A 43,870-nucleotide genomic window follows, 5' to 3' on the forward strand; every position below is an offset into this window, starting at 1 on the left:
AGGCCGCGGGCCCGGTGGCCAGCGCGTCCGCCTCGGTCAGCGCGTGCAGCAGTTCCAGCGTGCTCTGCGAACCGACCGTCTCGGCGACCGCGCGCACGGTGGCCGGGTCCTCCAGGTCGCGCCGGGTCGCCGTCTCGACGAGCAGCAGGTGGTGGCGTACGAGCGTGGCGAGGACGGTGATGTCCTCGCGGTCGAAGCCCACGCGGCCGGCCATGTCCCGCGCGATGATCTCGCCCGCGACGCAGTGGTCGCCCGGCCGGCCCTTGCCGATGTCGTGCAGCAGCGCGGCGACCAGGAGGAGGTCGGGGCGGCCGACTCGGCGGGTCAGTTCGGAGGCACGCACGACCGTCTCGATCAGATGCCGGTCGACGGTCCAGATGTGCACGGTGGTGCGCTGCGGGCGGCAGCGCACGCGTTCCCAGCCGGGCAGCAGACGGCTGATCAGCCCCTCGGCTTCGAGTGCTTCCCAGACCTCGACGGTCGGGCGGCCGGAGCCCAGCAGGGTCACGAGCTGATCGCGCGCCTCGGCGGGCCAGGGCGTGGGCAGGGGGCGCAGGGTGGAGGACATGAGCCGGACCGCGTGCGGGGACAGCGGGAGGTCGGCCTGGGCGGCCGCGGCGGCGGCGCGCAACGGAAGTACGGGGTCACGCTCCGGGCGCGCGGTGCGGGAGAGACCGACCTCGCCGTCCTGTTCCACCACCCCTTCCGCCAGCGGGAACCGCTCGGGAGCCGGTTTACCCCGCAGTGTGCGCAGCCGCGGCCGCACAGCGCGCGATCGCAGCACGCGGCCCACCTCACGCCAGGTCACCTCGCTCGCGTACGCGATCACACGTGCCGCCTCGTAGACCTGGCGCAGCAGTGCGTCGGCGTCCGGCAGTCCGAGCCCGGCGGCGACCTGGTCCTGTTCCTGCAGAGCCAGCCGGTCGCTTGCGCGCCCGGTGGCCAGATGCAACGCGTCGCGTACGTCCAGGAGCCTGCTCCTGGCCTCCGCCAGACCCTCGCGCGGGGCGTCGGCGAGCCAGGACGCGGCGACCGCGCGCAGGGCCGTGGCGTCGCGCAGCCCGCCCCGCGCCTCCTTGAGATCGGGCTCCAGCAGGTACCGCAGTTCGCCGTGGCGCTCCGCCCGTGCGGCGCAGAGCTCCTGGAGTTCCGGCAGGCGCTTCGGTGCCTGGTGGCGCCAGTCGGCCAGGACGGCCGCCCTGAGGCTTGCGGTCAGCCCGGGATCGCCGGTCAGGTGCCGTGCGTCCAGCAGGCCGAGCTGCACTCTGAGGTCCTCCCCGGCGGTCCTGCGGGCCTGCGACGGCGTACGGACGGAGTGGTCGAGGGCAAGACCGAGATCCCACAGCGGGTACCAGATGCGGTCGGCAAGGGCGGCGACCGCCTTGCTGTCGCCGCCGTCGTGCAGCAGAAGCAGATCGAGGTCGCTGCGCGGGGACAGCTCGCCGCCGCCGTACCCGCCGACCGCGACGAGACTGACGCCGTGCGGTCCCCCGGCGCCCGCGGTGAACAGTTCGGCCAGCCACCCGTCCGTCAGTTCGGCCAGGGCCGCGCGACGCGTCGGCCCGGACCGCGCCCCGTCCGTGAGGAGCCGCAGCCGGGCCGCCGCGTAGCCACGGGATCCCGGGGTTTCTCCTTGCGTACGTCCGTCGGCACTCACCCGGCGACTCCTGTTTCGTCGGTGCCTTACAGCGCGTCGGGTCCACGCTCGCCGGTCCGGACCCGGACGGCCGTCTCGACCGGGAGGGACCAGACCTTGCCGTCGCCGATCTTGCCGGTGCGGGCCGCCTTGACGATGAGGTCGATGAGCTGTTCCGCGTCGTCGTCCTCGGTCAGCACCTCGATGCGGATCTTCGGGACGAGGTCGACCGTGTACTCGGCGCCCCGGTAGACCTCGGTGTGTCCCCTCTGCCGGCCGTAGCCGCTCGCCTCGGTGACCGTCAGACCGTGCACCCCGAAGGACTGGAGGGCCTCCTTGATCTCGTCGAGCCGGTGAGGCTTCACGACGGCGGTGATGAGCTTCATACGTCCACCTTCTTGGTCTGCGCCGTGGCGAGGGCCGAAGCGGCGGTGCCGACGACACCGCCGCCCGCTCCGCTGAAGTCGTACGCGGTCTCGGCGTGCTCGGCCTGGTCGATGCCGGAGACCTCCTCGTCCTCACCGACCCGCATGCCGATCGTCTTGTCGAGGAGGAAGGCGAGGGCCGCGGAGACGGCGAGGGAGTAGGCCAGGACCGCGAAAACGCCGGCGCACTGCTTCCAGAACTGGTCCAGGCCGCCGCCGTAGAAGAGACCCTTCGCGTCGGACTGGCCCTTCCCGCTGGCGAGGAGGCCGATGAGCAAGGAGCCGGTGACTCCACCGACCATGTGGACGCCGACGACGTCGAGGGAGTCGTCGTAACCGAACCTGTACTTCAGGCCGACGGCCATGGCGCACAGCACACCCGCGATCGCACCGACGGCGATCGCGCCGAGCGGGGAGACCGCACCGCCCGAGGGGGTGATCGCGACCAGCCCGGAGACGGCCCCCGAGGCGGCGCCCAGCGTGGTGAACGCACCGTGGCGGATCTTCTCGTAGCCGAGCCAGGCCAGCATGGCGGCACCGGTGGCGACCTGTGTGTTGACGAACATCAGCGGGCCGACGCCGTCGTCGTTGCCGAGCCAGGAACCGGCGTTGAAGCCGAACCAGCCGAACCACAGCAGACCAGCGCCGAGCATGACCAGGGGGAGGCTGTGCGGACGCATCGGATCCTTCTTGAAGCCGACGCGCTTGCCGATGACGAGGATCACGCCGAGCGCCGCGGCACCCGCGTTGATGTGAACCGCCGTGCCACCGGCGAAGTCGATCACACCCAGCTCGTAGGCCCAGCCGCCGGTGCCCCAGACCCAGTGGGCGACCGGGAAGTACACGACCGTGGCCCACAGCGCGAGGAAGAGCGACCAGACGCCGAACTTCACCCGGTCCGCCAGCGCGCCGCTGATCAGGGCCGGTGTGATGATCGCGAACATCAGTTGGAAGACGGCGAAGACGAAGACCGGGATGGTGTGGCCTGGCCAGAGGTCCAGCTTGCCGATGCCGCTGAAGCCGACGAAGTCGGAGGTCCAGCCGACGACCGACCCCCTGTCGGTGCCGAAGGCCACGGAGAAGCCGTACAGCACCCACAGAAGGGTGACGATCCCCAGGCTGACGAAGCTCATCATCAGCATGTTCAGGGTGCTCTTGACGCGGACCATGCCTCCGTAGAAGAAGGCCAGGCCCGGGGTCATGAGCATCACCAGGGCAGAACAGATGAGCATGAAGCCCGTGTTGGCGGACGAGAGCTTGGGGGCATCCGCCGCAAGCATGATGGCTGGTGCCATCGGCGTCTCCTCGTCGATCGGTGCGGCCCCGTTCGGGCGCAGCCCGAGCGGTCCGGCCAAGAGGGGGTGGCCGGCTGTGCTTCATGACACTGACGCAGCGCGGTTTCGGTGGACGCCCCTCGGTGTTTCGCCGCAGTGACGAAGACGCCGGGCGTGTTACGCATGGATGAACTGCCGGAATGCCGACCGTGACGATCACTATCGTGACGCAGCCTTCGGCGAATGGCACCTCATGCATCGGTCGGGGACTTCCCGCGTGAACCGGCCGGGTCGGGAGAGTGGCGCCCCATCGGGCGCGAAGACGCATCCGGCCGCGGCAGCCATCCGATGACCTGGCGTGGGGGAGCCGAGTCGGACAGTTCGGGATGGCGGCCGCGGCCGGGGTTCGTGGGGCCCTCGGGTTCCGGGGCCCGGGAGGGTCAGACCGCCTCGGCGGTCTCGGGTAGGTGGGTGGCGAGGTGGTCGGTCAGTTCGACGACCTCGGCGAGGTCACCGAAATCGCGTACAGCGGTGTCGACCGTCTTCCGGATGCGGGTGTTGACCCGTTCGGACCGCACCTTTCTGGCGACTTCCATGGCCCTCTTGGCCAACGTCACGCTCTGTTCCGGCTCGCGCCGCAGCAGATGCACGGTGGCCATGCCGATGAGGTTGAGTGCGTAGGACCGCTGGTGCTCCTCGTCCTCGGAGAACAGGTCGACGGCCTTCCGCATCAGGGGCTCGGCGAGGGAGGCGTAGGTGGGGCTGCGGCCCGCGACATAGGCGAGGTCGCGGAAGGAGTGAGAGTTCTCGGCGTACAGCTCGGCCTCGGAGTAGAAGCGGATCCAGTCGGGCTCGGGCTCGTCGAACTCGAGCGCGTCGGCGAAGGTGTCCTCGGCCATTCGCACGGCGCGCTTGCACTTGCTGGGCTGGCTCATGTTCGCGTACGCGCGCGCCTCCATCGCGTACAGCATCGACTGAGTGCGCGGGCTCGCGCAGTCCCGGCTGCCGTACTGGGCGAGGTGGATGAGTTCCAGGGCGTCCTCGGGCCGGCCGAGGTGGATCATCTGGCGACTCATGCTGGAGAGGATGTACGAGCCGAGCGGCTTGTCGCCCGCCTCCTTGGCTGCGTGCAGGGCGAGGACGAAGTACTTCTGCGCGGTGGGCTGCAGCCCCACGTCGTAGCTCATCCAGCCGGCCAGTGCGGCCAGTTCGGCGGCGACCTTGAAGAGGCGCCTGGTGGTGGCCTCGGGCTGAGGTTCCTGGAGCAGGTCGGTGACCTCGTGCAGCTGGCCGACCACCGCTTTGCGGCGCAGACCGCCGCCGCACTGGGCGTCCCACTGCCGGAACATCACGATGGTCGCCTCCAGGAGGTCCATCTCAGGCCTGGAGAGCCGACCGCCGCGGCGCGCGGCAAGCGAGGGACCGGGCTCCCCGCGCGGCGGGGTGGGGCCGGGCACGAGCCAGCGCTGCATGGGCTCGACGAGAGATGGGCCCGCGGACAGGGCCAGTGAGGCCCCTAGGAAGCCGCGCCGCGCCAGCATCAGGTCGCTGCGCGAGTACTCGCTGAGCAGCGCCACCGTCTGCGGGCCCGTCCAGGGAAGATCGACTCCGGACACGGACGGTGACTGATGGGCGGCGCGCAGCCCGAGGTCCTCGATGGCGACCACACAGCCGAAGCGCTCCGAGAACAGCTCCGAGAGGATCCGCGGGATCGGCTCGCGCGGGTTCTCGCCGTCCAGCCAGCGACGCACCCGCGAAGTGTCCGTGGAGATGTGACTGGCACCTAACTGGCGAGCTCTGCGGTTAACCTGACGCGCCAGCTCGCCCTTCGACCAGCCACTGCGCACGAACCACGAGCCGAGCAGCTCATTGGGGCGCTTGTCAGCGTCCGTCCCGCTTCCGCCGTTGCCGCCCACTGGAACGCCCCCACTCCCTGAAACCGCCTGTGCGCCGTGTGCGCCAAGCCCTACCAGAATGCCGGTGAGTACGGTCCCGCATCCGGTCGTTCTCACCCGTCGGACGGGAACCCGACATGCCTCCGGCATACCCACGAGTGCACGCGTCCCCAGGACTCGTGCACTCAAAGTAATCCTAAGATCACCCGTCCAGCCATGGCGATTCCAGAAACGCCACCATTCGCCACCCCTTCGAATGAACCCACGGTGACCTCAGCACGATTCACTTGACACATGACAGCCGGGAGTGATGGAGCGAAGCATTCACCGGCGCGCGTCGCCGCACACACCACCTGGGATGCAACCGGGCGCCGCGCGGACATCGCGGCGCGAACGGCGACGACCGAGGGAGTGGGAACGCAGGGTCAGGTTGCGCTTCCGTTACGTAACCACCGGCGTGCTGGACCCGTTGGAGGGGGCATGGGTTTCACGATCGGCGGTACGCGGGGGATCCGCGAAATCCGGCCCGGCGCGCGGCGCCGAGGCCGCTCGTCGGAGGGTGCCGCCGTGGCCGAGTACAGCGGCCTGTGGGGCTGGGACGTGGTGCCCGGTGCCTGGGCGGCCGCGGGGGCGTGCTCATGCGGCAGGACGAACTGTGCCGCGCCGGGCGCGCATCCGCTGGACTCCACGCCCGTTGTGCGCGCGGGCGCCACGCTCGACGAGGCGACCAGGGTCTGGTCCGAGGTCCCTGGCGCCACGGTGATGCTGCCGGTCGGCCACGCGTTCGACGTGATCGAGGTCGCCGAGACAGCCGGGCGGCGCGCGCTGGTCCGGCTGGAGCGCATGGGGCTGCCCCTGGGCCCGGTGACGGCCACCCCGGACGGCCGCGCACACTTCTTCGTCGCGCCGGGCTCCGCGGCCGAGTTGCCCGAGCTGCTGTACCGGATGGCGTGGGACGACACTGCTCTCGACCTGCACGCCCTGGGCCCGGGCAGCTACGTCACGGCCCCGCCCTCCGATCGCGGTGGCCTGGGCCCGGTCCGCTGGCTGCGTGCCCCCGCCCTCGACTCGGCGACGAATCCACCGGCGGCGCGCCTGCTGATCGGCACCCTGGCGTACGTGGCCCACCGCTCACCCGCGTAGCCCCGCCGCACGGCGCAGCGAAAGGGCCCCCTCACGTTTGCACGTGTGGCGGGCCCTTTTCACGCGTACGCCGCCGGGGACGCCGTACGCCTCGTGTGCGCCGTCAGTCGCCGATAAGCGCATCCACGAACGCTTCCGGCTCGAAGGGAGCCAGGTCGTCGGCGCCTTCGCCGAGACCGACCAGCTTCACCGGCACGCCGAGTTCGCGCTGGACCGCGACCACGATGCCGCCCTTCGCCGTGCCGTCGAGCTTGGTGAGCACGATGCCGGTGATGTCGACGACCTCGGCGAAGACGCGGGCCTGGATGAGACCGTTCTGCCCGGTCGTGGCGTCGAGGACGAGCAGCACCTCGTCCAGCGGGGCGTGCTTCTCGACGACGCGCTTGACCTTGCCCAGCTCGTCCATGAGGCCGGTCTTGGTGTGCAGACGGCCCGCCGTGTCGATGAGCACGACGTCGGCGCCGATCTCCTTGCCCTCCTTGACCGCGTCGAAGGCGACGGAGGCGGGGTCGCCGGCCTCGGGTCCGCGCACGGTGTGCGCGCCGACCCGCTCGCCCCAGGTCTGCAGCTGGTCGGCGGCGGCGGCGCGGAAGGTGTCGGCGGCGCCGAGGACGACGCTGCGACCGTCGGCCACGAGGACGCGGGCGAGCTTGCCGGTGGTGGTGGTCTTGCCGGTGCCGTTGACGCCGACGACCATCACGATGCCCGGCTTGCTGGCCTCGGGCTCGGTGTGGACAGTGCGGTCCATGGCGGTACCGACCAGCTGGAGCAGCTCGTCGCGCAGCAGGCCGCGCAGCTCTTGGGGGGTACGGGTGCCGAGCACCTTCACGCGCTCACGCAGCCGCTCGACCAGCTCCTGCGTGGGCTGCACGCCGACGTCGGCGGTGAGCAGCGTGTCCTCGATCTCCTCCCACGTGTCCTCGTCGAGGTGCTCGCGGGACAGGAGTGTGAGCAGCCCCTTGCCCAGTGCGTTCTGCGACCGGGAGAGGCGGGCGCGCAGGCGGATCAGGCGGCCGGCGGTGGGCTCGGGGATCTCGATCGGGGGCGCTTCGACGACCGGCGGCTCCTCGACGACCACGGGGACGGAGCCGTCGGGGAGTTCCACCTCCTCGATCGTCCGGCGCTCTTCTTCGCGCAGGGTCTCGGCCTCGTCGCCGACATGCGGCTCGGCCGGAGGGGCGGTGATGTCGGGCGGCGTGGGTGGGGGCGGGGGCAGCGGCCTCTTCCGGCGAGTGCTGACGATGAGCCCACCGAGCGCGCCGATCACCACCACGGCGATGACTACAGCAAGGATGACAATTTCCATAACGCCTCAAGTATGGCGTGACCCGCCGCTCGGCCGTTCGTGTACGCGCGGGGTCACTGCCCGGCTCCGGGGCGGCTCCTCTGTCCGCGCTCGGGCGAACGCGTCACCCCATCTCCTCCAGCGTCTCGTCTTTCGTCTCCCTGACGAACTTCAGGACGAACCTTCAGGACGAACGCAATGCCGAGCGCGGCGAAGACCGTGTTGATTACGTACGCGTGAGAGCGGCCCCACTCGGTCAGCGACGCCGGCGGAGTCGGTGCATACGCTTGCTTGATTCGGTTCCGGTTCACACCGGCCGATGACGCTTCACGTTCCAGTAGAGGCAAGGGTAGGCCGGTTTCAGCGAAGCCGCTGACTGATGACCTTCGAGACTCCGTCGCCCTGCATGGAGACGCCGTAGAGCGCGTCGGCGACCTCCATCGTGCGCTTCTGGTGCGTGATCACGATGAGCTGTGAGGCCTCCTGCAGCTCTTGCATGATCCGGATCAGCCGCTGCAGGTTGGTGTCGTCGAGCGCCGCCTCGACCTCGTCCATGACGTAGAACGGGCTGGGCCGCGCCTTGAAGATCGACACGAGCAGCGCCACGGCGGTCAGCGACCGCTCCCCGCCGGAGAGCAGGGACAACCGTTTGACCTTCTTGCCCGGCGGACGTGCCTCGACATCCACCCCCGTGGCGAGCATGTTGTCGGGGTCAGTCAGCACCAGCCGCCCCTCGCCACCCGGGAACAGTCGACTGAAGACACCTTCGAACTCGCGGGCCGTGTCCCGGTACGCCTCGGTGAAGACCTGCTCGACGCGCTCGTCGACCTCCTTCACCACCTGCAGCAGATCGGCACGCGTCTTCTTCAGGTCCTCCAGCTGCTCGCTGAGGAACTTGTGCCGTTCCTCCAGCGCCGCGAATTCCTCCAGAGCGAGCGGGTTGACCTTGCCGAGCCGCTGGTAGGCCCGCTCGGCGACCTTGAGCCGCTTCTCCTGCTCGGCGCGGACGAACGGCTGGGGCTGGTTGCGCGGGTGTTCGGGATCCTCGGGCAGCTCCTCGCCCTCGGCCGGCGGCGAGGGCGGCACCGGCTGGTCGGGGCCGTACTCGGCGACCAGTCCGGCCGGTTCGACCCCGTGCTCCTCCAGCGCCTTGGCCTCCAGCTGCTCGATACGCAGCCGCTTCTCGGCGCCGAGCACTTCCCCCCGGTGGACCGAGTCCGTGAGCTTGTCGAGTTCGGCCTTGAGGTCGCGGCCCTCGCTGCGGGCCGCGCCGAGTTCCTGCTCACGGCGCGCCTTGGCCGCCTCGGCTGCGATGCGCTCCTCGTCCGCCCGCCCCAGGGACACCTCCACATGGGCGAGCAGCTGCCGGGCCCCGGAGGCGACCGCCTCGGCGACGGCGGCCTCGTGCCGCAGCCGGGCCCGCCGCTGCTCGGCACGCACACGTGCCTCGCGTTCGGCGCGCGCGGCCCGGTCGAGCGAGTCGGCACGCCCGGCCAGCCCCTTGACCCGTTCCTCATGCGTACGGACCTGGAGCCTGGCCTCCATCTCGGTCTGCCGCGCGTTCGCCCCGTCTGCCGCGAGCCGGTCGCGTACAGAGGTGTCGGGCTCCTCCTCGACCGGCATCTCCTCGGCTACGGCGAGTCGCTCGGCCAGTTCCTCGACATCAAGGAGCGCCTTGTCCAGGGCCTCCTGCGCCCGAGCCGCAGCGGCGGCGGAGCGCTCGGCCTCCCCGGCGGCGCCCCGCGCCTGCCCGGCCAGTCGCCCCAGCTGCTGTGCGACCGCGGACTTCTCCCGCTCGGCCGCCCGCCGCCGCTCCCCGAGCCCCTCGACGAGCGTCGCGCACTCCGTGCGACGCTCCCCCGCCAGCCGCTGGTCATCCGTCAGCCGCTCGCAGCGCCCGTCGAGTTCCCGCAGCTCGGCGGCGGCCTCGTCGACGGAGGCCTGCACTTCGAGCAGGCTCGGCGCCCCGGCGGACCCACCGTGCGCGAAGTGCGCCCCGAGGAGATCACCCTCGGCGGTGACGGCGGTCAGATCGGACCGTGCGGCCACGAGTTCCTCGGCGTCTTCGAGGGTGCCGACCACGACGATGCCGCGCAGCAGCCGACGGACGGCGGGCATCAGCTCGTCGGGGCCACGGACGAGATCGGACGCGAACGGGGGCGTGCCCGGGTCAGCGGTCCGGGCCTCGCTCTCCCGCGGCCCCGCCAGCAGCAGCGCCGCGCGTCCCGCGTCCTGCTTGCGCAGCAACCGGATCGCGTCTGCCGCCGAGGACGGGTCCGTCACGGCGATGGCGTCCGCGGCCGCGCCGAACGCCGCCGCCAGCGGGACCTCGTAGCCGGGGGTCACCGACAGCAGCTCGGCCGCCGGCCCCAGGAGGCCGGAGAGCCGATCCGTCGCACCCAGCAGCACGCCCGTACCGTCTTTGCGGCGCAACCCCAGGGCGAGGGCCTCGTGCCGCGCCGCGACCGCGGCGCGCCGACGTTCGGCTGCGGTGGCCGCCTCGCGGGCCGCCGACAGGGCCGCCTCGGCTTCGGCCAGTGCCTGCTTCGCCACCTCGTGCTGCTCGGTGAGGTCCGCGTCGCCCGCGTCCAGACCCTCGACCTCGGCCTTGAGTTCCTCGTACTCCTCCTGGGCGGCTACGGCACGCTCCTGCGCCTCGTCCCGGGCGGCGGCGAGCCGGTCGATCTCGGCCTGGGCCGAGGCGGCACGGGAGCGGGCGGCGCCCACCTGCCCTGTCAGACGGGCAAGACCCTCGCGGCGGTCGGCGATGGCGCGGGCCACGTCCCTCAGACGCCGCTCCTCGATCGCCAGTTCGCGCTCCAGCTCCGCACGGTGCGCGACGGTGTCCTCCAGCGCGCGCTCGGCCGCCTCCAGCGCGGCCTCCAGTTCGGCCTCCTGCTCTCGGATGCGGGCGGCCTCGCGCTCCAGGTCCTCGGGGCCACGTCCCCGCCGTTCCTCAGGGGGCGCGGAAGTGGCGCTCTTCACGCGCGCGTCGGCCAGCGAGATCGTGCCACGCACCCGCTCGGCGAGCTGCGACAGCTCGTACCAGGTCTGTTGGGTCCGCTGGAGACGCGGCGTCAACTGCCGCACCTCGTCCTCCAGGAGTACTTCGCGCTGCAGCGCCTTCTTCAGCTCGGCCTCGGCGGCCTCCCTGCGCTCCTTGAGCGCGGCCTCGTCCGCGATCTCGACCTGGAGCGCCTCCCGTAGTCGTACCAGGTCATCGGCGAGCAGGCGCAGCCGGCAGTCCCGGAGGTCGGCCTGGATGACGGCCGCCCGGCGCGCCACCGCCGCCTGCCGTCCCAGCGGCTTGAGCTGGCGGCGCAGTTCGTCGGTCAGGTCCTGGACACGGGCGAGGTTCGCCTGCATGGCGTCCAGCTTCCGCAGCGCCTTCTCCTTGCGCTTGCGGTGCTTCAGTACGCCCGCGGCCTCCTCGATGAAGGCGCGGCGGCCCATGGGGTCGGCGTGCAGGACGGAGTCGAGCTGCCCCTGGCCGACGATCACGTGCATCTCACGGCCGATGCCGGAGTCGGAGAGGAGCTCCTGGATGTCGAGGAGCCGACAGGTGTCACCGTTGATCTGGTACTCGCTGCCACCGTTGCGGAACATTATCCGCGTGATGGTGACCTCGGCGTACTCGATGGGCAGTGCGCCGTCGGCGTTGTCGATGGTCAGGGACACCTCGGCGCGGCCGAGCGGCGGGCGCCCAGTGGTGCCGGCGAAGATGACGTCCTCCATCTTGCCGCCGCGCAGCGACTTGGCCCCCTGCTCGCCCATGACCCAGCTGAGCGCGTCCACGACATTTGACTTGCCTGAGCCGTTCGGCCCCACGACGCATGTGATGCCTGGCTCGAACCGGAGTGTGGTCGCAGAAGCGAACGACTTGAAGCCGCGGAGGGTCAGGGCCTTGAGGTGCACGCCGCTGGACTCTACCTTCCGCCGGTATCTCGCACTGTGAACCCCGACAACCTTGCGGTTTCACCCATGAAGGTGCAGGGCACACCATCGGTTAAGGAGAAGGAGGGGCGCGCGGGGGCAAGAAAGAAGGGACGCCGAGGCGTCCCTTGCGACTCTGACAACTGAGCGATTGATACGGGCAGCCCTACCACTGCTGGTGCTGTTGTCGTGGAGCGATGCAGTGATCAGGTGAGCGCAGGCTCCGCCTGGTGTGCGTCGATGCTCTCCATGATCCTGTCGTGAGAAGCGGCAGCCGTCAGCGCGTCATTCTCCGTCTGGATCCGTACGAGTTCGGATTCGAGTTCCTGGACGCGCTGCTGCAGCCGTCGCATCTCGGCGAGGAGTCGCGGGTCAGAGCCGCCGACGTAACCGAGAAGCGCCTTTGCCATGATGGATGGTCCTCCACACTGAGTGACCGACCGGAGCGGTGTGGGTCGTGAGGGATTCGCACCCGCGGTGCTTGGCACTCTTGGGTTCTTGCTGCCGTTCTCACATGCCAAACAGCTAAGGTGCGCGGGGCTTTCAGCGTCTCACCAAAAAGTTTGACGGTCAACACGATCACACCCTGTAGGGGCGGGTGGCCCGGGGCGCGCGGCCCCGGCCGGGTGGCGCTGCGACTCCTGAGGGTCCCTGCGGGCGTGGAGATCATCCGTACCCGCGGAGCCTGCCACGACGAGCTGTTCTTGGCAACCACCAGGGCGTTTCCACTCCGGGCAGGTGTCCATGGCATGTTTCCCCGCCCCCGTGGGACGGTTTCGCGGCAGCGGCTCAGCGGACCGCGAACCCGTCGTAGCCGCCGCGAGGCGTGTCCCAAATCTCAGTTACTCCGTCCACCCGCCCGGGTGTGTCGTCGCCCTGGAGCCACTCCAACAGCCCCTCGCAGCCCTTCCGCGAACCCTCGGCGACCACCTGCACCCGCCCGTCGTCCAGGTTGAGAGCGAAACCACACAGGCCGCCGATCTCGAGCGCCTTGGCCCGTGTGAACCAGCGGAATCCCACGCCTTGGACACGTCCGCGTACCCACGCGACGAGCCGTGCATCGTCGTTCATGGGTGCACGCTAACTGGCCAATGTGTCTGCGGACACTTCTCCCCCCGGCGTCATGCGGTACCGTCCCCAGCCATACATCTCATAGGGGAACTCACTCGATCGAGTGTGTGGCGCTGACCGTAAGACCAGGAAGGCCAGCAGATGGGACGCCACCGACGCGCCGACGCCGGACGCGCCGGCACAGGCCGCGCCACCAGGACCACGCAGGAGCGCGAGGTCCCTACGGAGCGCTACGGCCCCGAGAACCTCTACGGTTTCGCGGCGGTTCTGGAGGACGAGCGGCGCGCGACCCGCTCGCGCCGCAGGAAGAAGGCCGCCACACCGGTGCGCACGGGCCTGCTGGGTGTCTCCGCGGCCGTGGCGCTGGGCACGGTGGCGGTCGCCACCGGCGTGCTGCCCGGTGGCGACCACTTCACGGTGAGCGGCGATCCCGGCGACACACAGGCCGGCGGCGCCATCCCATCGGGCTCCGCGAGCGGGCAGGGCGGTGCCAGTGAGACCGCGGACGGCCGCGGTTCCCCGTCCGCCAGCCGTCACTCCGGCCGTACGAGCACGCCGACCTCGGCCCCCTCGGCCTCGACCCCCTCCACATCGGCCCCCTCGACATCGGCCTCGGCGTCGGCCTCCCCGGCGACGCCGACGCGGATACCCTCGCAGCGCCCGTCCCCGATGGCGCCGAAGGCGTCCAAGGCGACGACGGCCGCACCGCCTGCGCACCCGGCCACGAAGAAGCCGAAGACCGTCCCGCCAGGGAGGGCGTCCGCGGCTCCCACGGTCGAGGGTCAGGTGATCGCACTGGTCAACCAGGAACGGGCCAAGGCGGGCTGCCACCCGGTGTCCGCGAACAGCGCCCTGGCCGGGCTGGCGGAGGCGTTCAGCGAGGACATGGCCGCGCGGGACTTCTTCGACCACACCGATCCCAGCGGCAACGACCCCTGGGACCGTGCGAAGGCGCGTGGCATAACCGACCTGGGCGGCGAGAACATAGCCCGCGGCCAGGCGACCGCCCAGAGCGTGATGGACGCGTGGATGCACAGCCCGGGCCACCGGGCGAACATACTGAACTGCGACTTCACGACGCTGGGTGTCGGGGTGCACTTCGGGACCGGCGGCCCCTGGTGGACGCAGGACTTCGGTTACTGACGGGGCCCCCGAGAGAGCAGGCTGCTGACGGAGGCGGCCTCCGCGCCGCGGCAAGGCGCCTGCCCACAGAGAGGGCACGCGCCACGGGCGGGCGGGACGCCCGCACAGCGCCCTACAACGCGACGCGCGGCGCCCGCTGGCACTTCGGGCAGAAGTAGCTGGACCGGTTCATCCAGGAGCGGCGGCGCATGGCCGTCGCACAACGTCGGCAGGGCAGTCCTTCGCGGCCGTACGCGTCCAGCGACCGGTCGAAGTAGCCGGACTCTCCGTTGACGTTGACGTACAGGCTGTCGAAGCTGGTGCCGCCGACAGCGAGCGCGGCACTCATCACGTCCCTTATGTGGCCGAGGAGTTCGGCCGTGCGTGGGCGCGTGAAGTTCACGGTCGGTCGTTCGTAGTGGACGCGGGCGCGCCACAGAGCCTCGTCCGCGTAGATGTTGCCGACGCCGCTGATCAGCGACTGGTCGAGCAGGGCCCGTTTGATGGTGGTGCGCTTGCGGCGCAGCGCCTGGTGGAAGGCCTCGTCGTCGAAGACCGGGTCGAGCGGGTCGCGAGCGATGTGCGCGATGACGTCGGGCAGTCCGTCGGGGGCGGTGTCGTGCAGCGAGAGACCACCGAAGGTGCGCTGGTCGACGAAGCGGAGTTCGGTGCCCAGGCCGTCGTCGAAGCGGACACGGATGCGGAGGTGCTTCTCGTCGGAGGCATCGTGCGGCTGGACGAGAAGCTGGCCACTCATCCCGAGGTGGGCCAGGATCGCCGTACCGGCGGTCTCGACCGGGATCCAGAGGTACTTGCCGCGGCGGCTCGGGGTGGCGAGGCGTTCTCCCTTCAGCCGGTGCGCGAAGTCCTCGGCACCCGCCGTGTGCCGTCGGACGGCACGCGGGTGGAGCACCTCGACGTCGGAGACGGTCCGGTGGGCGACCCAACGCTCCAGGCCACGCCGTACGACTTCGACCTCGGGCAACTCGGGCACGGTACTCCTCCGGAGGGGTGAACGGGGCCGACGAGCGCAGAGTACCTCTTGGTCAGGTGGGGCCGACGGGCCGGCGGCCCTGTCCGCTCGCCTCATGAAAGAGACCCCGCTCCGGCAGTCGCCGGAGCGGGGTCCCTGTGAAGGATTCAGGCCGTGGCCGGGTCGCCCGTCGGGGCCGACGCGGGGCCGGCGCCCCCGCCTGGGGACGTCTCGGCCTCGGTCGCCGCCTTCGCACGCTCGTCCGCGACAGCGCGAATGGAGCGCCAGGCCGACTCCGCGGCCTGCTGCTCCGCCTCCTTCTTGCTGCGGCCGGTACCGGTGCCGTACGAGACGCCTCCGACGCGGGCGGCAGCAGTAAAGGTCTTCTCGTGATCCGGGCCGGTCTCCGTGACCAGGTACTCGGGCACACCGAGCCCCTCGGTCGCGGTCAGCTCCTGGAGGCTGGTCTTCCAGTCCAGGCCGGCACCGAGATTCGAGGACTTTTCGATCAGCGGGTCGAACAGGCGGTGCACCAGCTCCGCCGCCGAGTCCAGTCCCTGGTCGAGATAGACAGCGCCGATCACCGCTTCGAGGGTGTCGGCGAGAATGGAGGCCTTGTCCCGGCCGCCCGTGCCCTCCTCGCCCCGGCCGAGCCGGATGAAGGATCCAAGGTCGAGCCCGCGACCCACCTCCGCCAGCGCACGCGAATTGACCACCGCGGCCCGCAACTTGGCCAGTTGGCCCTCGGGCAGGTCGGGGTGGGTGCGGTACAGCGTGTCCGTGACGACGAGGCCGAGGACGGAGTCCCCGAGGAACTCCAGGCGCTCGTTCGTCGGCAGACCGCCGTTCTCATACGCGTACGAGCGGTGAGTCAGCGCACGCACCAGAAGGGCGGACTCGAGCTTGTAGCCGAGCCGCCCTTCCAGAAGCGTGTGGGACGAGGCCATGTTGTCCGCCGGACCACCCCCGCTGCGGCGGGGACCATTTTTGGCGTCAGACATCAGACCTCTCACCAGCCGTTCAGACCTCGAGGACCTGACGCTTGTTGTACGTGCCACAAGAGGGGCACGCGATGTGCTGCTGCTTGGGCTCGTGGCAGCGCTCGCACGCAACCAGGGTGGGGACCGCAGCCTTCCACTGCGACCGGCGGTGGCGCGTGTTGCTGCGCGACATCTTCCGCTTCGGAACAGCCACGGCTACTTCTCCTGCTTCTCGTCGACGCCCGCTTCGGCGCCGCTCTTCTCGTCCTTATCGCCGGCTTCGAGTGAAACGGCGAGTCCCTGCAGTGCCGCCCAACGGATGTCGACGGCGTCGTGGTGGTGGTCCGGGTCGTCTGCGAGCCGTGCCCCGCACTGGGTGCACAGGCCCGGGCAGTCCTCCCGGCACACCGGCTGCATCGGCAGTGCGAGCACCACCGCATCGCGCAGCACAGGTTCGAGGTCGAACATGCCGTCCTCGAGAAAGAGCCTGTCCTCGTCGTCCTCGGCGTCGTCACCGGGTTCCGTCACAGGACGGCCCCGGTCGTCGGCGTCAGGGTACGAGAACATCTCCTGGAAGTCCGCGTCGAGCTCGAGCTCGAGCGGCTCCAGACACCTTACGCACTCCCCCTCGGCCGATGCACGGGCGGTACCCGTGACGAGCACCCCTTCCATGACCGACTCGAGTCGGAGTTCGAGCTCCACCGGGGCGCCTTCGGGCACTCCGACGACCCCTTGGATACCGAAGTCCTTCGGGGCGTCGACCGTACGGTTCAGGCGCTGCAGCGCACCAGGACGCCGACCCAGCTCGTGCGTGTCGAACACGAAGGGGTCGCGGTGGTCAAGGCGGGCGTTCAGAGCCATTCCTGCTTTCGGTCTTCGAAGCTCAGAGAGGGACGCCGTCCCGTGATGTTCCGGGCAGCGCAGATCGCGAAAGGTACGTGCGACCGAAGAACCAGGATACTGGACCTTTCGCTCTCGGCCCAATCGGGTGTGCCCACAGAGGCGAGCCCGGCGCGCCCGGAACGCTCAGTGACCGCCGCGTCCCTGTTCGTACTCCCGCAGCTGCTCGGCGCTGATCATGCTGGTGTCGAAGAGGCTGGTCTCGTCGAGGCTGGTGTCCTGGGCGTATCCCTGCTGCCCCGGCCCCTGGTCGTACGTGGCCTGCTGGTCGTACGTCTGCGCCTGGGCCTGCTGGTCGTACGTCTGCGCCTGGTGGTAGCCGTACTGGTCGGCCTGCTGGTAGCCGTACGCGTCCTGCTGGGCGTACGGCTGCTGGTAGCCGTACTGGTCCGTCTGCTGGTAGCCGTACGCGTCCTGCTGCTGCGCGTAGGCCGGCTGGGACTGGGTCTGCTGGGCCGGGATCGCGGCGGTGCGGCCCGGAGCGTCGGCGAGGGCCGCGAGATCGGCGAGGTAGTCGGCGTCGCTGGAGTGCTGGACGGTCGTCGCGTCGTCGGCGAGGGCGCCGAGGTCGTCGGTGGCGATACGGCCCTGCAGCTTCTGGCGGCCCTTGCCGACGGCCTCCAGGGTCTTGGCGAGAACGGCCTCGAAGGCACCGAGCTTGGCATCCACATAGGCGTCGGCGTCGTGGCGCAGGGTCTCGGGGTCATGGCTGCGCTCGGGGGCGTCCTCGTCCTCGCGCCCCTGCTCGTCGAGGCCGGGCCCCGTGCCGAGGAGCTTCTCGCGGCCGCGACCGACGGAGCCGAGGGTCTTGGTGAGGACCACCTCGAAGTTGGCGAGCTTGGAGTCGACGTATTCGTCGGCGTCCGCGCGGATCTCCTCGGCCTCCTGGCGGGCCTCGGTGAGGATGCGGTCGGCCTCGCCCTGAGAGCGGCGGGCGACCTCCGTGTCGGAGATCAGGGAGCCGCGCTGGGCGTGCGCGTTCTCGATGATCTGCTCGGCCTCCTGGCGGGCCCGCTCGACCATCTGCTCCCGGTCGCCGATCAACTCCTGGGCCTGGGCCAGGGAGCCGGGCAGCGCCGCACGCACCTCCTCGAGCATCGAAAGCAGCTCGGCGCGGTTGATCACGCACGAGGCCGACATGGGCATGGCCCGGGCGCTGGAAACCATCGCGACGATCTCGTCGAGCTTCTTCTGCACGTCCACCGTGTGCTCGCCACTCTCTACAGCCGGGTTGGAGACGGTCGGGTCGACTGTACGACCACTCCCGCCCCGCCCGACACCGGGTGACGGATCGTCAGCTTTCCAGAGGGCCGACGCCGACCCGCTCAGGCCTTCCCGAAGCGCTTGTTGAGGGCGTCCAGGACGACCGGCGGCACCAGGTGGGAGACGTCACCGCCCCAGGCCGCGACCTCCTTCACCAGCGAGGAGGACAGGAAGCTGTAGGTGGGGTTGGTGGGGACGAAGAGGGTCTCGACACCCGAGAGGCCGTTGTTCATCTGCGCCATCTGCAACTCGTAGTCGAAGTCGCTGACGGCGCGCAGCCCCTTGACGATGGCGGGGACGTCACGCTGCTTGCAGTAGTCGACCAGAAGACCGTGGTACGCCTCCACCTCGACGTTCCCGAACTCGGCGGTGACCTGTCGGATCAGGTCGATCCGCTGGTCGATCTCGAACAGGCCCTTCTTCGACTTGTTGATCATCACCGCGACGAACACCTCGTCGTACAGCTTGGAAGCGCGGGCGATGATGTCGAGATGTCCGTTGGTGATCGGGTCGTACGACCCGGGACAGACGGCGCGGCGCACTTGTGTTCCCTCGCTCTCCGGTCCGGTCATCGTGCGTCTTCGCACGTAGAGGCGGCGCGACCGTACCAAAACGTCCCCTCACCGTAGCGACGGGTCCGGACCGCTTCGAAGCCGTCCGGCCACCGGAATTCTCCGCCTCTGGTGCTGCGCTCCACGGTGACGAGGGCATCGGCCGCAAGCCAGCCCCCGGTGCGGAGTGTGAGCAGAATCTCGCGAAGATCGTCGTCGGACACCGCGTACGGCGGGTCGAGGAAGACGATGTCGTACGGCTGCGCCGGCGCCTGCGTCTGGGCGATCTGCTCCGCTTTGCCCGCCCTGACCTCCGCACCGGGGAGGCCGAGCGCCCTGACGTTCTCGCGGACCGTTCGGACGGCCCGCGCGTCGGCCTCGACGAGGAGGGTGTGCCCCGCTCCACGGGAGAGCGCCTCCAGGCCGACGGCGCCCGAGCCGGCGTACAGGTCAAGGACCCGCTCGCCGTCGAGCGGACCGCCCAGGAGGGACTGCCAGGTGGAGAAGAGGCCCTCGCGCGCCCGGTCGGAGGTGGGGCGGGTGCCGTTGCCCGGCGGGACGGCCAGACGACGTCCGCCGGCCCGGCCGGCGATCACGCGGGTCATCTCTTCGGTCCTTGTCGGTGTGCGGTTGCGGTGACGCCACCAGTCTCTCAGCCGAAGGCGCCGCGGCGCGCACCTGCTCGGCGTTCTCCAAGGACTGCCGGGTCCCGGCGAACGACGGATCCGGTCCACACGCCGGGCCCTTCCGGGCTCGGAACCGCCCGGGACAGCCGGAACATCGTGCTCACCCCTTGTCCAGGTACTGCTCCCGTTCCTCGTCCAGGAGTGCCTCCAGTGCAGTACGCAGGCCGGGCAGGTGTTCCAGGTCCGGGTCGGCGGCGACCACTGCGGCGGCCTCTTCCCGGGCCTCGGCGATGATCTCCTCGTCATCGATGACCGCGAGCATGCGGAGCGAGGAGCGGGCACCGGACTGGGCCTGGCCGAGGACATCGCCCTCGCGACGCTGCTCCAGATCGATACGGGACAGCTCGAAGCCGTCGAGGGTGGACGCCACGGCGCCCAGCCGCTGGCGTGCCGGGCTCGCCTCCGGCATCTCGGTGACCAGGAGGCACAGCCCCGGCGCCGCGCCCCGGCCGACACGACCGCGCAACTGGTGCAGCTGCGAGACGCCGAAACGGTCGGCGTCCATGATCACCATCACGGTGGCATTGGGCACGTTGACGCCGACCTCGATGACCGTCGTCGCGACCAGGACGTCCGTCTCACCGGCGGCGAACCGGCGCATCACCGTGTCCTTGTCGTCCGGCTGCATCCGCCCGTGCAGGACCTCGACCCGAAGCCCCTGCAGAAGGTTCTTGGCGAGTTGCTCGGCCACGTCGAGGACCGCGAGCGGCGGACGCTTCTCGGCCTCGTCCTCGGGGGACTTCTTCGTCGGGGTCTCGTCCTCGTCCCCGATGCGCGGGCAGACCACGTACGCCTGGTGGCCTTTCGCCACCTCCTCGCGCACCCGCTCCCAGGCGCGAGCCAGGAAGTGCGGCTTGTCCGTGGCCGGCACCACATGGCTGGCGATCGGTGAGCGCCCGGCCGGAAGCTGGTCGAGAACGGAGGTCTCCAGGTCACCGAAGACGGTCATGGCGACCGTGCGCGGGATGGGCGTGGCCGTCATGACGAGCAGGTGGGGCGGCTGCTTTCCCTTGCCGCGCAGCGCGTCCCGTTGTTCCACCCCGAACCGGTGCTGCTCGTCGACCACGACCAGCCCCAGGTCGTGGAACTGCACCTTGTCCTCGATCAGCGCGTGCGTGCCGATCACCATTCCGGCCTCTCCGGTGACGAGGTCGAGCAGCGCCTGGCGCCGCGCGGCCGCTCCCATGGAGCCGGTGAGCAGCACCACCTTGGTGGCCTGCTCGGCACCGCCCAGCATCCCTCCCTCGGCCAGCTCCCCCATCATCTCGACGATCGACCGGTGGTGCTGCTGGGCGAGTACCTCGGTGGGGGCGAGCATGGCGGCCTGCCCGCCCGCGTCCACCACCGCGAGCATGGCGCGCAGGGCGACCAGCGTCTTTCCCGAACCGACCTCCCCCTGCAGCAGCCGGTGCATCGGATGCTCGGTGGCCAGGTCGTCGAAGATCTCCTTGGAGACCTTCTGCTGCCCCTCGGTGAGAGTGAAGGGAAGTCTGGCGTCGAAGGCCTCCAGCAGGCCGTCCGGGCCGGGGACGCGGGGCACCGCCGGGAGCAGTGCGTCGGCGTGGCGGCGGCGGGCGAGGGCGACCTGGAGGACGAAGGCCTCGTCCCACTTGAGCCGGGACCGGGCCTCGGCGATGTCCGCCTTGGTGTGCGGTCGGTGGATCTTGAGGAGGGCTTCCGGGAGGGACACCAAGCCCCTGCCGCCGCGGAGGGAGTCGGGCAGCGGATCGATGGCCTCCTGGGCACCCGGCAGCACCGTCTGCACCGACTTGGCGATCTTCCAGGACTCCATCTTGGCCGTGGCCGGGTAGATGGGGATCAGGGCGCCCGCCCAACTGTCCACCGTCTCCGCCACATCCTCACCGCGCAGCAACTCGTATGCGGGATGAGCCAGTTGGAGCTTTCGATTGAAGACGGACACCTTGCCCGCGAAGAGCGCGCGGGTGCCCGGCAGGAGCTCCTTGTGGGGCTTGTGCACTCCGTTGCCGAAGAAGACGAGCTGGAGGCGGCCGCTGCCGTCGGTGATGGTGACCTCCAGCCGCTGGCCCTTGCCGCGCGGGGCCTTGGCCGACGCGAAGGTGTGCAGGCGGGCGTCGGCGACCTGGGCCACCACCGTGACGTGCTCGTCCATGGGGAGGTCGGCGAGGTGGGTGAGCTGCCCGCGCTCCTCGTATCTGCGCGGGTAGTGGTGGAGCAGGTCTGAGACGGTCTGCAGGCCGAGGTGCTCGGCCATCACCTTCGCGGTGGCGGGGCCGAGCACCTTCTTCAGTGGTTCTTCCAGTGCGGGCACGAGATCCATTGCACACCACGGCACCGACAATGCCGTAAACGTCCTGGAAATCCGCTGGTCAGGCGCGTCGTGCGGGGCCTGCGACGGTCCGTCCCGGCAGCCCTCGGCGGTCACCGTGCCACCGGGACCGCCCGTCCCCGAACCCCGACCGGCGGCTCCGTCTCACTCCACGCCGATCAGTAGCAGCGGCCCCTGCCGGCCGCCGTGGTACACCACGGTGTCGACCGCCAGGTACGACTCGCGTACCCGGGCCTCCAGGTGCGCCGAGACGGACTGGGGGGCCTCGTCACCGAGGACCAGCGTGACCATCTCGCCGCCCGCCGCGAGCATGCGGTCCAGGACCGTCTCGGCCGTCGCCGTGACGTCGGAGCCGATGACCGCGACATCGCCGTCGATCAGGCCGAGGACGTCGCCGGCCTGGCAGATGCCGGCCATCGTCCAGGCCTGCCGTTCCGCGACCGCGACTTCGGCGTACCGTGTCGCGCCGGCCGCCGACGTCATGGCCACGACGTCCTCGTCGAAGCGCCGTTCCGGTTCGTGCACGGCCAGCGCCGCGATGCCCTGGACCGCGGACCGGGTCGGGATCAGCGCCACGCGTACGCCCTCCGTCCGCGCCTGCTCGGCCGCGGCGGCCGCGGTGTGGCGCAGGTCCGCGTCGTTCGGCAGCAGCACCACCTCGCGCGCGTGCGCCCGCCGCACCGCCGCCACCAGTTCCCCGCTGGCCGGCGGCTCACCGGCCCGGGCGAGCACGGTGGTCGCCCCGGCCTCCTGGTACAGCCCGGCCAGCCCCTCCCCCGGCACCACGGCCACCACAGCGCGCTGGGCACGCTCGCGTGGCGGCCGTCCGGCGCCCGCGGTGTGCGCGTCCCCGGCGGCGAAGTGCGTGATCCGGATGCGGTACGGCCGCCCGGCCTCGACCCCCGCCTCGACGGCGGCGCCCGCGTCGTCGACGTGCACATGGACGTTCCACAGCCCGTCCCCGCCGACCACGACCAGCGAGTCCCCGAGCGCGTCGAGCCGTTCCCGCAACCGCGTCACGGCCGTGTCGCCGGCCTCCAGGAGATAGATCACCTCGTACGCGGGGCCGCTCTCGTCCGCACCGGAATCCGCGCACTCCTGGGGGGCGGACGGCGTGACGTCGTCGACGCGCGCGCAACTGTTCTGCTTCGCCTCGTCGGGCAGCCGCGGCGCCTCTCCCGTGAGCGTCTGCACCAGCGCCGCGAGCACCTCCACGAGCCCCCGGCCACCGGCGTCGACCACACCGGCCCGCTTCAGGGCCGCGAGCTGGCCGGGCGTCGCCATAAGGGCAGCCCGCGCCCCCTCGTACGCCGCCCGCGCGATGCCGCCGCAGTCCCCCTCGGCACCGGTGACCGCGTCCGCCGCAGCCGAGGCGACGCTCAGGACGGTTCCCTCCACGGGGTGTGCGACGGCTTCCCGCGCGGAGTCGGCCGCCCTCCGGAGGGCGAGCCGCAGTGCCTGCGCGTCGGTGTGGCCCCTCTCGCCGTCGACGGCGAGCACCTGGGCCATGCCCCGCAGCAGTTGGGCGAGGATCGTCCCGGAGTTGCCGCGCGCCCCGATGAGCGCACCGTGGGCCATGGCCTGTACCGCGTCGGCGAGCGTCGGCCGCTGCGCACCGGCCACCGTGCTCGCCTCGTACCCGGCGAAGACGGCCTCGACGGCCGCAGCGGCGGACTCCACGGTCAGATAGAGGTTGGTGCCGGTGTCGCCGTCGGCCACGGGATAGACGTTGATCGCGTCGATCTCCTCGCGGGCCCGCCCCAGTGCTTGGAGCGCAAGACCGCACCAGGTGCGCACCGCGAGAGCATCCAATGGCTGCGGCACCTGCGCCACCTACGCCTCCTTGAACTGCTGGATGTGTCAGGCAGCGTAGACCCAAGGGTGACCCGGGCTGGAAGAGGGCCGAGCGGACACCTTGGGGAAGGGCCCCGGCACGGCCGCGTCCAGGGGCCGGAGCAGGGGCCCGAGCGGCCATGGTAGTTTCGTTCTACGGACGCGGCCTTGTATGCTGCTCCGGTTGCCCGATCCAGATCGGGCCTTCCCCCTGGCAACGCCACTCAGATCCTGTGATCTTGATCCCGGCATGCCGGGATCAACCGTAAGTGCATCTGAAGTCTTTGGAGTGACCCGTGGCTGCCAACTGCGACGTCTGTGGCAAGGGACCGGGCTTCGGCAACAACATCTCGCACTCGCACCGCCGTACGCCCCGTCGCTGGAACCCGAACATCCAGCGCGTGCGTACCGTGGTGGGCGGGACGCCGAAGCGCGTGAACGCTTGCACCTCGTGCATCAAGGCCGGCAAGGTCTCGCGCTGACGTCCAGTTAAGCGCGCGGCCACCGCTGGTTCGCTGCTCTAAGCCGGTCCACCCCGTGGACCGGCTTTTTGCTGTGCCCGCCCGAGGGAACCGTCAGGGGCACGGCACCACCGCTCGCGGGCCCCTTCACCTGGACCGGTGACGCCGCGCCCCCGCCCGCGGCGACCCTGCCGGTTAGTCCTACGACTCGATGTCCCCGAAGTGGTCCCAGCCTCCCTTGCTGGTCCACGGTGCTCCGTCGACCGTCACCTGGGGCAGCGCCGACGGGTTGAGCACCTCGCCGATCACTTTCCAGCGCGCCGGCAGCTTCACGTCCGGCGGGAAGGTCGCCACGATCGCGTGGTCCTCCCCGCCCGTGAGCACCCACTGCATCGGATCGACGCCCACGGCCTGCCCGATGTCGTTCATCTGCGAGGGGATGTCGATGGCGCCCGAGCGGATGTCGATCCGGACCTTGCTCGCCTCCGCGATATGCCCGAGGTCGGCGATGAGCCCGTCACTGACGTCGCACATCGCAGTCGCGCCGAGCCCCGCGGCGGCCGGACCCGCGTGGTAGGGCGGCTCGGGGCGCCGGTGCGCCTCGACGAACGCGCGGGGCGAGCGGAAACCGCGGGAGAGCACCGCGTGCCCGGCCGCGGACCAGCCCAGCCAGCCGGTGACGGCCACCACGTCACCGGGCTGGGCACCGGCCCGGGTGACGGGCTCGTGGTTGCGCAGATCGCCGAGCGCGGTGATCGAGATCATGATCGTGTCGCCGCCCACGACATCGCCCCCGACCACGGCCGCACCCGCGACCTGGCACTCGTCGCGCAGGCCGTCCATCAGCTCGGTGGGCCAGGCCACGGGTAGTTCGGCGGGGACGACGAGACCGAGCAGCAGCGCGGTCGGCACGGCGCCCATCGCGGCGATGTCCGCGAGGTTCTGCGCCGCCGCCTTGCGCCCGACGTCGTACGCCGTGGACCAGTCACGGCGGAAGTGCCGGCCCTCCAGGAGGATGTCGGTGCTCGCCACCACCCTGCGGTCGGGCGCGGCCACCACCGCGGCGTCGTCGCCGGGGCCGAGCCGGACCGCCGGGGTGGTGGTGAGCCGGGAGGTGAGCTCCCTGATGAGCCCGAACTCGCCCAGTTCGCCCACGGTGCCCTTCATCGTCGTACGTCCCCTTCTCATACCTGTCGCGCCCGGTCGCGTTCCGTCATCGTCCTGGGTACGGTCCTCGGTAGATACGAGTCGACCGTCAACTTGTGCCGCTGGTGCCACCCGGCGCTCACGCCACAGTTCCCGTGAGGTCTCCCCTCGGTGAGCGGCGACGCGATACCGTGGCGTCTCTTCTCCCCCCATGATCCCCGTGGCCGCCCTGGAGGTTCCGTGGTACAGGCGTACATCCTGATCCAGACGGAGGTCGGCAAGGCGTCGACCGTCGCCGGGACGATCAGCAAGATCCCTGGGGTCGTCCAGGCCGAGGACGTGACGGGTCCCTACGACGTCATCGTGCGCGCCCAGGCCGACACCGTCGATGAACTGGGTCGCATGGTGGTCGCGAAAGTCCAGCAAGTGGACGGCATCACCCGCACCCTGACCTGCCCGGTCGTGCACCTCTAGCCCCCGTCTACGCTTGGCCGGTGAACTTCTTCCGTCACCGGCCGCTCGGTCTGCCCGTTCTCGCTCTGCTGATCACTGCGACGGGCTGTTCCTCAAGTGACGGCAGTCCCTCGGCCGCGGTTCCCAGCCCGGACGCGAAGGTCACGAAGCTGTGCCAGAACCTGGACAAGGTGCTGCCGCGCAAGGTGGCCGGCCTCGACCGGAACGATCCCGAGCCCCGGTCCGCGCTCACGGCGGGCTGGGGAAGCCCGGCGATCATACTGCGCTGCGGCGTCGAACGGCCGCAGAAGATGATCGATCCGACGGTGGCCGAGGGCAATGACCCCAACGCGGTCGGCGGTGGTGTGAACGGCGTCGACTGGCTGATGGAGAAGCGGGACGACGGCACGTACCGCTTCACCACGTCCCTGCGCCAGGCCTACGTCGAGGTGACCCTGCCGAAGGAGCGGACCGCTCAGGACAGTTCCGCGGTGCTCGTCGACCTGGCCTCGCCCATCAAGAGGGCGATCCCCAAGGGGATCGCCCTCTGAGCCGTACGGTCCTCAGCGCAGCCCGGTCGACCGCCGCAGCGCCGCCTGGACCAGACGGTCCACCAGGTCGCCGTAGCTGATCCCGCTGGCCTGCCACATCTGCGGGTACATCGAGATCGGTGTGAAACCGGGCATCGTGTTGATCTCGTTGATCACGAACTCCCCGTCCTCGGCGAGGAAGAAGTCCGCGCGCACCAGGCCCTCGCAGGACGCGGCCTCGAACGCCTCCACCGCGAGCCGACGGACCTCGGCCGTCTGCTCGTCGGTCAGGGGCGCGGGCACGATGCCGGGCGTGGAGTCGATGTACTTGGCCTCGAAGTCGTAGTACGCGTGCGTGTCCGGCGGCGGAATCTCGGCGGGCACCGAGGCGCGCGGCCCGTCCTCGAACTCCAGGACGCCGCACTCGATCTCGCGGCCGCGCACCGCGGCCTCCACGATGATCTTCGGGTCGTGCCGCTGGGCTTCCGCGATCGCCTCGTCGAGGCCCGCGAGCTCGTCGACCTTGGTGATGCCGATCGACGAACCCGCGCGCGCGGGCTTCACGAACAGCGGCCAGCCGTGCTCGCCCGCGAAGTCGATGATCTTCTTGCGCGCGGCGGACTCGTCACGCTCCCACTCACGCGGCCGTATCACCACGTACGGGCCGACCTTGAGCCCGAACGAGGTGAACACCCGCTTCATGTACTCCTTGTCCTGACCGACGGCCGAGGCGAGCACGCCCGAGCCCACGTACGGGACACCGGACAGCTCCAGGAGGCCCTGGAGGGTGCCGTCCTCGCCGTACGGGCCGTGCAGCACCGGGAAGACCACGTCGACCTCGCCCAGCGCCTTGGGCACCGAACCGGGCTCGCTGTAGACGACTTCGCGGCTCGTGGGATCGACGGGGAGCACCACGCCGCCCTCCTGCGCCTCGGCCAGGTCCTCGACGTTCGGCGTACGGCGGTCGGCGATCGCCATGCGCTCCGGGTCGTCGGCGGTGAGCGCCCAACGGCCCTCCCGGGTGATGCCGATCGGCAGGACGTCGTACTTCGTCCGGTCGATGGCACGCAGCACGGCGCCGGCGGTGACCGTGGAGATCCCGTGTTCGGAACTGCGGCCGCCGAAGACGACGGCGACGCGCGGCTTGCGGGGCGGCTGCTCAGGGCTCTGGGGGAGGTTCTCGGTGCTCATATCGCGTTGAGACTACCCGGTGGTACTGCGGTGAGACAGCGCCGAAGGGCACCCGGGTGAGCCACCGCGGCACGCCGGTGCCGCGAGGCCGAGCGATCGCCTCTCGGCACCTGGTCCTGCGACCGGAAAGGTCTGCCGCACACGCGGTCGCTCAGTGTCGCTCCGGCTTCGCGCTGCGCGACATCAGCTCCTTGAGCGCGACCACCGGCGGCTTGCCCTCGTGGACGATGCCGACCACCGTCTCCGTGATGGGCATGTCGACGCCGTGCCGACGGGCCAGATCAAGCACGGACTCGCAGGACTTGACGCCCTCCGCGGTCTGCTTGGTGACCGCGATGGTCTCCTGGAGGGTCATGCCCTTGCCGAGGTTGGTGCCGAAGGTGTGGTTGCGCGACAACGGCGACGAGCAGGTGGCCACCAGGTCACCGAGGCCCGCGAGACCGGAGAAGGTCAGCGGGTCCGCACCCATGGCGAGTCCGAGCCGGGTGGTCTCGGCGAGCCCGCGCGTGATGAGCGAGCCCTTGGCGTTGTCGCCGAGGCCCATGCCGTCCGCGATGCCGACCGCCAGGCCGATGACGTTCTTGACCGCGCCGCCCAGTTCGCAGCCGACGACGTCGGTGTTGGTGTACGGCCGGAAGTACGGCGTGTGGCAGGCGGCCTGGAGCCGCCGTGCGACGGCCTCGTCGGTGCAGGCGACCACGGCGGCGGCCGGCATGCGGGTGGCGACCTCCCGGGCCAGGTTGGGCCCGGTGACGACGGCTACACGTTCCGGACCGACCTTGGCGACGTCCTCGATGACCTCGCTCATCCGCATGGCGGAGCCGAGTTCGACGCCCTTCATCAGGGAGACGAGGATCGTTTCGGGCGCCAGCAGGGGCGTCCACTCCGCGAGGTTCCCGCGCAGGGTCTGCGAGGGGATCGCGAGTATCGTGAAGTCGGCGTCGCGCGCGGCCTCGGCGGGGTCCGTGGTGGCCCGCAGGTTCTCGGGAAGTTCGACGCCCGGAAGGTAGTCCGGGTTCGTGCGGGTGGAGTTGACCGCCTCGACGAGTTCGGTGCGGCGCGCCCACAGGGTGACCTCGCATCCGGCGTCGGCCAGCACCATGCCGAAGGCCGTCCCCCACGATCCCGTGCCGAACACGGCCGCCTTGACCGGCTTGTTCACTGGCCCTGCCCCTCTTTCTGGCGTGCCTTCTCCTGTGCGGCACTGCGGCGGCGCTGCTCGATACGCACCTCGCGCGGGTCGTACGGCTTCTCGGGCGCCTTCTCGCCGCGGATCTCCTCCAGTCGGCGGGTGATGGCGGCCATGATGACCTCCGTCGCCTCCTTCAGGAGCTCGGGGGTCATGTCCTTGTCGTAGAAGCGCGAGAGGTCGACGGGCGGGCCCGCGAGCACGTGGTGCGTCTTGCGCGGAAGGAGGTCGGGCTTCTTGGCGTACGGCGGCAGCAGCTCGTTGGCGCCCCACTGGGCAATGGGGATCACCGGGCACTTGGTCTGCAGGGCGACGCGGGCGGCACCGGTCTTGCCGGTCATCGGCCAGCCGGCCGGGTCGCGGGTGAGGGTGCCCTCCGGGTAGAAGGCGACGCACTCGCCGCGTTCCACGGCGTCAATGGCGGCCCGGAAGGCACTGAGCGCGTCCGTGCTCTCGCGGTACACGGGGATCTGGCCGGTACCGCGCATGGCGGCGCCGAGGAATCCCTTCTTGAAAAGGCCGCTCTTCGCGAGGAATCGCGGAACACGCCCGGTGTTGTACTGATAGTGCGCGTAGGCGAAGGGATCCACATGGGAATTGTGGTTCACCACGGTGATAAATCCACCTTCGGCCGGAATGTTCTCCATTCCGCGCCAGTCCCGCTTGAGCAGAACCACCAGCGGCGGTTTGCAGAGGACCGCTGCGAAGCGGTACCAGAAGCCGATTCTGCGGCGGGGCACGCGGACACCTTCCTCTAGGGACCCGGCACGGGGCCCGGCACGGGGGCTGTGGGCCGCACAAGTGTGGCCCCAGGTCGCCTGTCTGTCGAGAACACGGTACGCCCCGCCGCAAGAGCCGCCTGGTGGGCCGCGAGGTTCCTGTGGGCATGCCGGGTGACAATGGACGCGACAAGACTGGGACGGAGTGCACGTGCAGTGGACTGTGGTCGTACCTCTGAAAGCCCTGGAGCGGGCCAAGAGCAGGCTCTCCGACACCGCGGCGGACGGATTGCGTCCAGGGCTCGCCCTCGCCTTCGCGCAGGACACGGTGGCCGCCGCGCTCTCCTGCGCGGCCGTGCGTGATGTGGCGGTCGTCACTGACGACCCGCTCGCCAGGCGCGAGCTGGCGGCCCTGGGCGCCCGGATCGTGTCGGACGAGCCGGCGGGCGGCCTGAACGCCGCACTCGCACACGCGGCGGCGCACGTACGGCGACTGCGCCCCGACGGCGCCGTGGCGGCACTCAACGCGGATCTTCCGGCGCTGCGGTCCGAGGAGTTGGCGCGGGTGCTCGATGCGGCCGCCGAATTCCCGCGCGCATTTCTGCCCGACGCCGCCGGAATCGGTACGACGCTGCTGGCCGCGTCCCCGGGCAGGGAATTGCGACCGGCTTTCGGTGTGGATTCACGGGCGCGACACCGCGCCTCGGGCGCCATGGAACTCACCCTCGACGCGGTGGACTCCGTACGCCAGGACGTGGACACCGGGGAAGACCTGCGCGCGGCCCTGAATCTGGGCGTAGGCCCCCGCACCGCAGCGGCGGCCGCACGCCTGCTCGTTCCGGGACAGCCCGGCGGCTGACACGACACAGGCAGGTCCGCGGGCCGGTCGATAGGCTTTCGCCATGCAGGCGACCGCGTACACCTACGACCCCGAGACCCGCACCGGTCAGGTGCTGCTCGACGACGGCACTCCCCTCGCCTTCGACGCGCCCGCGTTCGACGCGGGCGGGCTCAGGCTGCTGCGCCCGGGGCAACGGGTGCGGATCGAGACCGAGGGTGAGGGCGAGGACCGGCACATCACGCTGGTGACCCTGCACACCTTCTGAACACACCCGGACATGCCGCGGGCCGGGCTCCTGCTGAGAGCCCGGCCCGGCGCGTGAGAGCCCGTGCGCCCGTCAACGGCGGGCGGTGGCCTTCTTGGCGGTGGTCTTGCGCGCCGTGGACTTCTTGGCGGGGGCCTTCTTCGCCGGAGCCTTCTTCGCGGTGGTCTTGGCCGCGGCCTTCTTCGCCGTGGTCTTCTTCGCGGGCGCCGCCTTCTTGGCCGCGGCCTTCTTCGCCGTGGTCTTCTTCGCGGGCGCCGCCTTCTTCGCGGTGGCCTTCTTGGCAGCGGCCTTCTTCGCTGCCGCCTTCTTCGCGGTGGCCTTCTTGGCAGCGGCCTTCTTGACCGTCACCGCGGCGCCTCCGGTGAGGCTGCCCTTGGGGGCCTTCTTGACCGCGACCTCGCCACCACGCGGGAGCTTCTTGGTACCGCTCACCAGGTCCTTGAAGCCCTGGCCCGCGCGGAATCGGGGCACAGAGGTCTTCTTGACCCGGACCCGCTCGCCTGTCTGGGGATTACGGGCGTACCGGGCCGGACGCTCGACCTTCTCGAACGACCCGAAGCCGGTGACCGAAACCCGGTCGCCTCCGACGACCGCGCGGACGATGGCGTCCAGGACCGCGTCGACAGCATCGGCGGCCTGCTGGCGACCGCCCATCTTGTCGGCAATCGCTTCTACGAGCTGCGCCTTGTTCACGTCTTCCCCTTCGGAGACATCACCAGAACGAAAGTGTTCAAGCTTTTTCGCACGTTAGGCAGATATATACCGCAAATCAAACACGAAACGGGCTAATCACCCTTGTGCCGCAACGGACTCGGCCGCCTCAGACTTCCTCTTCGGGGATTCGCTCCTCGTCGAGGGCGGTCATGAACCGCTCGAGACGCCTGGCCGCTTCGGCAAGATCGCGCTTGGCCGCGGCCGTAATGACCAGCAGCTTCCGGGTCAGCGCCATCCGTACGCCCTCCGGGACTTGCAGTGCGCGCACTCTTGCGTGCGCTTCCTTGAGTTGAACCGCGACCGCCGTATAGAGCTCGAGTTGGCCGTCGTTGTCCATGCACAGATTGTGCCATCTGGGGCGAGTTGTCGCCTGCGCTGGGGGCAACTGCCGCCGTCCCGTCGCCTCCTGCACACCTCGGCACATCGCGCCGCTCACAGCCGCGTACCCACCCAATGACCTTTGCATTCACGTGAGTTGGCGCCTTCGAGGCGGCGCGTCGGAGCCGCCCGTGGGCAGATACGGCTGTACCCCCAACCGTCCACGATTGGGGGTACAGAGCGGTGTTGCGATGGCCGAAACCCGCCCTTGCGGGCCGGGCGTCAGACCGTACGCGTCCGCGGCTTGTGCGAGGGGCGCCCCGCCTCGTACGCGGCGATGTCGGCCTCGTTCTGGAGGGTGATGGAGATGTCGTCGAGGCCGTTCAGCAGCCGCCAGCGGGAGTTCTCGTCCAGTTCGAAGGCTGCGGTGATGCCTTCGGCACGCACTTCGCGCTCGACCAGGTCGACGGTGATCCGGGCCTCGGGGTCCTGCTCGACAAGCTCCCACAGGGCGTCCACGACCTTCTGCTCCAGCACCACGGTGAGCAGGCCGTTCTTCAGCGAGTTACCGCGGAAGATATCGGCGAAGCGGGACGAGATCACGGTCTTGAAGCCGTAGTTCTGCAGGGCCCAGACGGCATGCTCACGGGAGGAGCCGGTGCCGAAGTCGGGGCCTGCGACCAGGACCGTGGCGCCCTGCCGCTCGGGGCGGTTGAGCACGAACTCCGGGTCCTTGCGCCAGGCCTCGAAGAGTCCGTCCTCGAAGCCGTCCCTGGTCACCTTCTTGAGCCAGTGGGCGGGGATGATCTGGTCGGTGTCGACGTTGCTGCGGCGCAGCGGGACGGCCCGGCCGGTGTGCGTGGTGAATGCTTCCATGACTCTCAGCGACTCTCAGACTGCAGCGGGCGTACGGGCGTCGGACAGGTCGGCCGGGGAGGCCAGGTGGCCGAGGACCGCGGTGGAGGCAGCGACCTGCGGCGACACCAGGTGCGTCCGGCCGCCCTTGCCCTGCCGGCCCTCGAAGTTGCGGTTGGAGGTGGAAGCGGAACGCTCACCGGGGGCAAGCTGGTCGGGGTTCATGCCCAGACACATCGAGCAGCCCGCGTGCCGCCATTCGGCGCCGGCCTCCTTGAAGACGACGTCCAGGCCCTCGGAAACGGCCTGCAAACCCACCCGCGCGGAGCCCGGGACGACCAGCATCCGTACGCCGTCGGCGACTTTGCGGTCCTTGAGGATCGCGGCGGCGGCGCGCAGGTCCTCGATCCGGCCGTTGGTGCAGGAACCTACGAAGACGGTGTCCACCTTGATGGACTGCAGCGGCTGTCCAGCCTCCAACCCCATGTACTCCAGGGCCTTTTCGGCGGCCAGGCGCTCCGAAGCGTCCTCGTACGAAGCGGGATCGGGGACCGAGCTCGAAAGCGGCGCGCCCTGGCCGGGGTTGGTGCCCCAGGTGACGAACGGCGCGAGCTCGGCGGCGTCGATGCGGACCTCGGCGTCGAATTCCGCGTCGTCGTCGGTGCGCAGGGTCTTCCAGTACTCCACCGCGGCGTCCCAGTCGGTGCCCTCGGGGGCGTGCGGACGGCCCTTGAGGTACGCGAAGGTGGTCTCGTCCGGGGCGATCATGCCCGCGCGGGCGCCGGCCTCGATCGACATGTTGCAGATGGTCATCCGGGCCTCCATCGAGAGCTTCTCGATGGCGGAGCCGCGGTACTCCAGGATGTAGCCCTGGCCGCCGCCGGTGCCGATCTTCGCGATGATCGCCAAAATCAGGTCCTTGGCGGTGACGCCCGCGGGCAGTTCGCCGTCGACCGTGATGGCCATGGTCTTCGGACGGGCCATCGGCAGCGTCTGGGTGGCGAGCACGTGCTCGACCTGGGAGGTGCCGATACCGAACGCCAGCGCGCCGAAGGCGCCGTGCGTGGAGGTGTGGGAGTCACCGCAGACGACGGTGGTGCCCGGCTGGGTCAGGCCCAGCTGGGGGCCGACCACGTGCACGACGCCCTGCTCGACGTCGCCCAGCGGGTGCAACCGCACTCCGAACTCGGCGCAGTTCTTGCGCAGGGTCTCCAGTTGGGCGCGGGAGACCGGGTCCGCGATGGGCTTGTCGATGTCGAGGGTGGGGGTGTTGTGGTCCTCGGTCGCGATGGTGAGGTCGAGTCGGCGCACCGGACGACCGGTCTTGCGCAGCCCGTCGAAGGCCTGCGGGCTGGTCACCTCGTGCAGCAGGTGCAGATCGATGTAGAGGAGGTCGGGCTCGCCCTCGGCGCGCCGGACGACGTGGTCGTCCCAGACCTTCTCCGCGAGTGTCCTACCCATCGCTTTCCCTCCGGCCGGGCACAAGTGCACCGACCCCACTAGAGATCTTGAGGAAGCGGCGCCCAATACCCCTGAATTACCGGGCCTCCGCCGCCGGGCCCGCTGGTTCGTGGGCCGCTGTGACTTCCAGAGTGGCGGGTTCCACGGAAAATTGAACTTGCGTTTCACAGAGTGAGACGGGAATATCGTTTCATGGACAACAGTAGCGGCGTCGGTGTTCTGGACAAGGCAGCCCTTGTCCTGAGCGCCCTGGAGTCCGGTCCGGCCACCCTCGCGGGTCTGGTCGGCGCCACCGGACTGGCACGACCCACGGCACATCGCCTCGCCGTGGCACTCGAACACCACCGCATGGTGGCGCGTGACATGCAGGGCCGTTTCATTCTCGGCCCCCGGCTGGCCGAGCTGGCCGCGGCGGCGGGCGAGGATCGCCTGCTGGCCACGGCGGGCCCGGTGCTGACCCACCTCCGCGATGTCACGGGCGAAAGCGCGCAGCTCTACCGCCGTCAAGGGGACATGCGCATCTGCGTCGCCGCCGCGGAGCGCCTCTCGGGTCTGCGGGACACGGTCCCGGTGGGCTCCACTCTCACGATGAAGGCGGGCTCCTCGGCGCAGATCCTGCTGGCCTGGGAGGAGCCCGAGCGCCTGCACCGGGGCTTGCAGGGAGCCCGCTTCACGGCGACGGCCCTCTCGGGCGTGCGGCGGCGCGGCTGGGCCCAGTCCATCGGGGAGCGCGAGCCGGGTGTCGCCTCCGTCTCCGCCCCGGTACGCGGCCCCTCCAACCGCGTGGTGGCCGCGGTGTCCGTCTCCGGCCCGATCGAGCGTCTGACACGCCACCCCGGCCGTATGCACGCCCAGGCGGTCATCGACTCCGCCGTGCGACTCTCGGAGGCCCTGCGCCGTTCTGGCTGACCTTCGCCCGTCACCGAGGAGGGCCTGCCTCAACGCCGCGGCAGACCCTCCTCGCCCCCCGATCCCCCGTTCTCCGCCGCCCCTCAGGTCACCCCGCCTGGCCGGCCGCCCCCGCCGACCGGTGCGCGAACCGGTCCTTCGCGGACCGGCCGCGCCGCTCGACGGGCAGTTGGCCGTGCGCCTTCGCGAGGCCGAAGGCCGGCATGTCGAAGTAGATCGACTCGTAGGAGCCCTCGGGCGCGATGTACGTCTCGTGCCACAGGCCCACGTGTCCGCGAGCCTTGCCCTGGCGCTTCTTGCGGTTGACGATCGTCCAGGCCCGGTGGTGAAACATGTCCCGCGAGGTCGCGAAGGCGTACAGCTTCTCCTTGGACTGCCAGTACTGGACGACGTAGTACGTACGCGGAGAGGCCGTCAGCAGCACGCGCCCCAGCAGCCCCCGGTCACGGTCCCGCGCAAGCTCCCCAAGCATGCGGAACATCGACAGCATGACCGGCAGCCACTGGTGCACCGCCCAGAAGTGGTTGATCCGCATGCCGATGAGCAGCACCACCGCATCACCCTCAGCCGCGGCCGTCGTACTGCCCCGCACAGGCTTCGCGAACATGCCGGCCCCCCTCATCAGATAGCACCACTATCCTTCTGGCGATGCTTGGATAGTGACACTTCTCAAGGAAAGGCGCAAGAGATGCGGCTGGCGGAGCTGAGCGAGCGCAGCGGGGTGTCCACGGCGACGATCAAGTACTACCTGCGCGAAAGGCTGCTGCCGCCAGGCCGCCAGGTCAACGCCACGACGGCCGAGTACGACGAGGAGCATCTGCGCCGGCTGCGCCTCGTGCGGGCGATGATCCAGGTGGGCCAGGTACCGGTGGCGAAGGTGCGCGAGGTGCTCGGGCACGTGGACGACGACTCCCTGGGTCGCACGATCCGCCTGGGCGCGGCGATGTGGGCGCTGCCGCAGGTGCCGGAGCCGGACGAGGACGACGAGTACGTCCAGGCCGCGCGCCAGGAGGTCGCCGCGCTCCTGGACCGACTCGGCTGGGAGAACGCCAAGCTGCTCGCGACCATCTCCCCCGCGCACCGCTCGCTGGTGGTGGCGGTGGCCGCGTTCCGCCGGCTCGGCTACGACTGGGGGGCCGAACAGCTCGCACCCTACGCCGAGTTGATGCACCGGACGGCCGTCCTCGACCTGGACAACCTGGAGACGCATCGGTCGGAGGCGGAGCAGGTCGAGTTCGCGGTCCTGGGGGCGGTCCTCAACGAGCCGGCACTGCAGGCCCTGCACCGGCTGGCGCAGGAAGAGGAGTCGGTGCGGCGCTACGGCCTCGAGTAGGCCCCGGAAACGCTGTAAGGCCTCCACCTGAGTGAAGGCCCTACGGACTGTGTACCCCCGACCGGATTCGAACCGGCGCTACCGCCTTGAGAGGGCGGCGTGCTAGGCCGCTACACAACGGGGGCGAGGATCTTGCGTTTCCGCAGATCCGAGCTGGTCTACCTGGACTCGAACCAAGACTAACTGAACCAGAATCAGTCGTGCTGCCAATTACACCATAGACCAATGTGGTTTAGACCAGACCGTACCCCCGACCGGATTCGAACCGGCGCTACCGCCTTGAGAGGGCGGCGTGCTAGGCCGCTACACAACGGGGGCCCTAGCGATCCTGCATCGATGACAGTGGGAGCTACCCGAGCTGCCTTCGCGGGAAGGATCTGTACCCCCGACCGGATTCGAACCGGCGCTACTGCCTTGAGAGGGCAGCGTGCTAGGCCGCTACACAACGGGGGCTTGCGGATGAGATCCGCGGGTGCAGATAAGCTCTGCGAGCTGGCCTACCTGGACTCGAACCAAGACTAACTGAACCAGAATCAGTCGTGCTGCCAATTACACCATAGGCCACTGGAACGCAAGCCCCTGAGGGGGTTTTGTTCTAGCTTGCGCTTCCGGTTTCCGGCCTTTCGGCCCGCTCCCCTCGGCGCAGGAAGAACATTACCTGAAGGTGGACTGCGCTCCAAAACGGGTATCCGCGCCGAGCACGGCGGGCAGTTCGGCGAGGGAGGAGATCCGGTGAAATCCGTCGGGCGCGTCCGCGCTCGCGTACAGCCCGTCGCGGTCGATCCAGACGGAGAGCAGCCCGGCCTCGGCGGCACCCCGCCCGTCGATCTCCGGGTGGTCGCCGACGTAGGCAACCTGGTGCGGGGTGAGTTCCAGTGCCTCGCAGGCGGCGTGGAAGGCCCGTGCCTCGGGCTTGGAAACGCCCAGTTCCGCGGCGCACACAACGGCCTCGAAGCGGTCGAGGATGCCGAGAACCCGCAGCTTGTGCTCCTGGACGTGGATGCTGGAGTTGGACAGCACCGCATGCCGGTGGCTGGTGGCGAGGATGTCCAGGGCGGGCAGGGCGTCGGGGAAGAGGGCCCACGCGGTCTCGTAGTGGGCCTTGTAGCGGCAGTACCAGGCGTCGGCCCCGGTGTCGGTCAGTTCCTCGCCCAGGAAGACCCGCACCCGGTCCCGCCGCTGCGTCTCGAAGTCGGCCTCGCCCGCGGCGAACCGCGCCCACTGCTGATCGGTGATCTCCCGCCACCGTGTCAGCGCCCGCTCCACGCTCCCGTACCTGCCGAGCAGGCCCTCGGCGACCAGATGCCCGCGCATCCCCGCCCGGTCCGCGGTCGTGTAGTCGAACAGGGTGTCGTCCACGTCCCACACCACGGCGCTGATGCTCATGGACCGACCGTAGCGTGCGGGCGGCGGGCGTGTCTGTCGGTCGGCGACTGTCGCGTGTACGCCAAAAGGGCGGCACCCGGTGGTCCGGGTGCCGCCCCTCACGTACGGACGGGTCAGGCGGCCAGCTTCGCCAGCGCCGCGTCGATCCGCGTCAGCGTCTTCTCCTTGCCCAGGACCTGCAGCGACTCGAAGAGCGGCAGGCCGACCGTGCGGCCGGTGACGGCGACACGGACCGGGGCCTGGGCCTTGCCGAGCTTGAGGCCGTGGGCCTCGCCGGCGGCCAGGACGGCTTCCTTCAGGGACTCCGGGGACGTCCAGTCGGCCGACTCGAGCTTCTCGCGGGCCGTGCGCAGCAGAGCGTCCGAGCCCTCCTTCATCGCCTTCGTCCAGCTCGCCTCGTCGGACACCGGCTCCGCGAGGAACAGGAAGTCGACGTTGTCGGTGATCTCGGACAGGACCTTGACACGGGTCTGCGCGTGCGGGGCGATCGCCTCCCACTTCGCCTCGTCGAAGTCCTCCGGTGCCCAGGGGGCGACCGGGGCGTTCAGCCACGGCCGGCAGCGCTCGGCGAAGTCCTTCACGTCCAGCAGGCGGATGTGGTCGGCGTTGATCGACTCGGCCTTCTTCAGGTCGAAACGGGCCGGGTTGGGGTTCACGTCCGCGATGTCGAAGGCGGCGACCATCTCCTCGATGCCGAAGATGTCGCGGTCGGGCGCGAGCGACCAGCCCAGCAGGGAGAGGTAGTTGAGCAGGCCTTCCGGCAGGAATCCGCGCTCGCGGTAGAGGTTCAGCGACGCCTGCGGGTCGCGCTTGGACAGCTTCTTGTTGCCCTCGCCCATCACGTACGGCAGATGACCGAACTCGGGCACGAACTTCGCGACGCCCAGCTCGATCAGCGCCTTGTAGAGGGCGATCTGGCGGGGGGTGGAGGAGAGCAGGTCCTCGCCGCGCAGGACGTGGGTGATGTCCATCAGGGCGTCGTCGACCGGGTTCACGAGCGTGTACAGGGGCGCCCCGTTCGCTCGCACGATCCCGTAGTCCGGCACGTTCTCCGGCGTGAACGTCAGCTCGCCGCGGACCAGGTCCGTGAAGGTGATCGCCTCGTCGGGCATGCGGAAGCGGACGATGGACGTGCGGCCCTCGGCGTCGTAGGCCGCCACCTGCTCTGCGGTGAGGTCGCGGCAGTGGCCGTCGTACCCGGAGGGCTTGCCCGCGGCACGGGCGGCATCACGGCGGGCGTCCAGCTCTTCCGTCGTGCAGTAGCAGTGGTAGGCGTACCCGCCGTCCAGGAGCTTGCGGGCGACGTCCTGGTAGATGTCCATCCGCTGCGACTGGCGGTACGGCATGTGGGGGCCGCCGACCTCGGGGCCCTCGTCCCAGTCGAAGCCCAGCCAGCGCAGCGAGTCCAGCAGCTGGAGGTAGGACTCCTCCGAGTCGCGGGCCACGTCCGTGTCCTCGATACGGAAGACGTACGTCCCGCCGGTGTGGCGGGCGAACGCCCAGTTGAACAGGGCGGTGCGGACCAGGCCCACATGGGGGTTGCCGGTCGGGGACGGACAGAAACGTACGCGGACGTTCGCGTTAGCCACGCTTGATCACCTTGTTGGTGAGAGTGCCGATGCCTTCGATGGTGACGGCGACCTTGTCGCCGACGTTGAGGGGGCCGACCCCCGCGGGGGTGCCCGTGAGGATCACGTCGCCGGGGAGCAGCGTCATGGCCTCGGAGATGTTCACGATCAGATCCTCGATCGAGTGGATCATCTCGCTCGTACGGCCGAGCTGACGTTGCTCGCCGTTGACGGTGAGCTGGATGGTGAGGTCGCTCGGGTCCAGGTCGGTCTCCACCCAGGGGCCGAGCGGGCAGGAGGTGTCGAAGCCCTTGGCGCGGGCCCACTGCTTCTCGCGCCGCTGGACGTCGCGCGCGGTCACGTCGTTGGCGCAGGTGTAGCCAAGGATCACGTCCTTGACGCGCTCGTGCGGGACCTCTCGGCACATACGGCCGATCACCACGGCCAGCTCGGCCTCGTGGTGCAGCTCCTGAGAGAAGGAGGGGTAGGCGATCTCGTCGCCGGGGCCGATCACGGAGGTGGACGGCTTGAAGAAGGCGAACGGGGCTTCGGGCACCTCGTGGCCCAGCTCCCTGGCGTGCTCCGCGTAGTTGCGGCCGAAGGCCACGACCTTGTTGGGGAGCACCGGGGGCAGCAGCCTCACCTTGCTCAGCGGCACCTTCGTACCGGAGAGCTCGAAGTCCGCGAACGGGATGCCCTTGATGATGTCGAGGACGAGCTCGTCCGGCTTGTCGCCCTCGACCGCGCCGAAGGCGACGTTCCCGTCGATGGAGAATCTGGCGATGCGCACGGGATCCTTGCGCCCCTCACTGAGCTGGCTGGAGTCTGACGCTCCAGGCTAACGCGGCAAGGGGGCCGCGACCCCGCGTACGGCGACGGACGCTGCCGTGCGTACGCGGCCGGACGCCTCCGCGTGGAGGCGGTCACGTGCATTTCCCTGACCGACCGCCGGGTGGCGGCGATCACACCGTGTTCGCGTGGGAACGCGGTGGACGGTGACGGCCCAGGCGCCTGCTACTCCGCGGCGGAGGCCTGCGCGGGAACCTCCATGAGGACCGTGCGCTTGGGGTTGGCGGTCTGGGTGGGAAGGTCGACGGAGTGTTCCGGCGTCGCCGGCGCCTGCAGCTCGTCGGCGTCGGCGAGGTGCGCCAGCGTCGTCCGCCGCGGGTTGGCTATGTTGCGGAACATCATCGTGGTCTTCACTGTTGTCGTCGACCTTGTCGTTGCGGGCGCCGGGCGGGGCCTGAAGGGCTGTCGCCGGGGCGCGGGTTTGTCGGATTCGCCATCCCTGTAAAGCGCCAGGCTAAACATGCAATTCCCACGGAAGTCGTGAACAGGACATGATCTCCGTGTGAGTTTGCTCACGGACCTGCGCACAAAAAGGGCAATCCAGACCGTCAACTCGCCTAGACGAAACGGACATTGCCCCATGGAAGCCCGCATTCCGCTGCCGATCGTAGCGACTGGGACACGTAACGAGCCCCAATGGATCGTGAGCATAAGTCCGTTATATGCAAGATCGGCTTCTACGACTCGTGATCCCCCTCTCACGCAGGGTCACGGTCTTGGTGGGCTCGCCCGTTGGCCTTGTTGGAGATCCGGCACTGTGCTGGAATTCCACGGACCGCCGCGGGGATCGCACCGGCGCGCAAAGGCGCAACGCAGCGTCGGGCAGCGGCGGGAAGGGGGAGCCAGCGCCGGTCACTCAAGACCGCCCGGGGGGCGTATTCAGGGCGCCCCCTACGACGCCGACACCGTCCCGCCGCTCGCGGAGGGGCGCCTGGTCCAGAGGTTGCGACGCTAGTGCAGGGACGTTTCAAGAGGGATGGCAGTGCTTCGGCGGAGCCGGAGCCGCACGGGGGAACCGACCGCGGTTCCTCGCCCCAGCACGTTCAGAACCCGGGACCCGCACCGGCCGGCGCAGGCGCTGAGCGCCCCGGCCGCACCGGCGCGAACGCAGCGGCGGCCCCCGCGTCGGACACTGCGCCGCAGATCAGCACTCAGACCGGGCCTGGCTCGCGCATAGCACTGCGCAACTGGCGCATCTCCACGCGTCTGGTGTCGCTGCTCGCGCTCCCCGTGGTCGCGGCGACCACGCTGGGCGGCCTGCGGATCAACGACAACCTGGACCAGATCCAGCAGCTCGAGAACATGAAGCTGCTGACCGACATGACCAGGCAGGCGACGCAGCTCGCGGCGGCGCTCCAGGACGAACGCGACCAGACCGCCGGCCCGCTCGCCCACGGCGCGTCGGCGAAGGACTACACGGTCAAGGGCGCCCGCGAGAGGACCGACCGTGCCCGCGCCGCCTTCATGCAAGGCACCGGGGAGGTCGGCGACGCCACCGGCAGCGGCAAGCTCTCCGGTGTCTACGACAGCGTCGTCAGTATCGCGGCCGAGCTGAACAAGATCAGCGGCATCCGCGCCGGTGCCTACAAGGACTCGAAGAACTCCACGCAGACGGCCGAGGCCTACCACCGTCTGATCACCCAGCTGCTCAGTCTGTCCCAGGACATGGCGGAGGCCACCAGCAACCCGGAGATGATCCAGCGCACCCGCGCCCTGGCGGCCTTCTCCACCGCCAAGGAGTACGCGTCCGTGCAGCGCGCGGTCATCGCGGCGGCCCTGCCCGCGAACAACGCCACGGCCGGCAAGCTTTCCGAGAACGACCGCCAGTACGCCTTCTCCGCCCTCGAGAGCCAGGGCTCCAGCCTCGACCGCTTCCGCAGCATCTACGGTGACGGTGCGGAGGAGGTGACGGCGTCGCTCGAGCCGGGCAGTGCGACGATCCAGGCCGCCGACAAATACGCCGACCGTGTCCTCAAGAGCCCCGGCGGCCTCGCGGGTCAGCCCAAGCGCTCGTACAAGGACTGGGTCGACGACGACACGGCCAAGATCCTGGAGATGAAGAGGATCGAGGGCACGCTCCTGGAGGAGATGGAGCAGAAGGCCCGTGAGCTGAAGAACGCCTCTCAGCAGGAGGCGATCATCTCCGGTGCGCTGATCCTCCTCGTCCTCGGCGTCTCCCTCGTCGGCGCCTTCGTCGTGGCCCGCTCCATGATCCGCTCGCTGCGCCGACTGCAGGACACCGCCACCAAGGTCGCCCAGGAGCGCCTGCCCGAGCTGGTCAAGGAGCTGTCCGAGTCCGACCCGCAGGACGTCGACACGTCCGTGGAGTCGGTCGGTGTGCACTCCCGGGACGAGATCGGCCAGGTGGCCGCGGCCTTCGACGACGTGCACCGCGAGGCGGTCCGCCTCGCCGCCGAGCAGGCGCTGCTGCGAGGCAACGTCAACGCGATGTTCACCAACCTCTCGCGTCGCTCCCAGGGTCTGATCCAGCGCCAGCTGTCGCTGATCTCCGAACTGGAGTCCCGCGAGGCCGACCCGGACCAGCTCTCCTCGCTGTTCAAGCTCGACCACCTGGCGACGCGTATGCGTCGTAACGGTGAGAACCTCCTCGTCCTCGCCGGTGAGGAGCCCGGTCGTCGCTGGACCCGCCCGGTCCCGCTGGTCGACGTGCTGCGCGCCGCCGCGTCCGAGGTGGAGCAGTACGAGCGCATCGAGTTGGCCGCGGTTCCGGCCACCGAGGTCGCCGGCCGCGTCGTCAACGACCTCGTGCACCTGCTCGCCGAGCTGCTGGAGAACGCCACCTCGTTCTCCTCGCCGCAGACCAAGGTCAAGGTCACCGGTCACGCGCTGCCCGACGGACGCGTACTGATCGAGATCCACGACACCGGTATCGGTCTGTCCCCCGAGGACCTCGCGCAGATCAACGAGCGGCTCGCCGCGCCGCCCACGGTGGACGTCTCCGTCTCCCGCCGCATGGGCCTCTTCGTGGTCGGCCGACTTTCGCAGCGCCACGGCATCCGCATCCAGCTGCGCCCGTCCGACTCCGGTGGTACGACCGCGCTGGTCATGCTCCCGGTCGACGTCGCCCAGGGCGGCAAGAAGCCCGCTGCGGGCAAGCCGGGCCAGGGCGCCCCGCAGACCGGCGGTTCCGCTGCCGGTGCGGCGGCAGCCGGTGCGGCCGCCGCCCGTCGCCAGGCTCAGCAGGGCGGTGCCTCCGGCGGCCGGGGACTCGGTGCCGCCCCACAGCGCGGACACGTGGGCGCCGGACAGGGTCCGCGTGCCGAACTGCCCGGCGGCCGCCCCGGCGGCCCCGGTGCTGCCCGTGGTCCGCAGGGTCCCGCCGCCAATCCCTCGGCGCCGTTCGAGCAGGGGGCGCCCGGGTCCCGGCAGCAGGGCCGGCAGGCCCCGACTGTCGCCGACGCCTTCGGCCAGAGCGCGCCGAGCGCTCCCCAGGGGCTGCAGGCGGCCCAGGCCTTCCCGGACAGTGGCACGGGCTCCCGCCAGGGCGGCTTCGGTAATGGTGCTCCCTCGCCCGTACCGCCGAAGTCTCAGGAACAGCAGGAGCGGCAGGAACGGCAGCCCAAGGAGGGCCGTGGCCGGCGTCGGCCGCAACTGCCCGGGCGTGGTGGTCCGCGCGCCGAACTGCCCGGTGGCAACCCGCAGCAGCGCACGCCGAGCTGGAGCGACGAGAACGCGCAGCCCCCGGTGCCGCGCGCCGCGCTGGACGTCCCGCGTGGCCACGAGGAGCCGGACGGCCTGTCCTCGACCTCGCCCATGCCTCGTATCGACGACCGCCAGGGGCCGGGCTCGACCGCGGAGATCCCCCGCATCGACGACCGTCAGGGTCCCGGGTCCACCTCCGAGTTCCCGCGACCGGACTTCAACGCCCCGCGTCCCGGGGCGAATGCGCCGACAGGCCGTGGGCAGTTCCCCCGCCCCGACGCTTTCGGCGGCTCGCACCCGGGTAATTCGGCGGGCGGGTTCCCCGGTGCCGGACACGGCCAGGACACGGGCCAGTTCCCGGTGTCCGGACACGGCCAGGACCCCTCCGGCACGGGCCAGTTCCCCACGCAGGGTCACGACGGCTCCGGAACGGGCCAGTTCCCCGCCCCCGGATACGGCAACCACCAGGACCCCTCCACCACCGGCCAGTTCCCCACGCAGGGTCACGACGGCTCCGGAACGGGCCAGTTCCCCGCCCCCGGATACGCCAACCATCAGGACCCCTCCGGCACGGGCCAGTTCCCCGCCCAGGGTCACGACGGCTCCGGAACGGGCCAGTTCCCCGCCCCCGGATACGCCAACCACCAGGACCCCTCCGGCACGGGCCAGTTCCCCGCCCAGGGTCACGACGGCTCCGGAACGGGCCAGTTCCCCGCCCCCGGATACGCCAACCACCAGGAC

The 43,870-nt window shown here is 70.2% G+C and carries 40 protein-coding genes and 5 tRNA genes (1 of these 45 running past the window's edge); 10 read left to right on the top strand and 35 right to left on the bottom strand.

Annotated features, from left to right (window positions below):
• The 4 genes from ACWDEX_RS18280 to nsdA all read right to left on the bottom strand — a co-directional run.
• On the bottom strand, positions 1-1,657 hold the 5' portion of the coding sequence (locus ACWDEX_RS18280) for a [protein-PII] uridylyltransferase (protein WP_450464554.1). The gene continues 779 nt to the left of window position 1, outside the view; 1,657 of the gene's 2,436 nt are visible here — the first part of the coding sequence; its start codon is at positions 1,655-1,657; its stop codon lies beyond the left edge, outside the window.
• A gap of 26 nt (positions 1,658-1,683) precedes the next feature.
• The gene (locus ACWDEX_RS18285; protein ID WP_450464555.1) at positions 1,684-2,022 is read right to left on the bottom strand and encodes a P-II family nitrogen regulator; all 339 of its coding nucleotides are present in this window, start codon (positions 2,020-2,022) and stop codon (positions 1,684-1,686) included.
• Complete coding sequence (locus tag ACWDEX_RS18290; RefSeq protein WP_450464556.1) at positions 2,019-3,356, bottom strand: ammonium transporter; 1,338 nt, start codon at positions 3,354-3,356, stop codon at positions 2,019-2,021. The genes ACWDEX_RS18285 and ACWDEX_RS18290 overlap by 4 nt, the downstream gene beginning before the upstream one ends.
• 419 nt (positions 3,357-3,775) lie before the next feature.
• Positions 3,776-5,251: a transcriptional repressor NsdA gene (gene nsdA / locus ACWDEX_RS18295; protein ID WP_450464558.1), complete on the bottom strand. Its 1,476-nt coding sequence runs from the start codon at positions 5,249-5,251 to the stop codon at positions 3,776-3,778.
• Positions 5,252-5,710: 459 nt separating this feature from the next.
• On the opposite strand from nsdA, the gene ACWDEX_RS18300 reads away from it, so the two are divergent.
• Positions 5,711-6,373, top strand: coding sequence for a bifunctional DNA primase/polymerase (locus ACWDEX_RS18300; RefSeq protein WP_450464560.1), 663 nt, complete (start codon positions 5,711-5,713; stop codon positions 6,371-6,373).
• Positions 6,374-6,476: 103 nt separating this feature from the next.
• Here ACWDEX_RS18300 and ftsY read toward each other — a convergent pair whose 3' ends face one another.
• The 4 genes from ftsY to ACWDEX_RS18320 all read right to left on the bottom strand — a co-directional run bounded on the left by ftsY (position 6,477) and on the right by ACWDEX_RS18320 (position 12,662).
• Positions 6,477-7,679: a signal recognition particle-docking protein FtsY gene (gene ftsY, locus ACWDEX_RS18305; protein ID WP_450464562.1), complete on the bottom strand. Its 1,203-nt coding sequence runs from the start codon at positions 7,677-7,679 to the stop codon at positions 6,477-6,479.
• A gap of 339 nt (positions 7,680-8,018) precedes the next feature.
• A complete protein-coding gene (gene smc, locus ACWDEX_RS18310) occupies positions 8,019-11,573 on the bottom strand; it encodes a chromosome segregation protein SMC (protein WP_450464563.1) in 3,555 nt (1,184 codons plus the stop codon).
• Positions 11,574-11,797: 224 nt separating this feature from the next.
• Positions 11,798-12,001, bottom strand: coding sequence for a hypothetical protein (locus ACWDEX_RS18315; RefSeq protein ID WP_450464565.1), 204 nt, complete (start codon positions 11,999-12,001; stop codon positions 11,798-11,800).
• Positions 12,002-12,380: 379 nt separating this feature from the next.
• Complete coding sequence (locus tag ACWDEX_RS18320) at positions 12,381-12,662, bottom strand: acylphosphatase (RefSeq protein WP_450464567.1); 282 nt, start codon at positions 12,660-12,662, stop codon at positions 12,381-12,383.
• Positions 12,663-12,803: 141 nt separating this feature from the next.
• Here ACWDEX_RS18320 and ACWDEX_RS18325 point away from each other — a divergent pair, with 141 nt between their 5' ends.
• On the top strand, positions 12,804-13,805 hold the full coding sequence (locus ACWDEX_RS18325; RefSeq protein WP_450464569.1) for a CAP domain-containing protein: 1,002 nt from the start codon (positions 12,804-12,806) through the stop codon (positions 13,803-13,805).
• Positions 13,806-13,917: 112 nt separating this feature from the next.
• On the opposite strand, the gene mutM is transcribed toward ACWDEX_RS18325, so the two are convergent.
• The 9 genes from mutM to ACWDEX_RS18370 all read right to left on the bottom strand — a co-directional run bounded on the left by mutM (position 13,918) and on the right by ACWDEX_RS18370 (position 23,278).
• Positions 13,918-14,778 (bottom strand): bifunctional DNA-formamidopyrimidine glycosylase/DNA-(apurinic or apyrimidinic site) lyase, encoded by an 861-nt coding sequence (mutM, locus tag ACWDEX_RS18330; protein WP_450464570.1) that lies wholly within the window; start codon positions 14,776-14,778, stop codon positions 13,918-13,920.
• A gap of 146 nt (positions 14,779-14,924) precedes the next feature.
• A complete protein-coding gene (rnc, locus tag ACWDEX_RS18335; RefSeq protein WP_450464572.1) occupies positions 14,925-15,758 on the bottom strand; it encodes a ribonuclease III in 834 nt (277 codons plus the stop codon).
• Between the two features lie 19 nt (positions 15,759-15,777).
• Positions 15,778-15,951 (bottom strand): 50S ribosomal protein L32, encoded by a 174-nt coding sequence (gene rpmF, locus ACWDEX_RS18340; RefSeq protein WP_003951102.1) that lies wholly within the window; start codon positions 15,949-15,951, stop codon positions 15,778-15,780.
• Positions 15,952-15,953: 2 nt separating this feature from the next.
• Complete coding sequence (locus ACWDEX_RS18345; protein WP_450464573.1) at positions 15,954-16,598, bottom strand: YceD family protein; 645 nt, start codon at positions 16,596-16,598, stop codon at positions 15,954-15,956.
• A 165-nt stretch (positions 16,599-16,763) separates the two neighbouring features.
• Positions 16,764-17,840, bottom strand: coding sequence for a cell division initiation protein (locus ACWDEX_RS18350; protein WP_450464574.1), 1,077 nt, complete (start codon positions 17,838-17,840; stop codon positions 16,764-16,766).
• 122 nt (positions 17,841-17,962) lie between these two features.
• On the bottom strand, positions 17,963-18,472 hold the full coding sequence (gene coaD / locus ACWDEX_RS18355) for a pantetheine-phosphate adenylyltransferase (protein WP_450464575.1): 510 nt from the start codon (positions 18,470-18,472) through the stop codon (positions 17,963-17,965).
• Positions 18,469-19,056 (bottom strand): 16S rRNA (guanine(966)-N(2))-methyltransferase RsmD, encoded by a 588-nt coding sequence (gene rsmD / locus ACWDEX_RS18360; RefSeq protein ID WP_450464576.1) that lies wholly within the window; start codon positions 19,054-19,056, stop codon positions 18,469-18,471. The genes coaD and rsmD overlap by 4 nt, the downstream gene beginning before the upstream one ends.
• Positions 19,057-19,237: 181 nt before the next feature.
• Positions 19,238-21,436 (bottom strand): ATP-dependent DNA helicase RecG, encoded by a 2,199-nt coding sequence (gene recG / locus ACWDEX_RS18365; protein WP_450464578.1) that lies wholly within the window; start codon positions 21,434-21,436, stop codon positions 19,238-19,240.
• Between the two features lie 153 nt (positions 21,437-21,589).
• A complete protein-coding gene (locus ACWDEX_RS18370) occupies positions 21,590-23,278 on the bottom strand; it encodes a DAK2 domain-containing protein (protein WP_450464579.1) in 1,689 nt (562 codons plus the stop codon).
• Positions 23,279-23,574: 296 nt separating this feature from the next.
• On the opposite strand from ACWDEX_RS18370, the gene rpmB reads away from it, so the two are divergent.
• Positions 23,575-23,760, top strand: a complete 186-nt coding sequence (rpmB, locus tag ACWDEX_RS18375; RefSeq protein ID WP_004924906.1) for a 50S ribosomal protein L28 — start codon at positions 23,575-23,577, stop codon at positions 23,758-23,760.
• 180 nt (positions 23,761-23,940) lie between these two features.
• Here rpmB and ACWDEX_RS18380 read toward each other — a convergent pair whose 3' ends face one another.
• The gene (locus tag ACWDEX_RS18380; RefSeq protein ID WP_450464580.1) at positions 23,941-24,906 is read right to left on the bottom strand and encodes a thiamine-phosphate kinase; all 966 of its coding nucleotides are present in this window, start codon (positions 24,904-24,906) and stop codon (positions 23,941-23,943) included.
• A gap of 219 nt (positions 24,907-25,125) precedes the next feature.
• Here ACWDEX_RS18380 and ACWDEX_RS18385 point away from each other — a divergent pair, with 219 nt between their 5' ends.
• Positions 25,126-25,359: an Lrp/AsnC family transcriptional regulator gene (locus ACWDEX_RS18385; protein WP_450464582.1), complete on the top strand. Its 234-nt coding sequence runs from the start codon at positions 25,126-25,128 to the stop codon at positions 25,357-25,359.
• Between the two features lie 20 nt (positions 25,360-25,379).
• Positions 25,380-25,889, top strand: coding sequence for a DUF3515 domain-containing protein (locus ACWDEX_RS18390; RefSeq protein WP_450464583.1), 510 nt, complete (start codon positions 25,380-25,382; stop codon positions 25,887-25,889).
• 12 nt (positions 25,890-25,901) lie between these two features.
• On the opposite strand, the gene ACWDEX_RS18395 is transcribed toward ACWDEX_RS18390, so the two are convergent.
• From ACWDEX_RS18395 to ACWDEX_RS18405, 3 genes are all read right to left on the bottom strand, one after another.
• Positions 25,902-27,059, bottom strand: coding sequence for a D-alanine--D-alanine ligase family protein (locus tag ACWDEX_RS18395; RefSeq protein ID WP_450464585.1), 1,158 nt, complete (start codon positions 27,057-27,059; stop codon positions 25,902-25,904).
• A 151-nt stretch (positions 27,060-27,210) separates the two neighbouring features.
• On the bottom strand, positions 27,211-28,221 hold the full coding sequence (locus tag ACWDEX_RS18400) for an NAD(P)H-dependent glycerol-3-phosphate dehydrogenase (protein WP_450464586.1): 1,011 nt from the start codon (positions 28,219-28,221) through the stop codon (positions 27,211-27,213).
• Complete coding sequence (locus ACWDEX_RS18405) at positions 28,218-28,988, bottom strand: lysophospholipid acyltransferase family protein (RefSeq protein WP_450464588.1); 771 nt, start codon at positions 28,986-28,988, stop codon at positions 28,218-28,220. Before ACWDEX_RS18405 ends, ACWDEX_RS18400 begins: the two co-directional genes overlap by 4 nt.
• A 190-nt stretch (positions 28,989-29,178) precedes the next feature.
• Here ACWDEX_RS18405 and cofC point away from each other — a divergent pair, with 190 nt between their 5' ends.
• Both cofC and ACWDEX_RS18415 read left to right on the top strand, forming a co-directional pair.
• Positions 29,179-29,826 (top strand): 2-phospho-L-lactate guanylyltransferase, encoded by a 648-nt coding sequence (cofC, locus tag ACWDEX_RS18410; protein ID WP_450464589.1) that lies wholly within the window; start codon positions 29,179-29,181, stop codon positions 29,824-29,826.
• A gap of 43 nt (positions 29,827-29,869) precedes the next feature.
• Positions 29,870-30,073 carry a hypothetical protein gene (locus ACWDEX_RS18415; RefSeq protein ID WP_450464590.1) on the top strand — a complete coding sequence of 68 codons (204 nt, stop codon included), beginning with the start codon at positions 29,870-29,872 and terminating at the stop codon, positions 30,071-30,073.
• 72 nt (positions 30,074-30,145) lie between these two features.
• Here ACWDEX_RS18415 and ACWDEX_RS18420 read toward each other — a convergent pair whose 3' ends face one another.
• The 4 genes from ACWDEX_RS18420 to leuC all read right to left on the bottom strand — a co-directional run bounded on the left by ACWDEX_RS18420 (position 30,146) and on the right by leuC (position 33,421).
• Entirely contained in the window at positions 30,146-30,766 is a 621-nt protein-coding gene (locus tag ACWDEX_RS18420; RefSeq protein ID WP_450464591.1) for an HU family DNA-binding protein, read from the bottom strand.
• A gap of 127 nt (positions 30,767-30,893) precedes the next feature.
• The gene (locus ACWDEX_RS18425; protein WP_450464593.1) at positions 30,894-31,124 is read right to left on the bottom strand and encodes an SCO5555 family protein; all 231 of its coding nucleotides are present in this window, start codon (positions 31,122-31,124) and stop codon (positions 30,894-30,896) included.
• 263 nt (positions 31,125-31,387) lie between these two features.
• On the bottom strand, positions 31,388-31,981 hold the full coding sequence (leuD, locus tag ACWDEX_RS18430; RefSeq protein WP_450464594.1) for a 3-isopropylmalate dehydratase small subunit: 594 nt from the start codon (positions 31,979-31,981) through the stop codon (positions 31,388-31,390).
• A gap of 15 nt (positions 31,982-31,996) precedes the next feature.
• Positions 31,997-33,421, bottom strand: a complete 1,425-nt coding sequence (leuC, locus tag ACWDEX_RS18435) for a 3-isopropylmalate dehydratase large subunit (protein ID WP_450464595.1) — start codon at positions 33,419-33,421, stop codon at positions 31,997-31,999.
• Positions 33,422-33,613: 192 nt separating this feature from the next.
• Between leuC and ndgR the strand changes: the two genes are divergently transcribed.
• Positions 33,614-34,330 (top strand): IclR family transcriptional regulator NdgR, encoded by a 717-nt coding sequence (ndgR, locus tag ACWDEX_RS18440; RefSeq protein WP_450464596.1) that lies wholly within the window; start codon positions 33,614-33,616, stop codon positions 34,328-34,330.
• Between the two features lie 88 nt (positions 34,331-34,418).
• Here ndgR and ACWDEX_RS18445 read toward each other — a convergent pair whose 3' ends face one another.
• Positions 34,419-34,937, bottom strand: a complete 519-nt coding sequence (locus ACWDEX_RS18445; RefSeq protein ID WP_450464597.1) for a DUF4188 domain-containing protein — start codon at positions 34,935-34,937, stop codon at positions 34,419-34,421.
• A gap of 81 nt (positions 34,938-35,018) precedes the next feature.
• Here ACWDEX_RS18445 and ACWDEX_RS18450 point away from each other — a divergent pair, with 81 nt between their 5' ends.
• Positions 35,019-35,663: a MerR family transcriptional regulator gene (locus ACWDEX_RS18450; RefSeq protein ID WP_450464598.1), complete on the top strand. Its 645-nt coding sequence runs from the start codon at positions 35,019-35,021 to the stop codon at positions 35,661-35,663.
• 52 nt (positions 35,664-35,715) lie between these two features.
• Here ACWDEX_RS18450 and ACWDEX_RS18455 read toward each other — a convergent pair.
• The 9 genes from ACWDEX_RS18455 to ACWDEX_RS18495 all read right to left on the bottom strand — a co-directional run bounded on the left by ACWDEX_RS18455 (position 35,716) and on the right by ACWDEX_RS18495 (position 39,820).
• Positions 35,716-35,788, bottom strand: a tRNA-Glu gene (locus ACWDEX_RS18455).
• Between the two features lie 28 nt (positions 35,789-35,816).
• Positions 35,817-35,888, bottom strand: a tRNA-Gln gene (locus tag ACWDEX_RS18460).
• Between the two features lie 20 nt (positions 35,889-35,908).
• Positions 35,909-35,981: transfer RNA gene (locus ACWDEX_RS18465), tRNA-Glu, on the bottom strand.
• Positions 35,982-36,043: 62 nt separating this feature from the next.
• Positions 36,044-36,116 (bottom strand) — tRNA-Glu (locus ACWDEX_RS18470).
• A 39-nt stretch (positions 36,117-36,155) separates the two neighbouring features.
• Positions 36,156-36,227 (bottom strand) — tRNA-Gln (locus tag ACWDEX_RS18475).
• Between the two features lie 90 nt (positions 36,228-36,317).
• Positions 36,318-37,049, bottom strand: coding sequence for an HAD family hydrolase (locus tag ACWDEX_RS18480; RefSeq protein WP_450464599.1), 732 nt, complete (start codon positions 37,047-37,049; stop codon positions 36,318-36,320).
• A 113-nt stretch (positions 37,050-37,162) separates the two neighbouring features.
• Positions 37,163-38,638, bottom strand: a complete 1,476-nt coding sequence (gene gltX / locus ACWDEX_RS18485) for a glutamate--tRNA ligase (RefSeq protein ID WP_450464600.1) — start codon at positions 38,636-38,638, stop codon at positions 37,163-37,165.
• Positions 38,631-39,407 carry a fumarylacetoacetate hydrolase family protein gene (locus ACWDEX_RS18490; protein ID WP_450464601.1) on the bottom strand — a complete coding sequence of 259 codons (777 nt, stop codon included), beginning with the start codon at positions 39,405-39,407 and terminating at the stop codon, positions 38,631-38,633. The genes gltX and ACWDEX_RS18490 overlap by 8 nt, the downstream gene beginning before the upstream one ends.
• A 224-nt stretch (positions 39,408-39,631) precedes the next feature.
• Positions 39,632-39,820 carry a hypothetical protein gene (locus ACWDEX_RS18495; RefSeq protein WP_450464602.1) on the bottom strand — a complete coding sequence of 63 codons (189 nt, stop codon included), beginning with the start codon at positions 39,818-39,820 and terminating at the stop codon, positions 39,632-39,634.
• 600 nt (positions 39,821-40,420) lie between these two features.
• Here ACWDEX_RS18495 and ACWDEX_RS18500 point away from each other — a divergent pair.
• Positions 40,421-43,870 (top strand): nitrate- and nitrite sensing domain-containing protein (locus tag ACWDEX_RS18500; RefSeq protein ID WP_450464603.1); only part of this gene is annotated, 3,450 nt, incomplete at its 3' end.

The organism is Streptomyces sp. NPDC001020 (assembly GCF_053599115.1).

What these genes read in the sequence shown, in the direction of transcription:
- ACWDEX_RS18450 (WP_450464598.1), top strand. Translation starts at nt 35,019, where the DNA reads ATGCGGCTGGCGGAGCTGAGCGAGCGCAGCGGGGTGTCCACGGCGACG.
- ACWDEX_RS18395 (WP_450464585.1), bottom strand. Translation starts at nt 27,059, where the DNA reads ATGAGCACCGAGAACCTCCCCCAGAGCCCTGAGCAGCCGCCCCGCAAG.
- rsmD (WP_450464576.1), bottom strand. Translation starts at nt 19,056, where the DNA reads ATGACCCGCGTGATCGCCGGCCGGGCCGGCGGACGTCGTCTGGCCGTC.
- ACWDEX_RS18300 (WP_450464560.1), top strand. Translation starts at nt 5,711, where the DNA reads ATGGGTTTCACGATCGGCGGTACGCGGGGGATCCGCGAAATCCGGCCC.
- ACWDEX_RS18480 (WP_450464599.1), bottom strand. Translation starts at nt 37,049, where the DNA reads ATGAGCATCAGCGCCGTGGTGTGGGACGTGGACGACACCCTGTTCGAC.
- ACWDEX_RS18315 (WP_450464565.1), bottom strand. Translation starts at nt 12,001, where the DNA reads ATGGCAAAGGCGCTTCTCGGTTACGTCGGCGGCTCTGACCCGCGACTC.
- ACWDEX_RS18320 (WP_450464567.1), bottom strand. Translation starts at nt 12,662, where the DNA reads ATGAACGACGATGCACGGCTCGTCGCGTGGGTACGCGGACGTGTCCAA.
- ACWDEX_RS18425 (WP_450464593.1), bottom strand. Translation starts at nt 31,124, where the DNA reads ATGGACAACGACGGCCAACTCGAGCTCTATACGGCGGTCGCGGTTCAA.
- leuD (WP_450464594.1), bottom strand. Translation starts at nt 31,981, where the DNA reads ATGGAAGCATTCACCACGCACACCGGCCGGGCCGTCCCGCTGCGCCGC.
- ACWDEX_RS18415 (WP_450464590.1), top strand. Translation starts at nt 29,870, where the DNA reads ATGCAGGCGACCGCGTACACCTACGACCCCGAGACCCGCACCGGTCAG.
- ndgR (WP_450464596.1), top strand. Translation starts at nt 33,614, where the DNA reads ATGGACAACAGTAGCGGCGTCGGTGTTCTGGACAAGGCAGCCCTTGTC.
- ACWDEX_RS18285 (WP_450464555.1), bottom strand. Translation starts at nt 2,022, where the DNA reads ATGAAGCTCATCACCGCCGTCGTGAAGCCTCACCGGCTCGACGAGATC.
- rnc (WP_450464572.1), bottom strand. Translation starts at nt 15,758, where the DNA reads ATGTCTGACGCCAAAAATGGTCCCCGCCGCAGCGGGGGTGGTCCGGCG.
- leuC (WP_450464595.1), bottom strand. Translation starts at nt 33,421, where the DNA reads ATGGGTAGGACACTCGCGGAGAAGGTCTGGGACGACCACGTCGTCCGG.
- ftsY (WP_450464562.1), bottom strand. Translation starts at nt 7,679, where the DNA reads ATGGAAATTGTCATCCTTGCTGTAGTCATCGCCGTGGTGGTGATCGGC.
- ACWDEX_RS18345 (WP_450464573.1), bottom strand. Translation starts at nt 16,598, where the DNA reads ATGGCTCTGAACGCCCGCCTTGACCACCGCGACCCCTTCGTGTTCGAC.
- ACWDEX_RS18290 (WP_450464556.1), bottom strand. Translation starts at nt 3,356, where the DNA reads ATGGCACCAGCCATCATGCTTGCGGCGGATGCCCCCAAGCTCTCGTCC.
- ACWDEX_RS18445 (WP_450464597.1), bottom strand. Translation starts at nt 34,937, where the DNA reads ATGTTCGCGAAGCCTGTGCGGGGCAGTACGACGGCCGCGGCTGAGGGT.
- coaD (WP_450464575.1), bottom strand. Translation starts at nt 18,472, where the DNA reads ATGACCGGACCGGAGAGCGAGGGAACACAAGTGCGCCGCGCCGTCTGT.
- recG (WP_450464578.1), bottom strand. Translation starts at nt 21,436, where the DNA reads ATGGATCTCGTGCCCGCACTGGAAGAACCACTGAAGAAGGTGCTCGGC.
- ACWDEX_RS18325 (WP_450464569.1), top strand. Translation starts at nt 12,804, where the DNA reads ATGGGACGCCACCGACGCGCCGACGCCGGACGCGCCGGCACAGGCCGC.
- ACWDEX_RS18380 (WP_450464580.1), bottom strand. Translation starts at nt 24,906, where the DNA reads ATGAAGGGCACCGTGGGCGAACTGGGCGAGTTCGGGCTCATCAGGGAG.